Origin of the sequence: Massilia sp. CFBP9012, assembly GCF_034045115.1 — a bacterium.
In the GTDB taxonomy this organism is placed as follows: domain Bacteria; phylum Pseudomonadota; class Gammaproteobacteria; order Burkholderiales; family Burkholderiaceae_D; genus Telluria.
Window position 1 is genome coordinate 1 of record NZ_JAXCWM010000013.1, and the last position, 55,532, is coordinate 55,532.

Genomic DNA, 55,532 nt, shown 5'->3' on the forward strand with positions numbered 1-55,532 from the left:
CCCGCCTCCGCGGGAACGACGTGGTTTTTCCTATGAAGCGGGCTTATTCAAGCGCCCGAAATTATTCCGGACACCAGTGCGCGCAGGCGGGTACCCAAGTCCCTCGATACGCCGATAGCGCCGACTTATCATGAAACGCCCGACATGCGCCACCTGCCTGCGCGCGCAATCCACCTGCATCTGCCGCTGGATCGCGCCGGTCGCGCCGCAGGCCGCGCTGCTGGTCTTGCTGCATCCGCTCGAAACCGGGAATGCCAAGAACAGCGGGCGGCTGCTGCACCTGAGCGTGGCGGGCAGCGCGCTGACGGTCGGTGAAGCGTTCGATGCGGATCTGCTGGAAGGCCTGCTGCATGCCGATGGACGCACGCCGGTGCTGCTGTATCCGCAGACGCCGGACGATCAACACCTGCCACCGCCTCCGGCGCTGCCTTCGCTGCCGGCATCGATGCTGCGCCTGGTCGTGCTCGACGCCACCTGGCGCAAGAGCCGCAAGATGCTGTACCTGAATCCTGCCTTGCAACGCTTGCCGCGGCTGGCGCTGAGCGACGTGGCGCCGTCCAACTACCGCATCCGCAAGGCGCATGCCCCGCATCAGCTGTCGAGCCTGGAAGCGGCGGCGCAGGCGCTGGGCCAGCTCGAAGGCGATGGCGCGCGGTATGGGGCGCTGCTGGATGCCTTCGATGGGTTTGTTTCGCAACAGGCATCGTACGTGCGCGCTTGAATTCGCCGCAGGGACGGCGTAATATACTGTACAAATATACAGTATCGGAGCGCCGACCATGGGCACCATCGATTTTCCACTCCAGCGCGAACCGTTCGACGACGGGCACGTCGCCCTTGCACCGTCGCCGCCGCCGCTCGCGCGCAAGGGACGCGGGGCGGTGTCGAACCTGCAAGGCCGCTACGAGGTCAACGGCCGCGAGCGTTTCGACGACGGCTGGGCGGTCGACGATGATGAAGCGCCGGCCTTCAAGACCGTGGTCACCGACGAGATCGCCAAGAGCATCCTGTCGCGCAATACCTCGCCGGACATCCCGTTCAGCGTCTCCCTGAATCCCTATCGAGGCTGCGAGCACGGCTGCATCTATTGCTTCGCGCGGCCGACCCACAGCTACCTCGGCCTGTCGCCCGGGCTCGATTTCGAGACCCGCCTGTTCGCCAAGGTCAACGCGCCCGAGCTGCTGCGGCGCGAGCTGGCGAAACCCGGCTACGTGCCCGAGCACATCGCCATCGGCGTCAACACCGATGCCTATCAGCCGTGCGAACGCGAGCGCAAGCTGACGCGTTCGGTGCTCGAAGTGCTGGCCGAATGCCGTCATCCGGCCGGGCTGATCACCAAGTCCTCGCTGATCGAGCGCGACATCGACATCCTGGCGCCGATGGCCGCGAAGGGCCTGGCGTGCGCGGCCATCACGCTCACCACGCTCGACGCGGAGATTTCGCGCACGCTGGAACCGCGCGCGGCGGCGCCGATGCGGCGGCTGCGCACCATCCGCACGCTCACCGATGCCGGCATCCCGGTGAGCGTCAGCGTGGCGCCGATCATTCCTTTCGTGACGGAACCCGAGATCGAACGCATCCTGGAAGCGGCGCGCGACGCCGGCGCGGTGGGCGCGCACTACACGGTGCTGCGCCTGCCGCACGAGGTGAATCCCTTGTTTCAAGAATGGCTGCGGGCGCACTTCCCGGACCGCGCGCAGCGGGTGATGAACCGCATCCGCGAGATGCGGGGCGGCAAGGATTACGACAGCGATTTCGCCAGCCGCATGAAGGGCGAGGGCGTGTGGGCCGACCTGATCCGGCAACGTTTCGAAAAGGCGTCCGAACGGCTGGGCTTCTCGGATTTGCGCGGGCGCTTCGGGCGGCTCGACCGGTCGCAGTTCAGGCGGCCGCTGGTGGTGCCCGCATCCGGCGCGCGGGCCTCGGCGGCGCAGCGGGAGGGGCAGCTCGACTTGTTCTGACTGTGCGGGGCGGGCGCCCGCACACGGTCAGAAGGCGATCATGACCTTGCCCACGTGATTCGCCTCGGCGAAATACCGGTAGGCCTCGGGCGCGTCGTCGAAGGCGAAGGTCTTGCCGACCACGGTCTTGATGCCGTGGGTTTCGATAGCGCGCAGCAGGTCGACCATCATGGCGCGGCTGCCGTTGGCGATGCCGCGAATCGTCAGGTTGTGGGTGACAAAGGCCAGGTAATTCGGAATGGCGTGCCGCGTGCCGGGCGTGAGGCCGATCACGACGATGCGGCCATTGGGGGCGATCGACGCGATCGATTCGCCCAGCGTGTCCTGGCCGCCGGTCTCGATGACGATGTCGGCGCCGACGCCGCCCGTTTGCGCCATCAGCTCGGCCGCCCAATCCGGATGGGTGCGGTAGTTGATGGTGATGTCGGCGCCCAGTTCGCGCACCACGTCCAGCTTGGCGTCGCTGGACGACGTCATGGCCACGCGGGCGCCATGGGCCTTGGCCAGCTTCATGGCGGCCAGTGCGACGCCGCCCGTGCCCAGGCACAGCACCAGGTCGCCGGGTTTGACATGGCACATCTCGACCAGCGCATGCCAGGCGGTCAGGCCCGCCGAGGCCAGGCCGGCCACGTCTTCGTCGGCCAGCGACGGCGGCACCGGGATCACGGACGCGGCGGGAAGCAGCACCCGCTCGGCCAGCCAGCCATCGTGGGTGGCGCCGATGTCATGGCCGAAGATGGCGGGATTGAAGGGCCCATCGATCCAGTCGGCGAAATGGCCGCACACCACCCGCTCGCCTATCGCGACCTCGGTGACGCCCTCGCCGATGGCGACCACCCGGCCGACGCCCTCCGACACGGGAATGCGCTGCGGCGACTGGCCGGCTGCATACGTGCCGCGCAGGATTTGCGCATCGCGGCTGATCAGGCTGACCAGTTGCGGCGCCACCAGCACCTGGCCGGGGCCCGGCGTCGGGACGGGGCGGGTGGCGGCGCGCAGGGAATCGAGACCGGTTTGGGCGCCGATTTCAAATGCTTTCATCATGGTCTTTCCTTCGTGGTGGTGTGCGGCGCCAGGGTGGCGCGCAAGCGCAGCGAATGCGGTGGCAATTGTGGATTAATTGATCCATAATTATACACAGATCGCCATGGCGCAGCCCTGGTGGGGCGAGACGATAAAGGGAGTGAAGATGGCAAGAGCAGGACGGCCGCGCGGTTTCGACCGCGAGGCAGCGGTCGACAGCGCCATGCTGCTGTTCTGGGAACGCGGCTACGAGCGCACGTCGCTGGACGAGTTGCGGCGGACGATGGGCGGCGCCAAGGGGCTGTCGTCGGCGAGCTTCTATGCGGCCTTCGGATCGAAGGAGGCGCTCTACTGCGAGGCGTTGGCGCGCTATCACGTGCTGCATGGCGGCATGCTCGAGATCCTGCGCGATCGCGCGCTGGCGCCGCGTGCGCGGCTCGAACGGGCGCTGCGCGCGTCGGTCGCGGTGCAGGGCGACGCCTCGCATCCGCTTGGCTGCATGCTGACCCTGTCGGCGCCGATCGACGCCCACGCCGGCGGCGAGGCGCGCGCCGTGGCGGCCGATGGCCGCGCCGTCACGCGCGCCGCGCTGCGCGACTGCCTGCAAGCCGGCGTGGAGGCGGGCGAGTTGCGCCGCGATGCCGACCTGCAGGGACTGACGGCGCTGTTCGACGGCTTTTTGCTCGGCGTGTCGATCCAGGTGCGCGATGGCGTCCCGCTGGCGGCCATCGAGGCGGGCGTCGGCTGTGCGCTGGCCGCATGGGACGCTTGCGCGGCGCGCCGCTGAAACGGCTTGCTCCCGCGGCTGCGCGCCGAATCCCCCTATAATCCGGCATGTGAGGTCGGCGCGATGACGGCCTCGTTCATTTAAATATCTTGGCTAGGGGTGAACGATGAAGCTGGTGGCGATGCAGCCCATGTCCGCATGACGACGTCCGTGACGGTGGAGCAGGGCCTGCAGGCCGCCGGCGTTGGCCGCTTCCAGTACCGCATCTTCACGATCTTCGGCCTGGTATGGCTGGCCGATGCCATGCAGGTGCTGTCGATCGGTTTCAGTGCGCCGTCGATCGCCAGGACCTTTGGCTTGACCATGCCGCAAGCCCTGCAGACAGGGACGCTGTTCTTCGTCGGCATGCTGATCGGCGCCTTCGTCTTCGGCCGTCTGGCGGACCGGATCGGCCGCCGTCCGGTGCTGCTGATCGCGGTGCTGATCGACGCCTGTTTCGGCGTGGCGTCAGCCTTCGCCCCCGACTTCACCTGGCTGCTGGCGCTGCGCTTCCTGACCGGCGTCGGCGTCGGCGCGACCCTGCCGGTTGACTACACGATGATGGCCGAATTCCTGCCCAGCGACCGGCGCGGCCGCTGGCTGGTGCTGCTCGAGTCGTTCTGGGCGCTGGGGACGATCTGCCTGGCGGTGCTGGCGCTGTGGGCGGTGCAGTGGGGCGACGACGCCTGGCGCGTGATCTTCTTCGTTACCGGCCTGCCGGCCCTGGTCGGCGTGGTCCTGCGTTTTTATATTCCCGAGTCACCCATGTACCTGCACCGCAGCGGAAAGTCCGAGGAAGCGCGCGCGGTGCTGGCGCGGGTGGCCAGGACCAATGGCCGCAATGTCGACATCCCGATGCTGCAGCCCGAACGCAGGAAGGCGACGTCGCTGCTCTCGCTGTTCAGGGACGGCCTGCGCCGCCGCACAATCGCACTATTCATTGCTTGGGCCCTGATCTCGATCGCCTATTACGGCGTGTTCGTCTACCTGCCGATCAAGCTGGGCGCCGAAGGCTTCGGCTTCATGCGCGGCCAGGAATTTTTGATCGTGCTGGCGCTGGTCCAGTTGCCCGGCTTCGCGCTGGCGGCGTATGGCGTCGAGCGCTGGGGCCGCAAGCCGACCCTGGTCGGCTTCCTGCTGCTGAGTGCCGTCGGCTGCCTTGGCTATAGCCTCGGCAGTTCCACCGCGCTGGTGGTAGGATCGACGCTCTTGATGAGTTTCGCCCTGCTCGGCACCTGGGGCGCCCTGTATGCGTTCACGCCCGAGGTCTATCCGACCCGGCTGCGTGCAACCGGCATGGGCATGGCCGGCGCCGTCGCGCGCTTCGGTGGCCTGTTCGCGCCGGCGATCGTGGCGCCGGTGATGGCGACGCACTTCACGCTGGCGCTGGTGATGCTCTCGAGCTTGTTGCTGGTCGGGGCGGTTGCCATCCTGTGCGTCGACACCGAGTCGCGCCAGCGGGCGCTGGATTGAGGATACAGAGGTGAAACGGATGGGCGTACAACAGCAGCAGGCCGGCATGATCGTCTTCGTCGGCGCGGAATCGACCGGCAAATCCACATTGGCGCAGCATCTGGCGCAGCGTCTCGACGCCGGCTTCGTTCCTGAAATCGGCCGCTTCATCTGGGAAGAAAAGCAGGGCCGGCTCACGGCAAAAGATTACGTCGAGATCTCGGAACGCCACCGCGCTGCCGAGGATGCGGCCGTCAGCCAGACTTCTAGCCCCTGGGTCTTTGTCGACACCAATGCGCTCACCACGCTGCTATTGGGCCTGTGCTTCGGCCAGGTCACGGAGCCGGTCCCGCCCGCGTTGCTGCACCATGCCGACGATTGCCGCACCCGCTACCTGCATCATTTCGTCTGCGCCGACGATATTCCGTATGAAGAAGAACCCGGCGTGCGCGAGAACGCTGGCTGGCGAGCGCATATCCAGCGTCTGGTGCTGGAAGATCTCGACCGGCGCGGCATCGACTACACGGTGTTGAGGGGCACGCTGGAACAGCGCGCCGCGAAGGTGATGGAAGTCCTGTCGTCGATCGAGCAGGATCGGCCGCTCAAGCGCGCAGCTGCGTAAGCTTGAGATCGGCCAGGTGCCGCTCGAGCGCGAACACGTGCGGGTCGGGCTTGCCGAGTTCGCGCAAGGCTTGCGCCAGGCCCAGCAGATATTCGCTGTTCGGCCCACTCGGGCCGCGGGCCGTGGCGATCTGGCGCGCGATGTCGACTTCGTCGGCCGGGCCGAGATAGGCTTCATTCTCGTGCGTGGCGATGTAGACGATCCCCTCGTCGCTGCTGCCGTCGTCGAAATGCATCTCGGTCGCCAGGCGCAGGTAGCCATTCTTTTCGCGGTGATCCAGGTGCGCGAATTCCTCCGGCGTCACCAGATAGGCCATGCCGTGGCACAGCGCGCTGGCGTCGGGCACCAGGGTGACGACGCGTCCCGGCGCCGTCTCGGTGCCGCGGTGGTCGTGCGAGCCTTGCCAGAAGCGCCGCGACCAGCCGCCGATATAGGCGGGGCGCCGGTCGATGAAGGGGAAATCGGCCTTGAAGATCAGTGAACCGTAACCGAACAGCCAGACACGCTTGTGGCCGTTGAACTTGTTCATCCGCTGGTTGATCGCGATCGTATTGTGTGACATCGTGAGGTCAGGGCTAAGACAGATGCTGTTCATTGTAGCGCGCCAGGCGCCATCAGCGTTGCGACCGTTTTACATATCCAAACAGGAAATTAATATAACTCTCGGCCGCCGGCGACAGCGAGCGGCCGGGGCGGGTATAGATGAAGAAACGCCGGGTCAGCACCGGCGCATCGAGCGGCCGCAAGACCAGACCGTGCAACTTGACCAGCGGCTCGGCGTACGGCAGGCAGACCGTCACCCCGAGTCCGGCACTGACCATCGCCAGCGCCGTGGTCATGAAGGTCACCTCGTGCGCCGGCTTGATCGGTGTCTCGCGCACCGAGGCATGCCGCAGTGAGGCGTCTATATCGTCCAGCAGCCGCTCCGTGAACTGGCCCTGCAGCGAAATAAAAGGGTAGGACGCCACGTCCTGCCAGGTCAGGCGCGGCAGCGAGGCCAGCGGGTGATGCTCCGGAAACACCAGCGCGAACGGCATCTCGAACAGTTCGCGCGCCTCCAGCGGCGGCGCCGGCACCCGCTCGGGGCCGATGCCCACGTCCGCCTCGCCCGACAGGACGCGCGCGATCACGCCCTCCACCTCGGTATCGGCCAGGCGCACCTCGATCGCCGGGTGTTCCGCCCGGTAGGCGGCGATCGCCTGCGGCAGCAGGGTGCACGACATCAGCTGCGGCGCCGCGATCCGCACCAGCCCCTTCTTGAGTTGCGTGTGATCGGCGACGTTAGCCAGCGCACCGTCCAGGTCATCAATCATCTGGCTAAATAGGGGGAACAGTTCGCGGCCGATGTCGGTCAATACGATGCGGCGCGTGCTGCGGTCCACCACGCGCGCCCCCAGGGTCTGCTCGAGCTCCTTGATCAGGCCGGACAGCGCCGACTGCGTTACATGGATCGCCTGCGCCGCGAGCGTGAAATTACCGGTCTTGGTCAGGGCGACGAAGGCGCGCATCTGGCGCAGGGTTGGATTCATAAGAAAACCTGATAAATCGGGTTGAAAATACTGTTTGTATGATAGTGGCTTTTGATTTGTAATGGTGGCTACTCAGCAATAAGGAAACGCCCATGAAACTCGCCACCCTCAAATCCGGCGGCCGCGACGGCGCGCTCGTCGTCGTCAGCCGCGACCTGGTCACCTATCAAGCCGTGCCCGAGATCGCGCGCACCATGCAAGCCGCGCTGGACGACTGGGATGCGGTCGCGCCGCGCCTGGCAAAGGTCTATGAGCAGCTCAACGACGGCAATGCCGATGGCGCCGAATCCTTCATCGAGCAGGAATGCCACTCCCCGCTGCCGCGTGCCTACCAGTGGGCCGACGGCTCGGCCTATATCAACCACGTGGAGCTGGTGCGCAAGGCGCGTAATGCCGAAGTGCCGGCCTCGTTCTATACCGATCCGCTGATGTACCAGGGCGGCGGCGATTCCTTCGTCGGGCCCTGCGACCCGATCGCGGCCCTGTCCGAGGACTGGGGCATCGACCTCGAGGCCGAAGTGGCGGTGGTCACGGGCGACGTGCCGATGGGCGCCAGCGTGGAGCGCGCCGCGAGCGCAATCCGCCTGGTCATGCTGGTCAACGATGTCTCGCTGCGCAACCTGATCCCGAACGAACTGGCCAAGGGCTTCGGTTTCTACCAGTCCAAGCCGGCCAGCGCCTTCTCGCCGGTGGCCGTCACGCCGGACGAGCTGGGCGACGCCTGGCACGACAGCAAGCTGCACCTGCCGCTGCTGGTCACGCTCAACGGCGCCGCCTTTGGCCGTCCGAATGCCGGCGAAGACATGACCTTCAGCTTCGCCCAGCTGGTCGCGCACGCGGCCACCACCCGCGAGCTGTGCGCGGGCAGCATCATCGGTTCGGGCACGGTGTCGAACAAGCAGGGCAGCCTGCACGGTTCGAGCGTCGAGAACGGTGGCGTCGGCTACTGCTGCCTGGCCGAGGTGCGCATGTATGAAACCATCGAAGAAGGCAAGCCGAAGACGCCATTTCTGCGCTTCGGCGACACGGTGCGCATCGAAATGCTCGATGCCGACGGCGCCAGCATCTTCGGCGCGATCGACCAGGAAGTGATGCGTTATCAAGAGAAGTAAGAGAGGCAGCGATGAAGCTCTACACCTATTTTCGCAGCTCGGCCGCATACCGGGTGCGCATTGCGCTCAAGCTGAAGGGCATGTCCTACGATGCGGTGCCGGTGCACCTGCTCAAGGACGGCGGCCAGCACCTGCAGGACGACTACCGCAAGATCAACCCGAGCGGCCTGGTGCCGTCGTTCCAGGACGACCGCATCACGCTGACCCAGTCGATGGCGATCATCGAATACCTCGAAGAGATCCATCCCGAGCCGCCGCTGTTGCCGAAGGATGCGCCGGGCAGGGGCAGGGTGCGCGAACTGGCCCAGATCATCGGCTGCGACATCCATCCGATCAATAATCTGCGCGTGCTGAACTACCTGGTCAAGCACATGGGCCTGTCGGACCAGGCCAAGACCGAGTGGTACCGCCACTGGATCATCGAGGGCTTCCAGTCGCTCGAGGCGCACCTGGCGCGCGATCCGGGCGCCGGTCCGTTCTGCCATGGCGACCATCCGACCATCGCCGACTGCTATCTGGTGCCGCAGGTCTTCAATGCCCAGCGCTTCAATATCGATGTCTCGGCCTATCCGAATATCGACCGCATCAATTCGCTGTGCGTCGAGCTGCCGGCGTTCAGGGCGGCGCATCCGTCGCACCAGCCGGATACCGAGTAATTCCTGCCGGGCAGCCACGCTGCCCGGCATCGGCGCCGCGCATCACTTCCTCGCATCCCCTACCTAGATATTTATGACATTCCGAATTGTCTATATTCGGGATCGCCAATTTATTTAATAAAAACGCTAAACATCGGAATAATTTTACTAAACTAGGGCGATTATTCTGACCGAACTTTATTAATAGATTCCCGTCTACAGCATTGATTTCTATAGAGAATAATTAAATTTCCAATAGTAAATTTGCTACATAATTATGACAATTTAGTGTCGAGCTGCCGTAGACCGAGAAATACGGCAGCCCTAGAATCGCTTATCCATTTCCCCTGTATGTATTCAGTGAATTTTAAATCGATTCCGGTTTTTGCTGGAAGGGGTGGATATTCGCGTTTTTTTTTTAATATTCATAAGGGAAGATCATGACCTTGCATAAATTAATGTTTGTGTTGGCGCTTTCTCTGGCGGCGACCACCGTCAAGGCCGCACCGGCCTCGTCATTCGTCGACTTTTCCAACGGCGCCCAGGGATGGGAAGGCTCGCAGCCTGCCAATGGCGTAGGCGGGTCATGGATCGATACCACCCTGGGAAATGGTGCTCCAGCCCTGCACACGGTGATGGAAAACTTCGGTATTGGTTTCAGCAACCGCAACCAGAATTATGTGGGGGATTATTCAAAGCTCGGCAGCGTGACCATCGGCCTGGACATCATCGCCAATTCGATCAGTTATGTCGGCCAACAGGTCTCGCGCAACCTGATCGTCGAGTTGCGCGACTACGACAATACGCCGGAGGGCATGCCTTATTCCAGCGTCTGGTTCGACCTGGGCGTCATCGACGCCACGCTCGGCTGGCAGCACCTGTCGGTGACGATCGAAGATACCGCCATGGCGGCCCTGCCGGCCGGCTGGGGCGGTTACGGTACGACGGATGACGCCCAGGGCCCGGGTCTCCCGCCCGGCCGTACCTTCGCCGACGTGCTGTCCAGCGTGGACGAACTGGTGTTCTCCACCCTCGTTCCCGGCTGGTTCTACGGCTTCACCGACTTCGACATCGCGATCGACAATATCTCGGTCAGCGCCGGCGTGGCCGAGGTGCCGGAGCCGTCGAGCGTCGCGTTGATGTTCGGCGGTCTCGGCATGCTGGGCTGGATGGCGCGCCGCCGCTCGCGCCCTGCGCCGCGGGGCTGACCGACAGCCAGCCGAAGGCTGGCGAACCGGATCGACGGGGCGGGATACAATCCGGCCTCGTCTTTTCTTACCGGTACGCCATGACTTCCGCCGACGCCTCCAAGCCTTCTTCCCAGATTCCCGCCCCGATCCTGCAAGCCCTCGACCTGGCCGACGCTTCCTGGCGTCCCGTCCTCGTAGCCGGCCTCGAGGCCGTCGCCCGCGCCAATCCCGGCTACCTGCCCGCGCTGGCCGTCGACGACTACCTGCCCACCGAGAACCGCCTGTTCGCCGCCTTCGCCCAGCCCCTCGACAAGGTCCGCTATGTATTGGTAGGCGAGGGCCCATACCCGCGCGCCGCGAGCGCGACCGGCGTCTGTTTCATGGATGGGGCGGTAGGGGAGCTGTGGTCCGAGAGCGGCCTGTCAAAGCCGGTCAACCGCGCGACCTCGCTGCGCAACTTCATGAAGATGCTGCTGGTGGCGAGCGGCCAGTTGCAGCCTGACGCGACCGGCGGCGCGGCGCTGGCGCCGATCGCCCAGGCGGCCAGGGACGATGGCGCGATCCAGACCCTGGCCGAACTGCAGGACAATCTGCACGGCCACGGCTTCCTGCTGCTGAACGCAGCGCTGGTGTTCCGTAAACACGTCGCGCCGGTTATCGATGCGCGCGCCTGGTTGCCATTCCTGCAAACGGTGCTGGCGGCGCTGGCCGGGCAGCCTGCCCTGCCGACCCTGGTCCTGTGGGGCAAGATCGCCGAACAACTGAAAAAGCTGCCCGAGACGTCCGCCTTCCCCCAGGCGCTGGCTGAGCATCCCTACAACCTGAGCTTCATCGGGCACGCGGGTATGCAACAGCTGTTTGGCCCGATGGCGCTGTTGCGCAAGCGATAACGGCCGGCGTCGCAGGAGTCAGGCGAAAGGGAGAGAGGGTGGGAGGCCCATTTTGGGGGCCGCCAAGACAAGATGTCCGCGATTTGCTATACTTGACTAAATCGTTCAACTAATCGGGTTTTTAGCCTGGTCCCGCAAGAGAAGTCGGCGGCAGGACGTGATAGTTGGACAAGAGGAATATTTTAACATTAACCGGGGTTGTAATGCGTCTGACCACCAAAGGCCGTTTTGCTGTTACCGCGATGATCGATCTTGCCATGCGTCAAGGCAATGGTCCGGTCACGCTGTCGGGCATCAGCCAGCGCCAGGCCATTTCGCTGTCCTATCTGGAGCAGCTGTTCGGCAAGCTGCGCCGCCACGAGATCGTCGAATCGATCCGCGGCCCGGGCGGCGGCTACAGCCTGGCACGCCCGGCGTTCAAGGTGACGGTGGCCGACATCATCATCGCCGTCGACGAGCCGCTGGATGCGACCCAGTGCGGTGGCAAAGAGAATTGCCATGGCGCCCATACCGATGGCGCCCGCTGCATGACCCACGAATTGTGGACCACGCTGAACGAGAAAATGGTCGACTACCTCGATTCGGTGTCGCTGCAAGACCTGGTCGACCAGCAACGTCAAAAAGAACAGAACGTCGTGCACGTGCACCGTGGCGCCCCGGCCGCCGTCGGAACAAACTGAAGCTTACTGGAGTGAATTGATGAACGCGCCTTTGGACAAGAAAACCGAGCAGAGCTTCGCGACTGCGCCCCATTTCCCGATCTACCTGGATTATTCGGCCACCACGCCGGTCGATCCACGCGTTGCGGATGCCATGATCCCGTTCCTGCGCGAGCAGTTCGGCAACCCGGCCTCGCGCAGCCACGCCTATGGCTGGAGCGCTGAAGCGGCGGTCGAAGAGGCGCGCCAGAACGTCGCGAACATGGTCGGCGCCGATCCGCGCGAGATCATCTGGACCTCGGGCGCGACCGAGAGCAACAACCTGGCGCTCAAGGGCGCGGCCCAGTTCTACAAGACCCGCGGCAAGCACATCATCACGGTCAAGACCGAGCACAAGTCGGTGCTCGACACCGTGCGCGAACTCGAGCGCGTCGGCTTCGACGCCACCTACCTCGAGCCGCAAGACAACGGCCTGATCACCGTCGAGCAGCTGGAAGCCGCGCTGCGTCCGGATACCATCCTGGTCTCGGTCATGCTGGTCAATAACGAGATCGGCGTGGTCCAGCCGATCGAAGAGCTGGCCGCACTGTGCCGCTCGAAAGGCATCATCTTCCACTGCGACGCCGCGCAAGCGGTCGGCAAGGTGGTCATCGACCTCGAAAAATCGAAGGTCGACCTGATGACCTTCACCGCGCACAAGGTCTATGGCCCGAAAGGCGTCGGCGCCCTGTACGTGCGCCGCAAGCCGCGCGTGCGCCTCGAAGCGCAGATGCACGGCGGCGGCCACGAGCGCGGCCTGCGTTCGGGCACCTTGCCGACCCACCAGCTGGTGGGCATGGGCGAAGCCTTCCGCCTGGCCAAAGAAGAGATGGAGAGTGAACTGGTCCGCATCCGCGCGCTGCGCGATCGCCTGGCCAAGGGCCTGCTCGAGATTGAAGAAGTCTATATCAACGGCGACATGGACCACCGTGTGCCGCATAACCTGAACATCTCGTTCAACTATGTCGAAGGCGAGTCGCTGATCATGGCGGTCAAGGATATCGCCGTGTCGTCCGGTTCGGCCTGCACTTCGGCCAGCCTGGAACCATCGTATGTGCTGCGCGCCCTGGGCCGCAGCGACGAACTGGCGCACAGCTCGATCCGCTTCACCATCGGCCGTTTCACGACCGAAGAAGAGATCGACTTCGCCGTCAACCTGCTCAAATCGAAGGTTGGCAAATTGCGCGAACTGTCGCCGCTGTGGGACATGTTCAAGGAAGGGATCGATATCAATTCGATCCAATGGGCAGCCCACTAAATCACTGAAGGAGCATCACCATGGCATATTCGGACAAAGTACTCGACCATTACGAAAACCCGCGCAACGTTGGCGCCTTCGACAAGGGCGACGATGCAATCGGCACCGGCATGGTCGGCGCGCCGGCCTGCGGCGACGTCATGAAACTGCAGATCAAGGTCAACGACCAGGGCCTGATCGAAGACGCGAAGTTCAAGACCTATGGCTGCGGTTCGGCCATCGCATCGAGCTCGCTCATCACCGAATGGGTGAAGGGCAAGAGCCTGGACGAGGCGCTGGCGATCAAGAACACGCAGATCGCCGAAGAACTGGCCCTGCCGCCAGTCAAGATTCACTGCTCGATCCTGGCCGAAGACGCGATCAAGGCCGCCGTCGCCGACTACAAGGCGAAGCACGAAAAGGCAGCAGCGTAATTTTTTAGTAGAACAGAGCTGGAGAAGCACATGGCAATCACCCTGACCGAAAAAGCCGCGAAGCACGTCAACCGTTACCTCGAACGCCGGGGCAAGGGCATCGGCTTGCGCTTCGGTGTGCGCACCACCGGCTGCTCCGGCCTGGCCTACAAGCTCGAATACGTCGACGAGAGCGCCGCCGAAGACGCGGTGTTCGAGTCGCACGGCGTCAAGGTCTTCGTCGACCCGAAAAGCCTGGCGTACATCGACGGCACCGAACTCGATTTCGCCCGCGAAGGGCTCAATGAAGGCTTCCGCTTCAACAACCCGAACGTCAAGGACAACTGCGGCTGCGGCGAGAGCTTCCGTATCTAAGCCGATGCAGAATCACTTCGACCTGTTCCAGCTGCCGGCCCAATTCGAGGTCGACCAGGATGCCCTCGATTCCGCCTACCGCGAAGTCCAGGGCCGCGTCCACCCGGACCGTTTCGTCAATGCCACCGACGCCGAAAAGCGCGTCGCGATGCAGTGGGCGACCCGCGCCAACGAGGCCTATCAAACGCTGCGCAACCCGCAGAAGCGCGCGCAGTACCTGTGTGAGCTGAACGGCGTCGACCTGCAGACCGAGTCGAATACGGCCATGCCGCCGGCCTTCCTGATGCAGCAGATGGAATGGCGCGAAGAGCTCGAGGACGCACGCGCGGCCAAGGACGCCATCGCGCTCGACCGCCTGGAAGCGCAGCTGCGGGCCGAGCGCAAGAACATGCTGGCCGCCGTTGCGAGCCAGCTGGACGCGGGCGACTTCAGCGGCGCCGCGCAAGGCGTGCGCGGCCTGATGTTCCTCGACAAATTCGGCGACGAAGTGCAGTACGCCTTCGAGGCGATCGACGCCTGATCCGCTGCGGATCGCTTGTCGAACGGTCCACCGTTTGACTCCCGGCGCAGAAAAACAATATTGGTATCACGACTATGGCACTCCTCCAAATCGCCGAACCCGGCATGTCCACCGCCCCGCACCAGCACCGCCTGGCCGTGGGCATCGACCTGGGCACCACCAACTCGCTCGTCGCCACCGTCCGTAGCGGCAGCCCCGAAGTGCTGAGCGACGAGGAGGGCCGTTCGCTGCTGCCGTCGATCGTTCGCTACCTGGCAAACGGCCACGCCAATATCGGCCACAAGGCGCGCGTGCACCAGACCACCGACCCGAAGAACACGATCGTCTCGGTCAAGCGCTTCATGGGCCGGGCTTTGGCCGACATCGCCCACGCCGAAAACCTGCCCTACGACTTCGTCGATGGCGCGGGCATGGTCCAGCTGAACACCGTCGCCGGTGTGAAAAGCCCGGTCGAGGTGTCGGCCCAGATCCTGGCCACCTTGCGCCAGCGCGCCGAGGATTCGCTGGGCGACGACCTGGTCGGCGCCGTGATCACCGTGCCGGCCTATTTCGACGACGCCCAGCGCCAGGCCACCAAGGACGCGGCCCAGCTGGCCGGCCTGAACGTGCTGCGCCTGCTGTCCGAGCCGACCGCCGCCGCCATCGCCTATGGCCTCGACCATGGTAAGGAGGGCGTCTTCGCCGTCTACGACCTGGGCGGCGGCACCTTCGACATCTCGATCCTCAAGCTCTCCAAAGGCGTGTTCGAGGTGCTGTCGACCGGCGGCGACTCGGCACTGGGCGGCGACGATTTCGATCATCGCCTGTTCTGCTGGATCACCGAGCAGGCCAAGCTGGCGCCGCTGTCGGAGAACGACACCGCAACCCTGATGGTCAAGGCGCGCCAGGCCAAGGAACTGCTGTCGACCAATGAAGAAACGACGGTCGAGGCGATCCTGAAGTCGGGCGAACTGGTGCAGGTGACGGTCACCGCCGAAGTGTTCTCCGAGATCACCAGGCACCTGGTCGGCAAGACCATGAATGCGATCCGCAAGGCGATGCGCGATGCGAGCGTCAATGTGGACGACGTCGATGGCGTGGTGATGGTGGGCGGCGCGACCCGCATGCCGCACGTGCGCCGCGCCGTCTCGGAATTCTTCCAGACCATCCCGCACGCCAATATCGACCCGGACCGCGTGGTGGCGCTGGGCGCCGCGATCCAGGCCGACCAATTGGCCGGCAACCGCGCCGAGGGCGACGACTGGCTGCTGCTGGACGTGACCCCGCTGTCGCTGGGCATCGAGACGATGGGCGGCCTGGTCGAGAAGATCATCCCGCGCAATTCGACGATCCCCGTGGCGCGCGCCCAGGAATTCACGACCTTCAAGGACGGCCAGACCGCGCTGGCGGTGCATGTGGTGCAGGGCGAGCGCGAACTGGTATCGGACTGCCGTTCGCTGGCGCGCTTCGAGCTGCGCGGCATTCCGCCGATGGCGGCCGGCGCGGCGCGCATTCGCGTCACGTATCAAGTCGACGCCGACGGCCTGCTGTCGGTGGCCGCGCGCGAAATGCGTTCGGGCGTGGAAGCGTCGATCACGGTCAAGCCGTCCTACGGCCTGGCCGATGACGACGTGGCGCGCATGCTGCAGGAGTCGTACAGCTCGGCATCGGAAGACATGCAGATGCGCGCGCTGCGCGAAGAGCAGGTCGAAGCCGAGCGCATCCTGCTGGCGACCCAGTCGGCGCTGGATGCCGATGTCGACCTGCTGGCGCCGGAAGAGCAGGCCGCGATTGGCCAGCAGCTGCAGGCGGTGCGCGATGCGGTGACGGCGTCTAGCGACGCGTCGACCGCAGCGGGCCAGCGCCAGGATGCCTTGCACAATGCGGTGCAGGCACTGGCCAGGGGCACCGAAGAATTCGCCGCCCGCCGCATGGACAAGAGCGTGCGCAAGGCGCTGGCAGGCAAGTCGCTGGACGAGGTTTGATCGGCGGAAAAATCGCCGACCTGACGCTCGCCCCGCGCCCCATGAACGTCGTTCCCGCGAAGGCGGGAACCCAAGTCCTCAGCGGTCCAGCCACGTTTGAAGTAGGTGGTTGAGCAAGCAACCTTGGGGTCCCGCCTGCGCGGGAAGTCGTTACCTCCAGTGGAGGTAACGACGTAGCGACTGACGCGGCATAGAATAAGCAGTAGCGCACCACACACAACATACCAACCGAGGTAACCCAAGTGCCACAAATCGTCATCCTCCCACACCCGGTGTTCTGCCCCGACGGCGCCGTGCTTGAAGCGACAGCCGGCAAGTCGGTCTGCGACGTCCTGCTCGACAACGACATCGACATCGAGCACGCCTGCGACCGCGTCTGCGCCTGCACCACCTGCCACGTGATCGTGCGCGAAGGCTTTGAGTCGCTGAACGAGCAGGAAGAAAAAGAAGAAGACATGCTCGACAAGGCCTGGGGCCTGGAGCCCAATTCGCGCCTGTCGTGCCAGGCGATCGTTGCGGACGAAGACCTGGTGGTCGAGATCCCGAAATACACGATCAACCACGCCGCCGAAAAGAACCACTGAGCCGTCCATGAAGCGCGTTGACCAAGCCAGGAAAGTCCCGGCGCCACAGGAACTGCCGCCGGAGGTCCGTCCCGGCCAGTCGATCGAGCTGCTCAAGGAGCTGCACATCCTGACCCGCGACGGCAAGTTGAACCAGGACAGCCGCCGCAAGCTCAAGCAGGTCTACCACCTGTACAACTTCATCGAGCCGCTGCTGCGCGACGTCAAGAACGACAAAGGCAGCGTGTCGCTGGTCGACCACGGCGCCGGCAAGTCCTACCTCGGCTTCATCCTGTACGACCTGTTCGTCAAGGCCGAGGGCGAAGGCTCCCACATCTACGGCATCGAGACCCGCGAAGAGCTGGTCAGCAAATCGACCGAACTGGCAGCGCGCCTGGGTTTCAATGGGATGTCGTTCCTGCCGCTGTCGGTGGCCGAGTCGACCACCTCGACAGAGTTGCCCCAGACAATAGACATCGTCACCGCGCTGCATGCCTGCAACACCGCCACCGACGACGCCATCGACTTCGCCCTCAAGAAGAAGGCGAAACACATGGTGCTGGTGCCGTGCTGCCAGGCCGAAGTCGCCACCGTGCTGCGCAAGAACAAGGGCAAGGACCTGGGCCGCAGCGCGCTGACCGAGATCTGGCGCCACCCGATCCACACCCGCGAATTCGGCAGCCAGATCACCAATGTGCTGCGCTGCCTTCAGCTCGAGGCCCACGGCTACCAGGTCACGGTCACCGAACTGGTGGGCTGGGAACATTCGATGAAGAACGAGCTGATCGTCGCTACCTATAAAAATCTGCCGCGCCGCCGGCCGAGCGAACGCCTGCACGAAGTGCTGCAAGAGGTCGGCCTTGACGAAATGAAGAGCCGTTTCTATACCCCGCAAGCAGAGACCACGGACTAAGAAGATGAGCCAAGACCAACAGCGCTGGATCGACCTGCGTAGCGACACCGTGACCCAGCCGAGCGCCGCGATGCGCGCCACCATGGTGGCCGCCCCGGTCGGCGACGACGTCTACGGCGACGACCCGACCGTCAACCGCCTGCAGGACTATGCGGCCGAGCTGTTCGGTTTCGAAGCGGGCATGTTCGCCCCAAGCGGCACCCAGACCAATCTGATCGCCCTGATGACCCACTGCGGCCGCGGCGACGAATACCTGGTCGGCCAGGAAGCGCACACCTACAAGTACGAAGGCGGCGGCGCCGCGGTGCTGGGCAGCATCCAGCCGCAGCCGATCGCGAACCAGCCGGACGGCAGCATCGCCTTGGCCGACATCGAGGCCTACATCAAGCCGGACGATATGCACTTCGCCCGCACCCGTCTGCTGGCGCTGGAAAACACCATCGGTGGCCGCGTGCTGAGCCAGGAATACATCGCCGCTGCGACCACGCTCGCCCACGATAAAGGCCTGGCGACCCACCTCGATGGCGCCCGCATCTGCAACGCCGCCGTCAAGCAGAGCATCAGCCTGGTTGACGCGGTCAAAGGTTTCGATACCGTGTCGGTCTGCCTGTCCAAGGGCCTGGGCGCGCCGGTCGGTTCGGTCCTCTTGGGACCGAAGTCCTTCATCGAGCAGGGCAAGCGCTGGCGCAAGATGCTGGGCGGCGGCATGCGCCAGGCCGGCGTGATCGCTGCTGCGGCCCACTACGCGCTGGAGCACAATGTCGCGCTGCTCGCCAACGACCACGATAACGCGGCCGAACTGGCGCGCGGCCTGGGCAAGATCGAACAGCTCAGCGTCGGCACGCCGCAAACGAATATCTTCTGGATGGACGTGCCGGCCGCCGCCTGCGCGCCGCTGCGCCAGGCGCTCGAGAGCGCGCAGATCCGCGCCACGGTCGGCCCCAGAATGCGCCTGGTGACCCATCTCGACATCTCGAACGCCGACATCAAGCGCACCATCGACGTATTCACCGAATTTTTCTCTGATTGGCACGCATGACCGCACCATCGAACACCGACGACGGCATCCGCCTCGCGAAACGCGTCGCTGACGTAGCGGGGTGCTCGCGCGCCGACGCCGAACGCTATATCGCCGGCGGCTGGGTCAGCGTCGATGGCGTGGTGGCCGAAGATCCCGCCACCCGCGTCACGGCCGGGCAACAGGTCCTGATGCTGCCTGGCGCGACCCCGGTCGAGCCGGAGCCGGTCACCATCCTGCTGCACAAGCCGGCCGGCGTCGAACAGGACGCGCTGCTGGCAACGATCGGCGCCGACACGCAAGTGCTGGACAATGGCTTCGGCAAGCCTTTCCTGCGCCGGCACCTGTTCAAGTTGGCGCTGGCGACGCCGCTCGAGACGACGGCATCCGGCCTGGTCGTGTTCAGCCAGGACTGGCGCGTGATGCGCAAGCTCGTCGAAGATGCGCCGCGCAACGAATACGAATACGTGGCCGAGGTGGACGGCAAGATCGCCGAGGGTGGCCTCGATAAACTGGGCCGCATGTTCCGCGCCAGCTGGCAAAGCGAGGCCCGCCTGCGCATCGCCGGCAAGAACATCCAGCGTGGCCAGATCGAGCGCCTGTGCGGCGACGTCGGCCTGAAGGTCACCGCGCTGCGCCGCCTGCGCATCGGCCGCATTTCCATGGGCAGCCTGCCGCCGGGCGGCTGGCGTTACCTGCGCGACGTCGAGCGCTTCTGAGTCTGTACCGCTTCCAAGTTCTACTTATGCCAAGTTCGTTCCGCCTGGTCGCGACCAGCGTCCTGTTTTTCCTGTTGCTGGGGCCCGTGATCCCGGTGATCGAATTCACCCTGGCCACCTTGTTCACCAAGGGCCGCATCGAGCTCATGCCGTCGTTCTACCTGGCGGCGCTGCTGTTCGGCGCCCTGATCGCGGGCGCGCTCGGCCTTGCCCACGGCATGCTGGTGGCGCTGGCCGTCAAGCTCGAGCCGCTGCGCCGGCGCCTGCAGACCACGCCGCGCCGCGTGCTGCTGGGCGCGGGCGCGGCGCTGCTGTGCGGGCTGGCGATGACGGCGCTCACGCTCTACATCGCGCGCCATTCCTATGGCGACCTGCTGGGCGGGATGGACCCGAACAACCCGGATCCATGGAAGATCATCCGCGCCTATATGGTGATCGAGCTGTTCATCCTGCCGGCGCTGGCCTGCGGCATCCTGTTCCAGCTGCTGCCATGGCCGCGCAAGCTGATGCAGCGCGCCGTCGAACGCAGCTGAGAAGTCATACGGCTGTCATCTTGCGTCCATATGCTGTCGATCTTTCATCCTTGGAAAATCGACAACCATGTTCCAGCGCCGCGCCACCAAACCTTCCCGTTATCTTCCGGGTTACGTCCCGATGCTGAGCGCGATCGCGCTGGCCTGCGTGCTCGCGGCCTGCGGTGGCGACGACGACGATCCGACCCCGACCACGCTCGCGCTGCAGAAGATCGGCGGCTATAACGGCGGGGCGGCCGGCGCGGCCGAGATCACGGCCTATGATGCGGGCAGCCGTCGCCTGTTCGTCGTCAACGGCGCCAACGGCACGGTCGACGTGCTCGACCTGGCGGCGCCAGCCACGCCGAAACTGATCGGCACCATCAATGTGGCCAGCCTGGGCAAGGCGGTCAACAGCGTCGCCGTGCATGACGGCCTGGTGGCGCTGGCGATCGAATCCAATCCCAAGACCCAGCCGGGCACCGTCGCCTTCTACAATGCGGCCGACCTCAAGCTGGTCAATAGCATCAAGGTCGGCGCGCAGCCCGACATGCTGACCTTCACGCCGGACGGCACCAAGGTGCTGGTCGCGAACGAGGGTGAGCCGAGCGGCTATGGCGTGGCCGGCACGACCGATCCGGAAGGTTCGGTCAGCGTCATCACCGTCAACCGTGGCGGCACGCCATCGGTGGCGACCGCCGACTTCCGCGCCTTCAACGGCCAGGAAGCCGCGCTGCGCGCGCAGGGCATCCGCGTCTATGGACCGAACGCCAGCGCAGCCCAGGACTTCGAGCCGGAATACATCACCGTCAGCGACGACGGCCGCACCGCCTGGGTGACCCTGCAAGAGAACAACGCGATCGCCATCGTCGACGTGGCGACGGCCAAGGTCACCGCGGTCAAGCCGCTCGGCTTCAAGGATCACAGCGTCGCCGGCTTCGGGCTGGATGCGTCGGACGAGGACGGCGGCACCAATACCAATAGCGGTTCGCCGGCCATCAAGATCGGCCCGCAGCCGGTGAAAGGCATGTACCTGCCGGACGCCATCGCCAGCTATTCGGTGGACGGCAAGCATTACCTGATCACGGCCAACGAGGGCGACGCGCGCGCCGACTGGCCGGGCTTCAATGAAGAGAGCCGCGTGCGTGCGCATTGCACGGCAGGGCTGGACCCCGCTGTCTTCCCGGACGCCGCGAACCAGATCTTCGATTCGAACCTGGGGCGCCTCCGTATCACGACGACGCCGAATGGCGGCAAGGATGGAAAGAACGCGGCAGGGCAATGCAACGAGCTGTACACCTTCGGCGGCCGTTCGTTCTCGATCTGGGACACCGACATCAAGCGCGTCTACGACTCGGGCGACGAATTCGAGCAGCGCACCAAGGCGCTGCCGAACGTCAAATTCAACGCCAGCAACGACAACAACGACCTGGAAGACCGCAGCGCGTCGAAGGGCCCCGAACCGGAAGGCGCGGTGGTCGGCAAGTTCGGCAACAAGCACTATGCCTTCATCGGCCTGGAGCGCGTCGGTGGCGTGATGGTGTATGACGTGAGTAAACCGTCCCAGGCTTCCTTCGTCACTTACCTGAACACCCGCGACGGCGACAAGGGCGACCTGGGTCCGGAAGGCCTGACCCTGATCCCGGGGCACAAGTCGCCGAACGGCAAGCCGCTGCTGATCGTCGGTAATGAAGTCAGCGGCACCACCGCCGTCATGCAGATCAACCTGACTTACTGATCCGCGCGCTTGCGCAGCAGCTGCATGCCGATCGCGGCGGCGACCACCGCCGCACCAGCCACCAACGCCTTGTTGGCCGGCTGGCTCGGCTGCGGCCTTGGCTGATTGAGACGGCTCGGATCGGCATGCAGGCCGCTGGCGCCGTGCGGCGCTTCGTATAGCGCGCCACGCGTATCGTGCGTGCGTTCCGCCCGCTTGGCCCACGCATCCATGAAACGGCTCATGCCGGCCGCGACGAGATTCGGCGCCAGCTGGGTGGCCTTCATGGCGGCGGCTGGCGCGCCGATCACGGTCGTGTCGCGCGGACGGCGCGCCAGCTTGACGACGGCGTCGGCCACGGTTTCCGGCGCCAGCGCTCCCGGCGGATACGAGAGATGGGCGCCGCTATAGTTGGCCGCATGGCTGAAGCCGGGCGAATCCACGAAAGTAGGGTACACGTCGCAGACGTGGATATGGCGCCGCTTGCCCACCTCGGCGCGCAGGGCTTCGCTAAAGCCGCGCAGGCCGAACTTGCTGGCCGCGTAGGCTGCAGCATAGGGCGTGGCGACATAGCCGCCGGACGAGATCATATTGACCCAGATGCCGTGGTCCTGTTCCAGGAAGATCGGCAGCACCGCGTGCGCATCGTTCATGTGGGTGAGCAGGTTCGTCTCGATCACCTGGCGGTGGTCGGCCATGGGCACGTCGTGGTATTTGCCGACCACGCCGGCGCCGACATTGCTGAACCAGAGGTCGATCTGTCCCAGGATACCCCGCGCCTCGCGCGCGAAGGCTGCCACCGCCTGGGCGTCGGTCGCGTCGACCACCACCGTTTCGGCCCGGCCGCCGGCCTGGAAGCAGCGGCGGGCGACATCGTCGAGGCCTTCCTTGCCGCGCGCGCCGAGCACCAGGTCGGCGCCTTCGCGGGCAAAGGCGATGGCGGTCGCGGCGCCGATGCCGCTCGAGGCGCCCATGATCACCACGCGGAGATTCGATCGCTTCATCGTTGACCTTTCATTCACAGTGAAAAGGCCGATTATTCCGCGATTCCGGATGCCGCCGCGTTCGAATGCCGCGCAGCAAGCTCGAGGGAGGACTAGCGCTTGATCTTGGGCAGCTGGACCAGGCGGGTGCCGGCCAGGCGGTCGTGCAGGAACTGGCGGTCCTTGTCGAGGAAGGCGGTGAGCGCCCAGACGGCGATACCGACTACAAGCGCAACGGCGATCTCGCCCTTTGCGTGCAGCCCGGCCGCTGCGCACACGAGCAGCGCCGGCGCAAACCAGCCCCAGGCCAGCAGGTAGCGCACGATGGCCGTGCGCCACGGCAGGCGCGCGTGGCCGGCCTGGGCCACCTTGATGCGCCAGGTCTTCATGGCCAGCGTGTGGCCGCTGTCGCGCCAGCACCAGGTGAAGTAGAGGCCCGTCACCAGGAACAGCCACAGCTTGAGCCCATGCTGGAACAGCGGCTCCTGGCGGTTGCCGGTGAGGAGGAGGTAGACCAGTACCGCCAGCATCTCGACGGCGAACAGCAGGAACAATTCATAGACCATCACCGTCACGCGGCGCTTGACGGTCGGCGTCGGGAAGAAAGTCGCGTGCGCCGGAGTGGCTGCGCCCGCAGCGGCAAGCGGTTCAGTTGCTTGCATTGGCGGCCTGCGCGGGTGCCTGCTGGCCGCCCGGGGTGGCGATCGCGCCGCCATCGGCGGCAGAACCGGCCGCCGGACCCGGCGTCGCCGGGGAGACGGGAGCAGGGACGCTCTGCACTGCCGGCGGCACGCCCGCGGTGTCGGTCGGCACCACGGTATCCGTGCCGATCAGGATGCAATCGGCGCCGCGGCGGGTGGTGTTCGGCGGGCAGGGGGTCGGCGTGACGAGCATCGGCGCTTCAGGCAGCGCCACCGGGATGCTCTTGTGGCGCGCCGCTGCCGGGCTGTTGGCCAGCTTGCGTTTCTGGTCGGCCGACAGCTGCTTGTAGTTTTCCCAGTCGGCCGCCTTGTCGCCGCCCTGGGCCAGGCGGCTGGTGCGGCTGTAGTTCTCGCGTGCGAGTTCGCGCTGCTCGGGAGTGAGCTTCATCCACTGGCGCATGCGTTCGTGCACGCGCTGCTGCTCGGACGCGGGCATCGAGGCGAAGCGGGCCGACATCTCGATCCACTTGCGCTTGCGCGGTCCTTCCATCTGGTTCCACTCGGGTTCCAGCGGCGCCAGCGCCACTTGCTGGGCGCTGCTCAGGTCGTTCCACAGGGGCTTGTCGAAGGTTTTGGACGACTTGCGTTCGCCATCAACGGCATCGGCCACCGACGGCAGGACGGACGGGGCGTCGAAACGGTCGACGATGACCCAGGCGATGACGCCCGCTACCAGCACCCCGGCCACGGTTTTCAGGACGGGAAACCGTGCTTTCGAGGCGCTGGGCTTCGATGCGCGAGACTGTGAAGCGTCGTTCTTCGTCATTGCCGGCGCTGCTGCGACTCCAGATAGGCGCTAAAGCCCGGGTCGAGGTACGCGTTGAGCGGCAATTCATCGGAGAGCACGGCCGCGTCGATGTCGGCCAGCTCGGCGATCTGCTGTTGCTGTTCGTGCTGGTAGACGCCGCCCATGCCGATCACCAGGGCCAGGACCGGCACCGCGACGGCCAGGCGCGACATGGCCGGGCCGCTCACGGCATTGCCGAAGCCGGCCAGCATCTGGCGCCAGCCGGAAGGGGCAGGCTTGAAATACTCGACAGGCGCGTCCGCCTTCTTTCGCGCGAGCGCGGCCGCGCGCGCGGCAGCCAGCCGGTCGGTGGTCGATGCCGGCAAGGTGTCGAGCTGTTCGTTCAGTGCATGGCGGATTTTATACGCCAGGTTGATGTCGTCGGTATTCATAATGTGATTCCCTTGGCCTTGAGCGCTGCGGCGAGGGCGTGGGTGGCACGGGAGCAATGTGTCTTGACGCTGCCTTCGGAGCATCCCATTGCTTCGGCCGTTTCGGCCACGTCCATATCCTGCCAGTAACGCATGAGGAAGGCTTCCCGTTGACGCGTTGGGAGCTTTTGTACTTCTTCTTCGATCAAGCGCAAAGTTTGTTCACGCTCAAGCTGGTCCGCACTCGACTCTGCGGCGGCCGATCCATCTTCGGCCGCGTATGAGGCAAGTATATCAAAGTCGTCATCGTCATCTCCCTCACGGCGGCTGAAGCCCGAAAACAGGCTGACCCAGGTGTTGCGCACCTTTTCGCGGCGGAAGTAATCGAGGATCGTCGTCTGCAGGATGCGCTGGAACAGCATCGGCAGCTCGGCGGCCGGCTTGTCGCCATATTTTTCGGCCAGCTTGATCATGGCGTCCTGGACGATGTCCAGCGCCGACTCGTCCTTGCGCACCGCATACACCGCCTGCTTGAACGCACGCCGTTCGACATTCTCGAGGAAGTCGTTGAGTTCTTTATCTGTGGCCATGCGGGTTCAAGGAAGCGCTCGTCTTACTCGTGCTTTAGGGAAAACCTTCGCATCCTAGCAAAAAACGCCCTGGCCTGCACCGACATCTCACAGTGGAGGCAGACGGTAATGTCATATGCATAACGTTTAAAAACTGCATGAAGATACGCGAAATCATTCGTTGTTCGCCTATTGGAGCGTCATTACGCTGTCAACACGACCATCCAGCCTCCGCCATCATGCCGCTCGATATTCCCCGCCAAGCATTTGCTGTCCACCCCATCGTTGGCGCGCCGCTGGGCGCCGAAGTCGTCGGCCTTGACCTGTCGCGTCCGCTCAGTGCGCAAGATTTCGAACGCCTGCACCGCGCCCACCTCGACCACCACGTGCTGGTGTTCCGCGACCAGCACATCACGCCTGCCGAGCAGGTGGAGTTCAGCCGCCGTTTCGGGCAATTGCAGATCCACGTGCTGCGCAATTTCCAGCTGGCAGGCCATCCCGAAGTATTGATCGTCTCGAATATCCGCGAGAACGGCGAGCCGATCGGCCTGGGCGATGCCGGCCATTTCTGGCATTCCGACCTGTCGTACAAGGAAACGCCGAGCCTGGGCTCGATGTTGCATGCGCAAGAGTTGCCGGAAGAAGGCGGCGACACCCTGTTCGCGAACCAGCACACGGCTTGGGAAGCCTTGCCTGACCATCTGAAGCGCGAGGTCGAAGGCTTGCAGGCCGAGCACTGGTATCTGGCGAAGTATGAAGAGTTGCGCCAGAAAAACCCGTTCCGTCCAAAGCTCACCCAGGCCCAGATCGACGAAGTCAAGCCGGTCAGTCACCCGGTGGTGCGCACCCATCCCGAAACCGGCCGCAAGGCCCTGTTTGTCAGCGAGCACTTCACGACCCGCATCCTGGGCGTGCCGGAACAGCGCAGCCGCGAACTGCTCGACGCGCTGTTCGACCACAGCACGCGCGCGCCCCACGTGTACCGCCATCAGTGGCAGCCGCACGACATGGTGTTCTGGGACAACCGCTCGCTGATGCACCTGGCGGCCGGCTGTCCGGACCACCTGCGCCGCAAGCTGTACCGCACGACCATCGAAGGCGACGTTCCGTTCTGACTCAACCCGGGAAACCCATGAAATACCACAAGAAGTTCATTGCATTAGGCGCCGCGCTGGCTCTGGCGCTGCCATCATTGGCCCAGGCCGAAGGCCAGATCCGCATCGCCGAGCAGTTCGGCGTGGTCTACCTGCTGTTGAACGTGGCGCAAGACCAGAAACTCATCGAAAAGCATGGCAAGAAGCAGGGCGTCGACATCGATGTCGGCTGGATCAAGCTTTCCGGCGGCGCCGTGATCAACGATGCGCTGCTGTCGGGCTCGATCGATATCGCCGGCGCCGGTGTCGGCCCCCTGATGACGATCTGGGACCGCACCAAGGGCCGCCAGAATGTCCGCGGCGTCGCCTCGCTGGGCAGCTTCCCGTATTACCTGATCAGCACCAATCCGAACGTCAAGACCATTGCCGACTTCGGCCCGAAGGACCGCATCGCCTTGCCGGCGGTGACGGTGTCGGTGCAGGCCCGCATCCTGCAGATGGCCGCCGCCAAGCAGTGGGGCAATGCCCAGTTCAAGAAACTCGACCCGATCACCCAGACCTTGCCCCACCCGGACGCCGCCGCGGCCCTGATCGCCGGCAAGACCGAACTGAACGCCCACTTCGGCGGGCCGCCATTCCAGGAGCAGGAACTTGCCGGTAACCCGAACGCGAAAATCGTGCTCGATTCCTACCAGGTGCTGGGCGGGCCGGCGTCGGCAACGGTGCTGTATGCCACCGAGAAATACGTAAAGCAAAATCCCAAGACCTACCGCGCCTTCCTCGATGCGCTGGCCGAGGCGGCCGAGTACATTGCGACCAATCCGGACGGTGCGGCCGATGCCTACCTGCGGGTCAACAAGGGCAATATCGACCGCGCGCTGCTGCTGAAGGTGATCAAGGATCCGAAGACGCAGTTCCGTGTGGCGCCGCAGAATACGCTGGGCCTGGCGCAATTTTTGCACCAGGTCGGCGCCATCAAGAACAAACCGGCCTCGTGGAAGGATTACTTCTTCGAGCACCCGGTGATCGCCAACGGGAGCTGAGATGATTACGCCCGTCATACCTCTGAACCTGGTCCAAAAAGTTGCAACGCCTGAACCACTGCTGCGCGCCGAGCACGTCACGCTCGAGTATGCGAGCGAACGAGGCATCGTGCGGGCCACCGACGACGTCAGCTTCGACGTCCACCGCGGCGACCGCTTCGTGCTGCTGGGGCCGTCCGGCTGCGGCAAGTCGACCTTGTTGAAAGCGATCGGCGGCTTCATCGCGCCGCGCGCCGGCAGCCTCAGCCTGTCCGGCAAGCCGATCACGGGGCCGGGACCGGACCGCATCGTCGTGTTCCAGGAATTCGACCAGCTGCCGCCATGGAAGACGGTGCGGCAGAACGTGATGTTCCCGATGGTGGCGGGCGGCGTAGCGCGTGGCGAGGCTGACCGGCGTGCCCGCCACTGGCTGGGCAAGGTCGGGCTGGCGCGCTTCGCCGATGCCTATCCGCACACCTTGTCGGGCGGCATGAAGGCGCGGGTGGCGATTGCCCGCGCGCTGGCGATGCAGCCGGCCGTGCTGCTGATGGACGAGCCGTTCGCCGCGCTCGATGCGCTGACCCGGCGCAGCATGCAGGAAGAACTGCAGGCGCTGTGGGACGAGATCGGTTTTACGATGCTGTTCGTGACCCACTCGATCGAGGAAGCGCTGGTGGTGGGCAACCGCATCCTGCTGCTGTCGCCCCATCCGGGCCGGGTACGGGCCGAGCTCAACAGCCACCAGGTCAGCTTGTCGAGTGCAGGCAGCCAGGAATTCCAGGCGGCTACCCAGCGCATCCATGGGCTGCTGTTCGGCGCCGAAGATGCCGCGCCCGATGTTCGCGAGGGTGCTCACCTCGTGGCGGAGGCGCATTGATGACGACCTTGCATGAACCGCCGATCCGTCCCGAGTACATCCTTCCATTGCGGCCGGTCGTCGCCGCGCCGTCGTCTGCGGCGTCCGTGTCGCTGGACCGTTTCGGCTGGCTGAGAAAACCCGCCATCCTGCTGGCGCTGGCCGTCGTGTGGGAATCGCTCGCGCGCTGGTTCGACAACGACCTGCTGCTGCCGGGCGCACTGCAGACCGGCCGCGCCTTCGTGGACGGCATGCTGTCGGGCGAGCTGATCGGCTATGTATCGGTGTCGCTGGCGATCCTGGGCCAGGGCTTCCTGCTGGGCGTGGCGGGTTCTTTCCTGCTGACCTGGCTGGCGGTGTCCAACCGCTTCGGACGCGAACTGATCGATACCCTGACCTCGATGTTCAATCCGCTGCCGGCCATCGCACTGCTGCCGCTGGCCCTGCTGTGGTTCGGGCTCGGCAAGGGCAGCCTGTTGATGGTGCTGGTGCACTCGGTGGTGTGGCCGCTGACCCTGAATGCCAGCGCCGGTTTTCGCGCCGTGCCCGAAACCCTGCGCATGGCGGGGCGCAACTACGGCCTCGGCGGCTTGCGCATGGTGTTGCAGATCCTGATCCCGGCGGCGCTGCCGGCCATCCTGTCGGGCCTGAAAATCGGCTGGGCGTTTGCCTGGCGCACCCTGATCGCGGCCGAGCTGGTATTCGGCAGCACCTCGGGGCAGGGCGGGCTGGGGTGGTATATCTTCCAGAGCCGCAATGAACTGTTCACCGACAAGGTGTTCGCGGGGCTGGCGACCGTGATCCTGATTGGCCTCGCCATCGAGCACTTCGTGTTTCAGGCGCTGGAAAGAGTTACCGTGCGGCGGTGGGGGATGCAGCGGTGAGCGCGTGGACGGCGTAGCCGGCTGCGCGCCCCGGTCCACCCTAAGACCTACGCACCCCACGCAAAAACGGCGCACTTTATAGGGCTTTCGCCAAATTTGTTGCACCACTTTTGTTCATGAAGCGATTTTTATCTTTCCTTCTTGACCAAAATGGTGCGGCGCGGTAAGGTGTCCCTCACGCTTTGCACCCCCAAGGCTTTTACGTCATCCGGATTCGGCACACAAGGCCCAGTCCGGTTATGACACGCTTTCATTTGTAGGCAGTTTGCTCCGACCCGCGCCACAAGCGCGAGAGATGCGTAAGACCGCTACAAACACTCACGCTCAACGAGTTGCGCCCAGCGCCGGTGCGTAAGGACCCTACGGTGTCCGAAACATCGACGTGCACGCAGAAAGTAGTCAAGCCTGAGGGTTGTCGCGCAAAGACGCATATCGTCAGGAACGGGCATCCGATCAATCTCCCATTGGGTTTTGAAAGGAATGTACATGAGTAACGATTCAGCCGTCCCGATCACGGGCGCTGAGATAGTGGTCCGTTGTCTGGCAGAAGAGGGCGTCAAGCACGTCTTCGGTTACCCGGGCGGCGCGGTCCTCTATATCTACGACGCGATCTTCCAACAGGACAAATTCCAGCACGTCCTCGTTCGCCACGAACAGGCCGCGGTGCACGCCGCCGACGCCTATTCGCGCAGCTCGAATACCGTGGGCGTCGCCCTGGTCACTTCCGGCCCCGGCGTCACCAATGCCGTCACCGGTCTTTCCACCGCGTATATGGATTCGATCCCGATGGTCGTAATCTCGGGCCAGGTGCCGAGCCACGCGATCGGCCAGGATGCGTTCCAGGAATGCGATACCGTCGGCATCACCCGTCCGGTGGTCAAGCACAACTTCCTGGTCAAGGATGTGCGCGATCTGGCCTCGATCATCAAGAAAGCCTTCTTCATCGCCCGTACCGGCCGTCCCGGCCCCGTGCTGGTCGATATTCCGAAGGACATCACCGTCAATAAATGCCTGTTCGAGTACCCGCGCGAGATCGAAATGCGCTCGTACCGTCCGGTCGACAAGGGCCATGCCGGCCAGATCCGCAAGGCGGTCCAGCTGCTGCAGAACGCCGAGCGTCCGATGATTTATGCGGGCGGCGGCGTGATCCTGGCCAATGCCTCGGATGAACTGAACCGCCTGGTCGAGAAAACCGGTTTCCCGATCACGAATACGCTGATGGGCCTGGGCGGATCGCGCTCTTCCGATCCGCACTTCGTCGGCATGCCGGGCATGCACGGCACCTATGAAGCGAACATGGCGATGCAGCACTGCGACGTCCTGATCGCCATCGGCTCCCGCTTCGACGACCGCGTGATCGGCAATCCGAAGCACTTCGCCTCGCATCCGCGCAAGATCATCCACATCGACATCGACCCTTCGTCGATCTCGAAACGGGTGCGGGTCGACATCCCGATCGTCGGCAACGTCAAGGACGTGCTGGTCGAACTGCTGTCGCAGCTGGACGCCGGCAATGTCTCGCCGAACACCAATGCGCTGCAGGGCTGGTGGAAGCAGATCGCCGAATGGCGTGGTCGCGACTGCCTCAAGTATCCGACCTCCGATACCGTGATCAAGCCGCAGTCGGTGATCGAGCAACTGCACCGCGTGACCGATGGCGACGCCTTCATCACGTCCGACGTGGGCCAGCACCAGATGTGGGCCGCGCAGTACTACCCCTTCGACAAGCCGCGGCGCTGGATCAACTCCGGCGGCCTGGGCACGATGGGCGTCGGCCTGCCGTACGCGATGGGCGTGCAGATGGCCAATCCGGATGCGACCGTGGCCTGCGTCACCGGTGAAGGGTCGATCCAGATGTGCATCCAGGAGCTTGCCACCTGCAAGCAATACCACCTGACGCCGAAGATCATCCTGCTCAACAACCGCTTCCTGGGCATGGTGCGCCAGTGGCAGCAGATCGACTACGGTTCGCGCTATTCCGAGTCGTACATGGATTCGCTGCCCGATTTCGAGAAGCTGGCCGAGGCCTATGGCCACGTCGGCATGCGCATCGAGAAGCCGGGCGACGTCGAGGGTTCGCTGCGTGAAGCGTTCGCCATGAAAGACCGCCTGGTCTTCATGAACTTCATCACCGACCAGAACGAAAACGTCTGGCCGATGGTCAAGGCGGGCCGCGGCCTGAACGAAATGCTGCTCGGCTCGGAGGACCTGTGATGCGACACATTATCTCAGTCCTCCTGGAGAACGAAGCCGGCGCGCTGTCGCGCGTTGTCGGCCTGTTCTCGGCGCGCGGCTACAACATCGAAACCCTGACCGTGGCCCCGACCGAAGACGCGACCCTGTCGCGCATGACGATCGTCACCTCCGGTTCGGACGACATCATCGAGCAGATCACCAAGCACCTGAACCGCCTGATCGAGGTGGTGAAGGTGGTCGACCTGACCGAAGGCCAGCACATCGAGCGCGAGCTCATGCTGATCAAGGTGCGCGCGGTCGGCAAGGAGCGCGAAGAAATGAAGCGCACCGCCGACATCTTCCGCGGCCGCATCATCGATGTCACCGAAAAGACCTACACGATCGAGCTCACCGGCGCCAAGTCGAAGCTGGACGCCTTCATCGACTCGATCGACCGGGCTTCCATCCTCGAGACGGTCCGTACCGGTGGCTCGGGCATCGGACGCGGCGAACGCATCCTAAAAGTCTGACCAAAAACGCTGAATGAACGACGTAGGGTTGGCGGGTCTCCCGCCGACGCGTTACGCCCGAATACCCACTAAATTACTCAAATACAGGACACCCAAATGAAAGTTTTCTACGACAAAGACTGCGACCTCTCCCTCATCAAAGGCAAGAACGTCGCCATCATCGGCTATGGCTCGCAAGGCCACGCCCACGCCCAGAACCTCTCTGAATCGGGCGTCAACGTCACCGTCGGCCTGCGCCGCGGCGGCGCGTCGTGGGGCAAGGTCGAGCAGGCCGGCCTGAAGGTCGCCGAGGTCGACGAGGCAGTGAAAGCTGCCGACGTCATCATGATCCTGCTGCCGGACGAAAACATCGCCGAGGTCTACAACAAGAACGTCGCCCCGAACGCCAAGCAGGGCGCCGTGCTGGCCTTCGCCCACGGCTTCAACGTCCACTACGGCCAGGTCGTGCCGCGTGCCGACCTCGACGTGATCATGGTCGCGCCGAAAGCGCCGGGCCACACCGTGCGCGGCACCTACACGCAAGGTGGCGGCGTGCCGCACCTGGTCGCCGTCTACCAGGACAAATCGGGCGCGGCGCGCGACATCGCGCTGTCGTATGCCATGGCCAACGGCGGCGGCCGTGCCGGCATCATCGAGACCAACTTCCGCGAAGAAACCGAGACCGACCTGTTCGGCGAGCAGGCCGTGCTGTGCGGCGGCGCCGTCGAGCTGATCAAGGCTGGCTTCGAAACCCTGACCGAAGCCGGCTACGCGCCGGAGATGGCGTATTTCGAGTGCCTGCACGAGCTGAAACTGATCGTCGACCTGATCTACGAAGGCGGCATCGCCAATATGAACTACTCGATCTCGAACAACGCGGAATACGGCGAGTACGTCACCGGCCCGCGCATCGTCACCGAGCAGACCAAGGAAGCGATGCGCCAGTGCCTGAAGGACATCCAGACCGGCGAATACGCCAAGAGCTTCATCCTGGAAAACAAGGCCGGCGCCCCGACCCTGATCTCGCGCCGCCGTTTGACCGCCGAGCACCAGATCGAAGAAGTCGGCGCCAAGCTGCGCGGCATGATGCCGTGGATCGCCAAGAACAAGCTGGTGGATCAGTCGAAGAACTGATGTTTCCGGGGCAGTAGCGCTGCGTTTGCGCTACTGTTCCAACGAGCTTCAGCACGTCGTCCCCGCGCAGGCGGGGACCCAAGTCATGCGCACGCCACCTACGTTCAAGTATGTGGCTGCTCGGGAAAACTTGGGTCCCCGCCTGCGCGGGGACGACGTTGTTTTGGGCATGCGGTTATTCGGGCTGTTACAAATTCGACCGTAAACCTACTCATTTGCAACTGTCCATTACAAAATCACGATGGAATCATTGTGATTGGTATCGTATAAGTGCTGTCAGACATATGTCGCAACTTATAGGAGAACAATAAATGGCTGTTTCTAAATCCCTCGTCGCCGCCGCCCTGGTCCTGGCCTTCAGCGCCGCCCAGGCGCAAAACCTGCCGTCGCCGGCCACCAGCGGCACCATGGTCGTGGTTCCCGCCTTCGGCGAAGTCAAGCACGCCAACGACCAGGCCACCGTGGTCTTCGCCGTCGAAGAGCACGACAAGGACAAGAACGCTGCCGCCGACCGCGTCAACCGCAAGATGAAAGAGGGCACCGAGATCGTGCGCCGCGCCGATCCGAATGCCGAACTCAAGACCCAGGGCTATTACACCTATCCGGTCTATCCGGAAGTGCCGCCGCAGCCGGTTGGCCGCACCACGCAGCAGCCGGTCAAGCCGGTGCCGATCGCCTGGCGCGTCGGCCAGTACCTGGAAGTGAAGACGACCAACCTGGCCGCGCTGCCAAAGACCGCCGCCTCTGCCCAGAAGGTGCTGCAGATCAATGGCGTCAATTTTGGCCTGAGCCCAGAGCTCCTGAAGCGCCTGGACGACCAGCGCATCGCCGCAACCTACCAGAACCTGAACGAGCGCATCGTCTCGATCGCCAAGGCCATGGGCCGCCAGCCAACCGACGCCGTGCTCGATACGGTCGATTTCGAAGGCTCGGGCAACTATGCGGGCGATGCCGCGGCGCCGCAGGCCATGATGATGCGCAGCGCCAAGCGCGAGATGGCCGATGAGATGTCGGAACCGAGCTTCGAGCCGGGCGAAACCACGCTGCAAATGCGGGTCGTGGGCAAGGTCAAGTTCAAGTAAAAGCTGGCTGTGTTCAAGTAAGCGCCAGGCAATCGCCAGTCGGGTTAGCGTAGTGTTTCGCTAACACGTGTCCCCACCTCTATAATGTGGGGGAACTGTCGCTCGGCGACTTACTTGAATACGAATCCTTATGCCAACCTTTCCACGAAGAAGAACACCAGGGACAACGCCAAAGGGTCCACGATTTTCCCGCCTGAAAAAGCGTTTCGGCCGCCGTGCGGAAGACCGCCAGGCCGGCGAACGTGGGCGCGGCATCTACCTGCTTCCCAACGCCTTCACCACCGCGGCCCTGTTCTGCGGCTTCTACGCCATCGTCATGGCGATGAACCAGCGCTTCGAGCATGCCTGCTGGGCGGTGTTCATCGCCATGATCCTCGACGGCCTGGACGGACGCATCGCGCGCCTGACCAATACCCAGTCCGAGTTCGGCGCGCAATATGACAGCCTGGCCGACATGGTCTCGTTCGGCGCCGCGCCGGCCCTGGTGATCTATGAATGGTCGCTGCGCGGCCTCGGCAAGCTGGGCTGGATCGCGGCCTTCATCTACTGCGCCTGCGCCGCGCTGCGGCTGGCGCGCTTCAACACCAATATCCAGGTGGTAGACAAGCGCTTCTTTCAGGGCTTGCCGAGCCCGGCCGCCGCGGCGCTGGTGATCGGCTTCATCATGATGATGATCGACCCCGACATCAGCGTCAGCGCGCGCAAGGTGGATTGGGTGTCGTGGTGCATCGCCGTGTTCGCCGGCCTGACCATGGTGTCGAATGTACCGTTCTATAGTTTCAAAGACATCAATTTCAGGAAGTCGGTGCCGTTCATCGCGGTGTTCCTGATCGCGCTGGTGCTGGCGCTGCTGGCGATCGATCCGCCCAAGGTGCTGTGGCCGATCTTCGTGGTGTATGGCCTGTCGGGCTATGCCGTGTATGTCTGGCAGAAGGCCAAGGGCAAGCCGGTCAGCATCATTCCGCTCGACGACGAGCCGGACGACGTGCGCCGCTGATGTCGCTGCCTGGCTGCCGTTCGCGCTTGACGAAGACGCTCGCCGTCGCCGCGGCGGCGCTGGCCGTCGTGGTCCTGGCCGGCGCCTTGAGCGCCTGTTCGCCGCTCGGCCTGGTCAATGCGGTGTCGCCGGGCGGAACGGCGCGTTCGGTCGCGACGGCCGCCTTCGGCCCCGACCCGCGCCACGTGCTGTCCATCTACCGGCCCGCATCGGGCGCGAGCAAGGCGCCGGTGATCGTCTTCTTCTACGGCGGCAACTGGGTCAGTGGCGAGCGCGACGATTATGCCTTCGTCGGCCGTTCGCTGGCCAAGCGCGGATTCGTGGTGGTGATTCCCGATTATCGCCTGTATCCGCAGGCCAGTTATCCCGGCTTCCTGCACGATGGCGCGCGGGCATTGGTCTGGACCGAACGCCGGATCGCGGCCTATGGCGGCGATCCGAAACGCCTGTTCGTCATGGGGCATAGCGCGGGCGCCTATAACGCGGCGATGCTGGCGCTCGATCCACGCTGGTTGCGCGAACAGGGCAGTAGCCCCAACATCCTGCGCGGCTGGATCGGCCTGGCGGGCCCGTATAACTTCTTGCCCGTCGAGAACGAGACCACGCGTCCCGTTTTCCATTACCCCGATACGCCGCGCGACTCGCAGCCGATCGCTCACGTCACGGCCGGGGCGCCGCCGGCGCTGCTGATCGCCGCCCGCAACGACACGACGGTGAACCCGGAACGCAATACCGGCGCGCTCGCGGCCAGGATGCGCAACGCCGGCGTTCCCGTGCGCGAGGAGTACTACGACAACGTCAACCACGCCACCCTGGTGGCCACGCTATCATCCACGCTGAGCCGCCTGGCGCCAAGCCTGGACGCGGTCGAGGATTTCGTGCGCAGCGACGGCGGTCGACGCACCGCTCCGGCAGCTCCGGCAAAGTAGCGCCTAGAAGCCGAAGCGGTCGCGCGGTTCGTACATCGGATCGGGACCATTCATCATCTGGCGCACGACGCCTTGCCCGTCGAAGTGAACGTGCATCAGCGAATTCCAGACGCCGGCTTCCTTGTAGCGATAGGACCAGACTTCATAATCCTTCATGGCGACATGCGATCGCTCGGCCGGACGACCGACGGTACGCAGCACCTGGTCCTTGTTTGCTCCATCGATTTTAATCGTGGCAAATTTCTCGCTCGTGAGCACTTGCTCGTATGAGAGCAGGCGGCCATCCGGGCCGAGGTGCGCCATCCAGGTGAATTGGCCCATGGGGCCGGTGGCGTATTCGAGCGTACGCGACGCGCCGTCGGCATACACCGCGGTTGGCATTCCCATCTTGGCTTGGATCACATCCTGCGTGTCGCCGGGGTTCGGCGGCGTGCGCATGGCGCATGCCGTCAGCAACAAGGTGGCGATGAATATTGTTGGTTTGATCATTGTGTTCTCATCGTCGCGGCACTCACCAGCTGCCGCGATCCTGTGGGTTGTACATGGGATCCGATGCATTCAGCATCTGGCGCACCACGCCTTGCCCGTCAAAATGGACGTGCATCAGTGAATTCCACACGCCGGCTTCCTTGTAGCGATAGGACCATACCTCATAGTCGTGCATGGCGACGCGCGAGCGCTCGGCCGGATGGCCGAAGATGCGCAGCATGTCGTCCTTGGTCGCATGGTCGATTTTAACGGTGGCAAATTTCTCGCTTGTGAGGACTTGCTCGTAAGCGGTAAGGCGGCCATCCGGGCCCAGGTGCGCCATCCAGGTGTATTGACCCATGGGGCCGGTTGAATACTCGAGCGTGCGTTGCGCGCCGTCGGTGTAGACCGCGGTGGGCGCGCCCATCTTGAACTGGACCACGTCCTGCGGATCGCCAGGGGCGGGCGCCTGGCGGATGGCGCAAGCAGCCAGCAGCAGGGCGGTGGCCAGCGTTGTAGATTTGCTCATCTTGTTCATGATTGTCACCTGTGTCGAGCTTGCCAGCCGGACGGGGTCCTGTCCAATCGCGGAAGGAAGATAGCAAACACTGGTTCGAGCCGGCGTTTTGCACTATACTAGCGGGTCTGTCCAATCCGGACAGGTATTTGATAACTCACGGTGCCTGGGGTTCCGACTCTTGCACCGCATGTGAAAGGTAACATCATGTCGGTTGAAAACATCAACAAAGCCGCGATCATCGCGGACAACGCCCGTGGCGAAAAAGACACCGGTTCCCCAGAAGTGCAAGTTGCACTGCTGACCGCACGCATCAATGACCTGAACGGTCACTTCAAAGAGCACAAGAAGGATCACCACTCGCGCCGCGGCCTGATCATGATGGTCAACCGTCGTAAGAGCCTGCTGGCCTACCTGAAGAACAAAGACCTGAACCGTTACCGCGATCTGATCTCGAAACTGGGCCTGCGTAAGTAATTGCAAGCTTGCTTCAGACGGTTTAGTCAAAAAATGCCTGCGCCAGGAATCTAGCGCGGGCATTTTTCGTTTTTGCGGTTTGTTTTTGCTGTAAAGGTTGCTAAGGCAACCCGTGGTGAGAGGTGAACGACAGCTCCTGAAAATCTGTCGGTAAAATGAAAGGGATTACCCAATGTTTAATAAAGTTACGAAAACCTTCCAGTACGGTCAACACACGGTCACCCTGGAAACGGGTGAAATCGCGCGCCAGGCAAGCGGCGCCGTCGTCGTGTCGGTCGAAGACACCGTCATCCTGGCAACCGTGGTTGCGCGCAAGGACGCCAAGCCGGGCCAGGATTTCTTCCCGCTGACCGTCGACTACATGGAGAAAACGTACGCTGCGGGTAAGATCCCTGGCGGTTTCTTCAAACGCGAAGGCCGTCCTTCCGAAAAAGAAACGCTGACCTCGCGCCTGATCGACCGTCCGATCCGTCCGCTGTTCCCGGAAGGCTACCTGAACGAAGTCCAGGTCATCATCCACGTGCTGTCGGTCAACCCTGAAATCGATCCGGACATCCCTGCGATGATCGGCGCCTCGGCAGCCCTGTGCATCGCCGGCATCCCGTTCGCCGGTCCGATCGGCGCCGCGCGCGTCGGCTACGCCAACGGCCAGTACATCCTGAACCCGACCACCACCGAGCTGAAAACCTCGCAGATGGACCTGGTCGTGGCCGGCACCGAAACCGCCGTCCTGATGGTGGAATCGGAAGCCCAGCAACTGTCCGAAGAAGTCATGCTCGGCGCGGTCGTGTTCGGCCACGAGCAGATGAAGGCCGTGATCGACGCGATCCACGACCTGGTCGCCGAAGGCGGCAAGCCGGAAGTCGAATGGGCACCGGCGCCAAAGAACGAAGAACTGATCGCCCGCGTTGGCGAACTGGCCGGCGCCAAGGTCCGTGACGCCTACCAGACCCGCGAAAAATCGGCGCGCCAGCAGAAGCTGAAGTCGCTGTCGTCGGAAGTGATGGCCGAGCTGTCGGCACAAGGCGTCGCCGCCGATGCTGGCGATGTCGGCAACATCCTGTTCGACATGGAAGCCAAGGTCGTGCGTTCGCAGATCCTGGACGGCGAGCCACGCATCGACGGCCGCGACACCCGCACCGTGCGTCCGATCTCGATCCGCTCGAGCGTCCTGCCGCGCACCCACGGCTCGGCCCTGTTCACCCGCGGCGAAACCCAGGCGCTGGTCGTTGCCACCCTCGGCACCGCCCGCGACAGCCAGAAGATCGACGCGCTGATGGGCGAGTACACCGACGACTTCATGATGCACTACAACATGCCTCCGTTCGCCACCGGCGAAACCGGTCGCGTAGGCACCCCGAAGCGCCGCGAAGTCGGCCACGGCCGCCTGGCCAAGCGCGCGCTGATCGCTGCACTGCCTAACCCTGAAGACTTCAGCTACTCGGTCCGCCTGGTGTCGGAAATCACCGAGTCGAACGGTTCGTCGTCGATGGCGTCGGTCTGCGGCGGCTGCCTGGCGCTGATGGACGCCGGCGTGCCAATGAAAGCGCACGTGGCCGGTATCGCCATGGGCCTGATCAAGGAAGGCGGCAAGTTCGCGGTCCTGACCGACATCCTGGGCGACGAAGATCACCTGGGCGACATGGACTTCAAGGTGGCCGGCACCGCGCAAGGCATCACCGCGCTGCAGATGGACATCAAGATCCAGGGCATCACCAAGGAAATCATGCAAGTGGCGCTGGCGCAAGCCAAGGAAGGCCGCCAGCACATCCTGGGCGAAATGCAGAAGGCCATGCCGACCGTGAAGACCGAGCTGTCGGACTTCGCACCGCGCCTGATCACCATCCGCATCAATCCTGAAAAGATCCGTGACGTGATCGGCAAGGGCGGCGCCGTCATCCGCGCGCTGACCGAAGAAACCGGCACCCAGATCGACATCAGCGATGAAGGCGTGGTCACCATCGCGTCGGTCGATGCCGCCGCCGGCCAGGAAGCCAAGCGCCGCATCGAAGAGCTGACCGCATCGGTCGAAGTGGGCAAGACCTACGACGGCACCGTGTTGAAGCTCTTGGACTTCGGCGCGATCGTGCAGGTCATGCCAGGTAAAGACGGCCTGCTGCACATCTCGCAGATCGCCAACGAGCGCGTCAACGCCGTTGCCGACTACCTGAAAGAAGGCCAGCAAGTGCGCGTCAAGGTCCTGGAGACCGACGAGCGCGGTCGTCTGAAGCTGTCGATGAAGGCGGCTGATCCGGTCGAAGGCGCAGCGCAGTAATAAGCTGCAAGCAACAGAGCGGTTCGCCGCTCGATGAAAAAACCGCCAGTGCGTGAGCCTGGCGGTTTTTTATTTGGCGTTGCTTATGTATGTTTTCGCACGGAACGGTTCGATTCCCGGTTCTATGCTGGTTTCGTGGATTGGATAAATACAAGCCACGGGACCGCAGACAGCGGCGCCGGGATGGCGATGGGCGCCGCTGTCGACAAGGATGATAGCAACACCAGTCACGTCCTGCGGCCGGACCTGACCGGGCATGGGCACCACACGAATCATGAAGACCCCTACGCAGACGTCGAACGATGGAATCACTGGCGACATTCCAGGGTCAACGAAGAAACGACGCAGCGGCGCGACCTTGTCGGTGGCTGCGTGGAAGCAGTTCATTGGCGTCGCCAAGCCTTACTGGCTGGGCGACGAGAAGGGCAGGGCGTGGCTGCTGCTCACGCTCCTGATCGTGCTGATGCTGGTGGAAACCAAGCTCGCGGTCATGCTCAATGACCAGGCCGGGGAAATGACCTCGGCGCTGGCGGGCCGGGATCACCCGCGTTTCTGGACCTCGGTCCAGGCCTGCCTGGTCGTGCTGGCGTTCGCCGTGCCGATCTATGCCTTCTACTACTATATGCGCGACCTGTTCGCGAACCAGTGGCGGCGCTGGCTTACCCGGCGCTTCCTCGACGGCTACCTCGGTGGGCGCAAATACTACGAGCTCGGCTCGAACCGCGAGATCGACAACCCTGACCAGCGCATCAGCGAGGACGTGAACACCTTCACCGGCCGCTCCATCCACTTCATGCTGATTTTCCTGGGCTCGCTGATGCAGCTGGTCGCCTTCAGCGCCGTCCTGTGGTCGATCTCGCAGGTGCTGGTGGGCGTGCTGGTTGCTTACGCATTGGTGGGAACGATGGTGGCGCTGTACGTGTTCGGCAATCCGCTGATCCACCTGAATTTCTGGCAGCTGCGGCGCGAAGCGGATTTTCGTTTCAGCCTGATACGCGTGCGCGAAAACGCCGAGTCGATTGCGTTCTATGGCGGCGAGGCGCAGGAGCGCGCGCGCATCGACAACAAGTTCAACAAGGTCATCCATAATTTCTCGCGCCTGATCAAGAAGCAGCGCGCGCTCAACCTGTTCCAGCGTACCTTCAGCCAGCTCACCCTGGTGCTGCCGTTCGTGATCCTGGCCGATGCCGTGCTGTCGGGCCAGCTGGAGGTGGGACGGGCGGTGCAGGCTGCCGGCGCCTTCACCGCGGTGCTGACGGCGGTGGGCGTCATCGTTGACAACTTCGAAAGCCTGAGCCGCTTCGTGGCGGGCATCGGCCGCCTGCAGACGCTGTCGAGCCATGTGCTGCCCGCGCCGCAATCCGCGGGCGAACCGGCATGTGATCCATCATCGCGTATTCAACGCACGCCCTGCTCGCACCTCAGGATCGAGTCGCTTACGCTGTGCCCGCCGCAATCCGAACGGGTCCTGATCAAGGACCTGACACTGGCGGTGCAACCTGGCGACGCCTTGCTGATCACCGGCGACAGTGGATGCGGAAAAAGCTCGCTGCTGCGCGCGATCGCCGGCCTGTGGCACCAGGGCAGCGGCACGATCCACCATCCGCCGCGCGAGGAGTGCTTCTTCTTGCCGCAGCAGCCGTATATGCAGCCGGGTACCCTGCGCAGCCAGCTCATCTATCCCAGCGACCGCACCGACCTGAGCGACGAGCAGCTGCTGGCCATCCTGGAGCAGGTGCACCTGCCTTACCTGGCCGGCCGCGTCGGCGGCCTCGATGCCGTGCTGGACTGGGAAAAGCTGCTGTCGATCGGCGAACAGCAGCGGCTGGCGTTCGGCCGCGTGCTGGTGCACGAGCCGCGCATCGTCATTCTCGACGAAGCCACCAGCGCGCTCGATAGCGCCAACGAATCTTCGTTGTACAAGCGCCTGCGCGACAAGGGGACGACGCTGGTCAGCATCGCCCACCGCGCCGGTGTGCTGCGTCACCATACCCATGTGCTGTGGCTGACCGGCGAGGGCTGCTGGGAGATGCATGCCGCGGCGGATTACCAGTTCGGCGCGATGGCGCCGCAGGCCGCCGCATGGCAGCCGCGCGAGACGGCACTGGCGGGTTAGTCGGCTGCGCTCACCGCCCAGGCCTGTCAGGCCTTCAGGTCCGCATCCTGGGCAACGTCCTTTTGCGCGTCTAGCCGGGTCAGCCGATCGGTGAGCGCCGACCGGATCGACTCATAGGCGGTCGAGCCCAGCGTGATACGGCGTGGCGCCGGCGCCTGGCCTGCCGAGTCGATCATGATCTCGACCATCCGCACCGGGTCGCCGGTCAGCTTAAAACTGCCGTCCGCCAGCGCGCGCCGCACGCCACCCGATGGCGTGTCGGCATACTCCGGCATCGCCGGCGCGGCATCGAGACCGGCCGCGAAGTTGGTCGGCGTCGGCCCCGGCTCCGCCAGCGTGAACTCGATACCGAACGGCGCGACTTCCTGCGCTACCGATTCGACGAAGCCTTCGATCCCCCATTTGGTCGCGTGATACACGCTGAAGTTCGGATAAGCCATCTGGCCGCCTTCGGACGAGACCTGGATCACCCGCCCGCCGCCTTGCGCGCGCAGATGGGGCAGGGCGGCGCGGATCAGCCCGATCGATCCGAGCAGGTTGGTATCGAGCTGGCGCTTGACTTGCTCATCGCTCAGCTCTTCGGCCGCACCGAACAGGCCATAAGCCGCATTGCTGACGACGACGTCGATGCGCCCCAGTTCCGCAAAAGCGCGCGCCATCACGCGGCGAATCGCCGCATCGTCGGTGACGTCGAGCTGCGCCACCCACAGCTGCCCGGGATGCCGTTCCTGCAGCTCGGCCAGCACGGCAGGATTGCGCAGCGTGGCCGCGACGCGGTCGCCCCGCGCCAGCAGTTGTTCGGTCATGATGCGGCCAAAGCCGGTCGAGGTGCCGGTGATGAACCAGGTGCGTTGCATGGTCGTTCTCCTTGTCTTGGTGGTCGCCGGATGGCTGCCCTTGAAAACAGAATAGACGAACGCATTGCTGTTATCATCGATCCAATTCAGCATGCATTAGTGAAGGATCGCCATCAATGTCCCAGCCGGACCTCGACAGCCTGCGCGCCTTCGTGGCCATCGTTCACCGCCGCAGCTTTCGCAAGGCCGCCGACGAGCTCGGCGTTTCTCCCTCGACCCTGAGCCACATGATGCGGGTGATGGAAGAAAAGCTGGGCGTGCGCCTCCTGCACCGCACCACCCGCAGCGTGGCGCCGACCGAGGCCGGTGAGCACTTCCTGCGCCGCCTCGAACCGGCGCTGCGTGAACTGGGCGCCACGCTGGAAGACGTCAACGGCTTTCGCGAGCGGCCCGGCGGCTCCTTGCGCATCAATACGGCCGAACCGACGGCGCGCTGGCTGCTGCAGCATGCGGTGCCGGTATTCCAGGAACGCTATCCGGAGGTGTCGCTCGACCTGTTCGTCGAGAATGGCCTGGTCGACATCGTCGCCGCCGGCTTCGATGCGGGCGTGCGCCTGCTGGAGGCGGTCCCGCAAGACATGCACGTCGCCCCATTCGGCGCGCCGGTGCGCTTCATGCCGGTCGCATCGCCCGCCTACCTGGCGGCGCGCGGCACGCCGCAGGCGCCCGACGATCTGCTGCAGCACCAATGCATCCGCATGCGCATGCAGAGCGGGAAGATCTATCGCTGGGAGTTCGCGCGCCACGGCCAGGCCTTCGCGCTGGACGTGCCGGGCACCCTGGTCCTGAACCAGGTCGGGCTGATGGCCGAGGCCGCCATCGCCGGACGTGGCATCGCCTATGTGCCGGACACGACCGTGCGCGATCATTTGCAGGAGGGCCGCCTGCTGCCTTTGCTGGAGGACTGGTGCCAGCCGTCGTCCGAGCTGGCGCTGTACTATCCGGGGCATCGCCACGTGCCGGCGGCGCTGCGCGCCTTCATCGGGGTGCTGCAGGAGGTGTACGCGCCGGCGTGAATTCCGGATCGATTCCCTTACGCGATATACGGGAATCGCAGCGAACGTACGAATGTGCTTGACCCTGTAGCGGCTACAGGGTATTTAATAGCTGGTAGAAAAAATTGGCCGACCGGCCCTGCGCTACCTGACCACCCTGACGCGATGCGACGCCTGCTCCTGATACTCCTGCTGCTCATGATGCCACTCCAGGCCGCCTGGGCCGCCGGCGCGCCGTATTGCAGTCATGACGAACAGACCATGCATCCGGGGCACCACGTCCACAAGCACCCACCATCGAGCAACCAGGATGACGGCGCACCGGGCGAGCATTGCGACGATTGCGACGCCTGCCACCACCTGACGGCGAGCGCCGTGCTGTCCGCGCAACCGAACCTGCCGCTGCCCAAGGGCGCCCCGCATATGCGCGGCGAATTGCGGCGCTACGTCTCCCACGTCCCCGACCTGATTCCTCCGCCAGACCGGCCACGCCGCGCCTAAGGCGGCGGGGACTTTCACAGCGCCGCGTAACGCGGCAACGCCATCGCACCCGCCGGACATCCACCCGTTCGGAGCATCACCATGAAACATCGTTTGACACCGCTGCTGGCGGCGTTCGCGCTCGCCTGCGCGTGCGTGCCCGCTGCGGCATGGTCATCACCATTGACCCTGCAAGCCGCCATCGACCTGGCCCTGCGCGCCAATCCCACCCTGCGCGCGGCCGGCAGCGAGGTAGCGGCGCAAGAAGGCGCACTGACCCAGGCCGGGACGCTGCCCAATCCCGAGCTCGAGCTGCTGCGCGAAGGCGAGGGTAGTGGCAACCGCACCACGACCGCCACCCTGAACATTCCTATCGAACTGGGCGGCAAGCGCGCCGCCCGGGTCGATGCGGCACGCCAGGAAGGGCAACTGGCGGCGATCGCACAGGAGGCGGAACGGGACAAGGTCCGCGCCGATACCGCCGCCGCCTTCCACGACGTCGTCGCGGCCCAGGAGCGCGAGCGCATGGCCCAGGAGCTCGTCGCGCTCGCCGGCCGCGCGTTGGCCGCCGCCGGCAAGCGGGTCGAGGCCGGGACCTTGTCGCCGGTCGAAGAGACCCGCGCCCGCGTGGCCCAGGGCAGCGCCCGGATCGAGGCGCTGCAGGCGGGGCGCGACCTGGAAGGTGCGCGCATCCGCCTGGCCGCGCTGTGGGCCGGCGACTCGCGCCGGCTGACCATCGTCGCGCCGCAGGCTGCCACTCTGCCGCTGGCGGCGCCGCTGGACACGCTGCTGGCGCAGCTCGACCAATCACCGGCGATGCGCCATGCGCGCACCGAGGTGGGCCACCGCGAGGCGCTGGCGCGGCTCGAACGCGCGCGGCGTACGCCCGACGTCAACGTGATCGTTGGCGCCCAGCGCGAGGGGCCGGACACCCGCAACCGCGCGGTGCTCGGCTTGTCGGTGCCGCTGCCGCTGTTCAACCGCAACGACGGCGCCGTGCTCGATGCGCTGCGCCGGGTCGACAAGGCGCGCGACCAGCAGGACGCCGAAGGTGTGCGCCTGCGCGCCGAACTGGCCCAGGCGCATGCGCGGCTCACGGCGGCGCTGGCCGAATGCTCGCTGATCGCGGGCGACGTGCTGCCCGGCGCCGAAGACGCCCAGCGCGCCGCCAACCGCGGCTTCGAGCTGGGCAAGTTCGGCCTGATCGACGTGCTCGACGCCCAGCGCGTGCTGGCCCAATCGAAGAACCAATACCTGAACGCCGTCGCGGAGAGTCATCGCGCGGCCGCCGATATCGCACGGCTGCTGGGACATGCAGCCGTCCAGGAGAATCCATGAACAAGCAGCAAAGCAAGGTCATCGCCATCATGCTGGCGATCGCCATCTTCCTCGCCGCCATCGTGCTGTTGCGCGACCGCGCCCCGGGCGGTGCGGATGAACACGCTCATCAAGAGGAGCAGGAACACGCGGACGAACACGGTCAAGAGGGTCACGCCGACGACGGCGTGATCCGCTTCACCGAGCAGCAGGTCGGCGTAGCCGGCATCACGATCGCCAAGGCCGGGCCGGTCCATCTGGACACCTTCATTCGCATGCCGGGCCAGATCGCGCTCAATGAAGACCGCACCGCCCACGTGACGCCGCGCGCCGCCGGGGCGGTCAGCGAAGTCAATGCCACCCTCGGCGAGAAGGTGCGCAAGGATCAGGTCCTGGCCAGCGTCGCCAGCGCCGAAGTGGCGGCCCAGCGCGGCGCGTTGACGACGGCCGAGCGCCGGCTCGCGTATGCGCGCAAGATCCATGCGTCCGAAAAAATGCTGTGGGAAGAGAAGATATCGGCGCGCCAGGACTTGCTGCGCGCCGAGCAGGAGTTGCGCGAAGCCGAGATCGCCGTGCAGAGCGCGCGCCAGCAGTTGCAGGCGCTCGGCGCCGTTGACGCCGGTTCGTCCAATCTCCTGAAAATCCGGGCGCCGTTCGACGGCGTCATCGTCGAAAAACACATCACGATGGGCGAAGTCGTGGGCGCCGACACCCGCGTGTTCACGCTGACCGACCTGTCGACCGTATGGGCCGACGTGGTGGTGCCGGCGCGCGACCTCGACATCGTCCGGGTCGGCACCGATGCCGTCATCCGCTCGATCTCGTCGAACACGACGGCGCCGGGCAAGGTGTCGTATGTGAGTTCGCTGGTGGGCGAGGAATCGCGCTCGGCCAAGGCACGGGTGGTGCTCGACAATCCGGGCGCGGCCTGGCGTCCGGGGTTGGCGGTGAACATCGACATCGTCACCGGCTCGGCCGACGTGCCGGTGGCGGTGGCGCGTGAGGCGATCCAGACGGCGGACGGGCGGCAGGTCGTCTACAAGCGGGTCAAGGAAGGTTTTGTCGCGCAGCCGGTGGCCACCGGTCGCTCGGATGGACGCTTCACCGAGGTCACCTCCGGCCTGAACGTGGGCGACGCCTACGCGGCCGCCGGCAGCTTCGCCGTCAAGGCGGAGCAGGGCAAGGGGGAGGGCAGTCATGAACACTGAGCAGCCGAACCAATCTACAACCCTGTTCGACCGCCTGATCGCCACCGCGATCGCGCGCCGCTGGCTGGTGATGCTGGCCGCGCTGGCGATGGCCGGCATCGGCGTCTACAACTATGGCCGGCTGCCGATCGATGCGGTGCCGGACGTGACCAATGTCCAGGTCCAGATCAATACCGCGGCGCCGGGCTATTCTCCGCTCGAGACCGAGCAGCGCATCACCTATCCGGTCGAGGCGGTGCTGTCGGGCCTGCCGCACCTGGAACAGTTCCGTTCCCTGTCGCGCTACGGCCTGTCGCAGGTGACGGTGGTGTTCGAGGAGGGCACCGACATCCAGTTCGCGCGCCAGCTGGTCAGCCAGCGCCTGCAGGATGCGCGCGAGGGGCTGCCCGCCGGCGTGATCCCGACCCTGGGGCCGATCGCAACCGGCCTGTCCGAGATCTACCAGTGGACCGTGGAGACCGAGCCGGGCGCGAAGAAGCCGGACGGCACCCCCTATACGCCGACCGACCTGCGCGAGATCCAGGACTGGATCATCAAGCCGCAGCTGCGCACCGTGCCGGGCGTCACCGAGATCAACTCGATCGGCGGCTTCGACAAGGAATACCTGGTGGCCCCGAACACGGCCACGCTGTCGTCCTATGGGCTGGAACTGGCCGACATCGTCAACGCATTGGAGCGCAACAACAGCAACGTCGGCGCCGGCTACATCGAGCGTGAAGGCGAGCAGTACCTGGTGCGTGCGCCGGGCCAGGCCGCGTCGATCGACGACATCGGCAATATCGTCGTCACCAGCATCCGCGGCATCCCGGTGCGGGTGCGCGACGTGGCCGAGGTGACGATCGGGCAGGAGCTGCGCACCGGCGCCGCCACCGAGAACGGGGTCGAGGTGGTGCTCGGCACCGTGGTGATGCTGATCGGCGAGAACAGCCGCGCGGTGTCGAAAGCGGTCGACGCGCGCATGCTCGAGATCAACCGCAGCCTGCCGAAGGGCGTCAAGGCCGTCACGGTCTACGACAGGACGGTGCTGGTCGAGCGGGCCATCGCCACGGTGCGCAAGAACCTGGTGGAGGGCGCGATCCTGGTGGTGGCGGTGCTGTTTTTCTTCCTGGGGAATCTGCGTGCGGCGCTGCTCACCGCCATGGTGATCCCTTTGTCGATGCTGTTCACCTTCAGCGGCATGGTGGCTAACGGAGTCAGCGCCAACCTGCTCAGCCTGGGGGCGCTGGACTTCGGCATCATCGTCGACGGCGCCGTGGTGATCGTCGAGAACTGCGTGCGGCGCCTGGCCGCCGCCCAGCATCGGCTGGGACGCATCCTCACACGCGAGGAGCGCTTTGCGGAGGTGTTCGAAGCGGCGCGCGAGGCGCGCCGGCCGCTCATCTACGGCCAGCTGATCATCATGATCGTCTACCTGCCGATCTTCGCCCTGACCGGCATCGAGGGCAAGATGTTCCACCCGATGGCCTTCACCGTGGTGTTCGCGCTGCTGGGCGCGATGATCCTGTCGGTGACCTTCGTGCCGGCCGCCGTGGCGCTGTTCATCGGCCGCTCGATTACGGAGAAGGAAAGCCGGGTGATGGGCGCAGCGCGGCGCTGGTATGCGCCGGCGCTCGATTATGCGCTGGCCAACCGCGCCGTGATGCTGGTGTTCGCGGCCGTCGTGATCGCGCTTGCCGCCCTGATGGGCACGCGCCTTGGTACCGAGTTCGCGCCGAATCTCGACGAGGGCGATATGGCGGTGCTGACGATGCGCGTGCCCGGCACGAGCCTGACGCAGTCAGTGAAAATGCAGCAGCAGATCGAGACCGTCTTGAAGAGCGAATTCCCCGAGATCGCGCGCGTGTTCGCCCGCATCGGCACCGCCGAGATCGCGTCCGATCCGATGCCGCCCAATGTGGCCGACAGCTACATCATCTTCAAGCCCGAGAAGGAGTGGCCCAAGCCGAGGCGTACCCGCGCGCAGGTCGAAAGCGCGATCCGCACCACGCTCGAGGGCCTGCCCGGCAACAGCTACGAATTCAGCCAGCCGATCCAGCTGCGCGTGAACGAACTGATCTCGGGCGTGCGCAGCGACGTCGCCGTGAAGCTGTTCGGCGACGACCTGGGCGTGCTTGAAACCAGTGCCAACGAGATCGCCGCCACCTTGCGCCGGGTGCCGGGCGCGAGCGAAGTGCAGGTGGAGCAGACCAGCGGCCTGCCGATGCTGCAGATTCGCGTGGACCGCGAGCGCGCCGCGCGCATGGGACTGAACATCGGCGACGTGCAGGAAATGATCGCGACCGCCACCGCCGGCCGCGCCGCCGGCACCCTGTTCGAGGGCGACCGCCGCTTCGACATCGTGGTGCGCCTGCCGGAAGCGGTGCGCGGCGATATCGACGCACTGCGCCGGCTGCCGGTGGCGCTCCCGGGCAGTGCAGAGGGAACGCGTAGCTTCATCGCCCTGGGGGAGATCGCCAGCTTCGAAGTGGCGCCGGGCCCTAACCAGCTCAGTCGCGAGCAGGGCAAGCGCCGGGTGGTGGTCAGCGCCAATGTGCGTGGGCGCGACATCGGTTCCTTCGTCGCCCAGGCCCAGGAGCGCATCGAGCAGGAGGTACGCATCGCGCCCGGCTACTGGATCGCCTGGGGCGGCCAGTTCGAGCACCTCGCGAAGGCGGCCGAGCGCCTGCAGCTGATCGTGCCGGCCTCGCTGCTGCTGGTCTTCGTCCTGCTCTACCTGGTGTTCAACAATGTGCGCGACGGCCTGCTGGTGTTTACCGGGATTCCGTTCGCCCTGGCCGGCGGCGTGGCAGCCCTGTGGGCGCGCGGGATTCCGCTGTCGATTTCGGCGGCGGTGGGCTTCATCGCCCTGTCCGGGGTGGCGGTGCTCAATGGCCTGGTGCTGATCTCGTTCATTCGCAGCCTGCGCGAACAGGGCGTGGCGCTGGTCGAGGCGGTGCGCCAGGGGGCGCTGGCGCGCTTGCGGCCGGTATTGATGACGGCGCTGGTCGCCTCGCTCGGCTTCGTGCCGATGGCGCTGGCGGTCGGCACCGGGGCCGAGGTTCAGCGGCCACTGGCCACGGTCGTCATCGGAGGGGTGCTGTCGTCGACCGTGCTGACCCTGCTGTTGTTGCCAGTTTTGTACGAATGGACGCATCGGGAGCGACCTGCGCGGGACTTCCTGGCGTCAGTGCGGCCATTTTTTCGCCGGGACAGTAAAAATATCCCATAGACAACCGTGCGCCACATATTGCTGTATTTGAAAATGGTATAGTTGGACGTTTAACAGAATTCTGTCCGCGCCGGCTGCAGTGCAGTGGGCCAGGCGCGGCGCCAACTACCAATTCAAGGGATAAGACAGATGAGCACGAAGGATTACGCGGATCGCATCAGCCAGACCATCCTGGACAATGAGGCCGCCATCGGCACCGAGTGGCTCAGCCATCTTGAAGCGCTGCTCGTGCGCAGCAACTCCGCCGCGCGCGAGCAGCTGCGTTCGCACTGCCGCCAGTTCCTGAAATCCTTTGCCGCCGCCACCCGCAGCGGCGAACTCGAAAACATCGACCACCGCTCGTGGGACGAGGTGCGTGACCTGCTGGCAGAGATCTCGTCGACCCGCGCCAAGTCGGGCTCGACCCCTGGCGAGACCGCGACCTTCGTGTTCTCGCTCAAGCAGCCGCTGTTCGCGCGCCTGCAGCAAGCCTATGCCGGCGATGCCGAAGGCCTGGCCGTCGCTTCCTGGGCCGTCACGACGCTGCTCGACAAGCTGGGCCTGTACACCATCGAGGTGTTCCAGAAGACCAAGGACCAGATCATCGTGCGCCAGCAGCAGGAGCTGCTCGAGCTGTCCACGCCGGTGGTCAAGCTGTGGAACGGCATCCTGGCGCTGCCGCTGATCGGCACCCTGGACTCGGCCCGCACCCAGGTGGTGATGGAAAACATCCTGCAAAAGATCGTCGATACCGGCGCCATCATCGCCATCATCGACATCACCGGCGTGCCGACCGTCGATACCCTGGTGGCGCAGCACCTGATGAAGACCATCGCCGCCGCGCGCCTGATGGGCGCCGACTGCATCATCAGCGGCATCCGTCCCCAGATCGCGCAGACCATCGTGCACCTGGGCGTCAACCTGGAAGACGTGATCACCAAGGCTACCCTGGCCGACGCCTTCCTGGTGGCGCTCGAGCGCACCGGCGCCGCGATCACGATCAAAGCAGCCTGAGGTTCGCCCCATGGAACGCATCCCGATCCTGCGCATGGGCGACCTGCTCCTGGTGACGATCCAGGTCGACATGCATGACCGTCTCGCCATGCAACTGCAGGACGACCTGACCGAGCGCATCGTGAGCGACAGCGCCAAGGGCGTCCTGATCGACATCTCTGCGCTCGACCTGGTCGACTCCTTCATCGGACGCATGATCAGCAATACCGCCGCCATGGCGCGCGTGCTCGACGCCCGCACCGTGGTGGTGGGCATGCAGCCGGCGGTGGCGATCACCCTGGTCGAGCTGGGCCTGACCCTGCATGGCGTGAAGACCGCGCTGAACGTCGAGAAGGGCATGGCCCTGCTCGGAAAGAGCTATAGATAATGATCGACGCGCATACCGATGCGGTCCAGTTCGAGACGCACCTGCTCGATCACCGCCGCCAGTATCGTACCGGGCGCGTGACCTTGCGTTTGCGTTCCGACGAGGACGTGGTGGGCCTGCGCAAGCAGGTGCGCGAGCGCGCCGTGGCGCTCGCGTTGTCGCTGGTCGATCAGACCAAGCTGGTGACCGCTGCCAGCGAACTGGCACGCAACACGATCAAGTACGGCGGCGGCGGCGAAGTGCATGTCGACGCGCTGGATGACGGCATGCGCAAGGGCATCGGCCTGCTGTTCGTCGACGCCGGCCAGGGCATTCCCGACATCGACAGCGCTTTGCGCGATGGATTTACAACCGGTGGCGGCCTGGGCCTCGGCCTGGGTGGCTCCAAGCGCCTGGTCGACGAATTCGACATCGACAGCCGTCCGAAGGAGGGCACCGCGGTGCTGATCATCAAATGGAAGCGCTGATCAGTTCCCAGTCGCAGCAGTTCGTGTTCGCCGTGACCCACCCCAGCGATGTCGCCGCGGTGCGCCGCGCCGGCCAGAAGCTGGCCGAATCGCTAGGCTTCAATGAGACTCGCGCCGGCCAGCTGGCGCTGATCATCACCGAAGCGGCCACCAACATCCTCAAGCACGCGGGCGAAGGCGAGATCCACGTCGGCCCGGCGCAGTCGCCGGCAGGTATCGGTGTCGACGTGCTGGCGCTCGACAAGGGCCCCGGCATCGCCGACCTGGCCAGCAGCCTGCTCGATGGTGTCTCTACCGCCGGCACCGCCGGCACCGGCCTGGGGGCGCTGCGTCGCCTATCGGACGAATTCGATGTGTATTCGACCCCGGGTGATGGCGCCGCCTTCTTCATGCGCCTGTGGCGCGACGTGCCGGGCCCCGACGAATGCGGGGTCGAGGTGGGGGCGCTGTGGACACCCATCCGGGGCGAAGAAGTTTGCGGCGACGGCTGGGCAGTCGTCTGCGGCAATGATGGCGCAACCCTGCTTGCCGCTGACGGCCTTGGGCACGGCCCGGACGCCGCGCGCGCCTCGAACGCGGCCATCGGGGCGCTTGGCCAGCGCGGCGCGATCGGCGCCGGGGAGCTGGTGCATGCGGCGCACGACGCCTTGCGCGCCACGCGCGGCGCGGCGCTGGCGGCGGCGCGCATCGATTTCGGCGCCGATGAGCTGCGCTTTGCCGGCGTCGGCAATATCGGTGCGATCGCCGTCGGCGACGTGCGCCGGGCGCTGGTCTCGCACAACGGCATCGTCGGCCACAATATGCGCAAGGTGCAGGAATTCACCGTGCCATTCGAAACCGGCGCCTTGTGCATCCTGTGCTCGGATGGCATCGAGACCCGCTGGGACCTGGACAAGTATCCGGGCCTGCAAGGACGCAGCCCGGCCCTGATCGCCGCGATCCTGATGCGCGACTATAGCCGCGGACGCGACGATGCGATGGTGCTCGTGGTGCGCCGCCTGGCGGGCGCAAGATGACTGCCCAGCGCATACTGAACGTCGGCCTGGACAGCGACCAGGACGTGGTGCTGGTGCGCCAGCGCGCGCGCCAGATCTCGGCGCTGCTGGGCTTTTCGCAGCAGGACCAGGTGCGCATCGGCACCGCCGTGTCGGAAGTCGCGCGCGGCGCCAGCCACCAGGGTCCCGGCGGGCGGGCGCTGTTCCAGCTGTGCGAGAGGGATGGCCGCCAGCACCTCGAGGTGCTCCTCAGCGGCGGCGGCGCGGGCAGGGGTCGCCCGGCCGCGACCGACGAGAACGAGACTGAATCGCTGCGTGAGCTGGCGATCATCACCGCGCATCGCTTGATGGATGCCTGCGAAGTCGATCCCGGCGAGGCCGGCGCCTCGACCATCACGGTGCGCAAGATGCTGCCGCGCCATGAGCACGTGACGAGTGCCAGGCTGGCCGAGATCGGCGCGCGCCTGGCCGACACGCCGGCATCGAACCCGGTGCACGAGCTGCAGCTGCAGAATCAGGAATTGCTGTCGACCCTGGCCGAATTGCGCGAGCGCCAGGACGACCTGATGTCGCTGACGCGCGAACTGGAAGACACCAATCGCGGCATCGTGGCCTTGTACGCCGAGATCGAGGACAAGGCCGAGCGCCTGCGCCGCGCCGACGAAATGAAGTCGCGTTTCCTGTCCAATACCAGCCATGAATTGAGGACGCCGCTGTCGTCGATCCGCGCGCTGGCCCAGCTGCTGCTGGACCGCATGGATGGCGACCTGACCGAAGAGCAGGAACGCCAGGTGAAGTTCATCTCCACCGCGGCGGCCGACCTGTCGGAGCTGGTCAATGACCTGCTCGACCTGGCCAAGATCGAGGCCGGCCGGGTCGAGGTCCATGCCGAGCCGGTGGTGGTCGAGAACCTGTTCCGCGCGCTCAAGGGGATGCTGCGTCCGCTGGTGGACGAGGCACGGGTGGAGCTGATCTTCGAGCCGTCCGGTATCGAGGAGCCGTTTTACTCCGACGAAGGCAAGATCTCCCAGATCCTGCGCAACTTCATCTCGAACGCACTGAAATTCACCGAGCATGGATCGGTGCTGGTGTTCGCCGCGCACGACCCGGAAGCCGACACCATCGCTTTCGCGGTGGCCGACACCGGCATCGGCATCAGCCACGACAACCTGCAGCTGATCTTCGAAGAGTTCAGCCAGATCGAGCATCCGCTCCAGCGTCGCAGCAAGGGCACGGGCCTCGGCCTGCCGCTGTGCCGCAAGCTGGCCGACCTGCTTGGGGGACGGGTCGACGTATCGAGCACGCCGGGCGTCGGCTCGACGTTTACACTGACCTTGCCGCGCACCCTGCCCAACACTTCGCCGAAACCGCCCATGGATCCTGATGGAACCGCATCATGAATAGTCATCCGACCCAGATTCTCAACGTTGACGACAACGATGGGGCCCGCTACGCCAAGACCCGCATCCTGCAAAGCGCCGGTTTCGACGTCATCGAGGCCGCCAACGGCACCGATGCGCTCGACATGGTCAAGCGTTTGTCGCCGGCGCTGGTGCTGCTCGACGTCAAGCTCCCGGACATCAACGGCATCGAGGTGTGCCGCCGCATCAAGGCCGAATCGGACAGCAGCAGCGTGCTGGTGCTGCAGACCTCGGCCGCGCTGACCGGCCGCGCCGACAAGATCCGTGGCCTGGAGGGCGGCGCCGACAATTATCTGGCGGCGCCGATCGAGGCCGATGAGCTGATCGCCAATGTCAACGCGCTGCTGCGCATGCGCCGCATCCAGGTTGACCTGCGCGACAGCGAAGAACGCTTTCGCCAGCTGACCGACAACATCGACGACGTGTTCTGGATGTTCTCGGTGCCGGCACGCGCGCTGGTCTACGTCAGCCCGGCCTATGCCCCGATCTGGGGCCGCAGCGCCGAGTCGCTGCGTGACGATCCTGGCGGCTGGCTCGAGGCCGTGCATGTCGACGACCGCGCGCGCATGACGGCGCGCTGGGAGCGCCTGGCGCAAGAACCCCATTACGACGACGAGTTTCGCATCCACGGCGCCGACGGCCAGCTGCACTGGGTGCGCGACCGCCTGTTCCCGGTGCGTAACTCGCGCGGCGAGGTGTACCGGGTGGCGCGCATGAGCAGCGACATCACGGGGCGCAAGGAGATGGAGGCGCTGCTGCGCACCGCCGACAGCAACAAGAACCAGTTCCTGGCGACGCTCGCGCACGAGTTGCGCAATCCCCTGAGCCCGATCCGCAATGCGGCGGCCCTGCTGGGCGCCAGCGGCGAGGGCGCGGCCGAGCGCCAGGCGCGCGCGCGCGACGTGATCACGCGCCAGGTCGACCACCTGGCCCACCTGGTGGACGACCTGCTCGACGTGGCGCGTATCTCGGAAGGCAAGATCGTGCTGCGCAACGAAGAAGTGAACCTGAGGAGCGTGATCGCGCAGGCGATCGAAACCGCCGGCCCGCTGATCGCCAGCCGGGCACACGACCTGGACGTGCGCCAGCCAGATGAGGACCTGTTGGTCATGGGCGACCCGGTGCGCCTGGCCCAGTCGGTCGGCAACCTGCTGCACAACGCGGCCAAGTTCACGCCGGCCGGCGGCGTGATCGTCCTGGGCGTGGAGGTGAGCGGCGAGGGAGCGCATGAGAGTGAGCAGCGACGCGTGCGCATCTCGGTGCGCGACAACGGGATCGGCATCGACGCCGACAGCCTGCCGCACATCTTCGGCATGTTCGCCCAGGCCGCGGTGCCGCCGGACCGCGCGCCGGAAGGGCTGGGCATCGGCCTGTCGCTGGTGTCGCACCTGGCCGAGCTGCATGGCGGCCGGCTGGAAGCGGCCAGCCCCGGTATCGGCCAGGGCAGCA

Annotated in this window: 57 protein-coding genes (1 of these 57 running past the window's edge); 45 read left to right on the forward strand and 12 right to left on the reverse strand. The window is 65.0% G+C overall.

Features of this window, described 5'->3' with window-relative positions:
- Nucleotides 1–130 precede the first annotated feature (130 nt).
- Together SOM61_RS20290 and SOM61_RS20295 are read left to right on the forward strand one after the other, a co-directional pair.
- Entirely contained in the window at nt 131–721 is a 591-nt protein-coding gene (locus tag SOM61_RS20290) for a tRNA-uridine aminocarboxypropyltransferase (RefSeq protein WP_320475755.1), read from the forward strand.
- Nucleotides 722–779: 58 nt separating this feature from the next.
- Nucleotides 780–1,961, forward strand: a complete 1,182-nt coding sequence (locus SOM61_RS20295) for a PA0069 family radical SAM protein (protein WP_320475756.1) — start codon at nt 780–782, stop codon at nt 1,959–1,961.
- A gap of 27 nt (nt 1,962–1,988) precedes the next feature.
- Here SOM61_RS20295 and SOM61_RS20300 read toward each other — a convergent pair whose 3' ends face one another.
- Nucleotides 1,989–3,005 carry a zinc-dependent alcohol dehydrogenase family protein gene (locus SOM61_RS20300; RefSeq protein WP_320475757.1) on the reverse strand — a complete coding sequence of 339 codons (1,017 nt, stop codon included), beginning with the start codon at nt 3,003–3,005 and terminating at the stop codon, nt 1,989–1,991.
- A 145-nt stretch (nt 3,006–3,150) separates the two neighbouring features.
- Here SOM61_RS20300 and SOM61_RS20305 point away from each other — a divergent pair, with 145 nt between their 5' ends.
- From SOM61_RS20305 to SOM61_RS20315, 3 genes are all read left to right on the forward strand, one after another.
- Nucleotides 3,151–3,771, forward strand: coding sequence for a TetR/AcrR family transcriptional regulator (locus tag SOM61_RS20305; protein ID WP_320475758.1), 621 nt, complete (start codon nt 3,151–3,153; stop codon nt 3,769–3,771).
- 138 nt (nt 3,772–3,909) lie between these two features.
- Nucleotides 3,910–5,223, forward strand: coding sequence for an MFS transporter (locus SOM61_RS20310; protein WP_320475759.1), 1,314 nt, complete (start codon nt 3,910–3,912; stop codon nt 5,221–5,223).
- 19 nt (nt 5,224–5,242) lie between these two features.
- Entirely contained in the window at nt 5,243–5,824 is a 582-nt protein-coding gene (locus SOM61_RS20315) for an ATP-binding protein (RefSeq protein WP_320475760.1), read from the forward strand.
- Here SOM61_RS20315 and SOM61_RS20320 read toward each other — a convergent pair.
- On the reverse strand, nt 5,805–6,386 hold the full coding sequence (locus SOM61_RS20320; RefSeq protein WP_320475761.1) for a gamma-glutamylcyclotransferase: 582 nt from the start codon (nt 6,384–6,386) through the stop codon (nt 5,805–5,807). The genes SOM61_RS20315 and SOM61_RS20320 overlap by 20 nt on opposite strands.
- Before the next feature lie 52 nt (nt 6,387–6,438).
- Nucleotides 6,439–7,353, reverse strand: a complete 915-nt coding sequence (locus tag SOM61_RS20325; RefSeq protein WP_320475762.1) for a LysR family transcriptional regulator — start codon at nt 7,351–7,353, stop codon at nt 6,439–6,441.
- Nucleotides 7,354–7,445: 92 nt separating this feature from the next.
- Here SOM61_RS20325 and SOM61_RS20330 point away from each other — a divergent pair, with 92 nt between their 5' ends.
- The 16 genes from SOM61_RS20330 (at nt 7,446) to SOM61_RS20405 (ending at nt 21,850) form a co-directional block, all read left to right on the forward strand.
- A complete protein-coding gene (locus SOM61_RS20330) occupies nt 7,446–8,465 on the forward strand; it encodes a fumarylacetoacetate hydrolase family protein (RefSeq protein WP_320475763.1) in 1,020 nt (339 codons plus the stop codon).
- An 11-nt stretch (nt 8,466–8,476) separates the two neighbouring features.
- Entirely contained in the window at nt 8,477–9,121 is a 645-nt protein-coding gene (gene maiA / locus SOM61_RS20335) for a maleylacetoacetate isomerase (protein ID WP_320475764.1), read from the forward strand.
- A gap of 437 nt (nt 9,122–9,558) precedes the next feature.
- Nucleotides 9,559–10,308, forward strand: coding sequence for a PEP-CTERM sorting domain-containing protein (locus SOM61_RS20340; protein WP_320475765.1), 750 nt, complete (start codon nt 9,559–9,561; stop codon nt 10,306–10,308).
- An 80-nt stretch (nt 10,309–10,388) separates the two neighbouring features.
- Nucleotides 10,389–11,180 (forward strand): uracil-DNA glycosylase family protein, encoded by a 792-nt coding sequence (locus SOM61_RS20345; protein WP_320475766.1) that lies wholly within the window; start codon nt 10,389–10,391, stop codon nt 11,178–11,180.
- Nucleotides 11,181–11,383: 203 nt separating this feature from the next.
- Complete coding sequence (gene iscR / locus SOM61_RS20350; protein ID WP_320475767.1) at nt 11,384–11,860, forward strand: Fe-S cluster assembly transcriptional regulator IscR; 477 nt, start codon at nt 11,384–11,386, stop codon at nt 11,858–11,860.
- Between the two features lie 19 nt (nt 11,861–11,879).
- Complete coding sequence (locus SOM61_RS20355; RefSeq protein WP_320475768.1) at nt 11,880–13,136, forward strand: IscS subfamily cysteine desulfurase; 1,257 nt, start codon at nt 11,880–11,882, stop codon at nt 13,134–13,136.
- Nucleotides 13,137–13,156: 20 nt separating this feature from the next.
- Nucleotides 13,157–13,549 (forward strand): Fe-S cluster assembly scaffold IscU, encoded by a 393-nt coding sequence (gene iscU, locus SOM61_RS20360; protein ID WP_147933086.1) that lies wholly within the window; start codon nt 13,157–13,159, stop codon nt 13,547–13,549.
- 30 nt (nt 13,550–13,579) lie between these two features.
- The gene (gene iscA, locus SOM61_RS20365) at nt 13,580–13,903 is read left to right on the forward strand and encodes an iron-sulfur cluster assembly protein IscA (protein ID WP_005666326.1); all 324 of its coding nucleotides are present in this window, start codon (nt 13,580–13,582) and stop codon (nt 13,901–13,903) included.
- Nucleotides 13,904–13,907: 4 nt separating this feature from the next.
- A complete protein-coding gene (gene hscB / locus SOM61_RS20370; RefSeq protein ID WP_320475769.1) occupies nt 13,908–14,423 on the forward strand; it encodes a Fe-S protein assembly co-chaperone HscB in 516 nt (171 codons plus the stop codon).
- 74 nt (nt 14,424–14,497) lie between these two features.
- Nucleotides 14,498–16,387, forward strand: a complete 1,890-nt coding sequence (hscA, locus tag SOM61_RS20375) for a Fe-S protein assembly chaperone HscA (protein WP_320475770.1) — start codon at nt 14,498–14,500, stop codon at nt 16,385–16,387.
- A gap of 242 nt (nt 16,388–16,629) precedes the next feature.
- Nucleotides 16,630–16,971: an ISC system 2Fe-2S type ferredoxin gene (gene fdx, locus SOM61_RS20380; RefSeq protein WP_320475771.1), complete on the forward strand. Its 342-nt coding sequence runs from the start codon at nt 16,630–16,632 to the stop codon at nt 16,969–16,971.
- Between the two features lie 7 nt (nt 16,972–16,978).
- Entirely contained in the window at nt 16,979–17,863 is an 885-nt protein-coding gene (locus SOM61_RS20385; RefSeq protein WP_320475772.1) for a class I SAM-dependent methyltransferase, read from the forward strand.
- A gap of 4 nt (nt 17,864–17,867) precedes the next feature.
- Entirely contained in the window at nt 17,868–18,902 is a 1,035-nt protein-coding gene (ltaE, locus tag SOM61_RS20390; protein ID WP_320475773.1) for a low-specificity L-threonine aldolase, read from the forward strand.
- On the forward strand, nt 18,899–19,600 hold the full coding sequence (locus tag SOM61_RS20395) for an RNA pseudouridine synthase (RefSeq protein ID WP_320475774.1): 702 nt from the start codon (nt 18,899–18,901) through the stop codon (nt 19,598–19,600). The genes ltaE and SOM61_RS20395 overlap by 4 nt, the downstream gene beginning before the upstream one ends.
- A 26-nt stretch (nt 19,601–19,626) precedes the next feature.
- On the forward strand, nt 19,627–20,133 hold the full coding sequence (locus tag SOM61_RS20400; RefSeq protein WP_320475775.1) for a hypothetical protein: 507 nt from the start codon (nt 19,627–19,629) through the stop codon (nt 20,131–20,133).
- Between the two features lie 67 nt (nt 20,134–20,200).
- Nucleotides 20,201–21,850, forward strand: coding sequence for a choice-of-anchor I family protein (locus SOM61_RS20405; protein ID WP_320475776.1), 1,650 nt, complete (start codon nt 20,201–20,203; stop codon nt 21,848–21,850).
- On the opposite strand, the gene SOM61_RS20410 is transcribed toward SOM61_RS20405, so the two are convergent.
- From SOM61_RS20410 to SOM61_RS20430, 5 genes are all read right to left on the reverse strand, one after another.
- Entirely contained in the window at nt 21,844–22,833 is a 990-nt protein-coding gene (locus SOM61_RS20410) for an SDR family oxidoreductase (protein WP_320475777.1), read from the reverse strand. The genes SOM61_RS20405 and SOM61_RS20410 overlap by 7 nt on opposite strands.
- Nucleotides 22,834–22,925: 92 nt before the next feature.
- Nucleotides 22,926–23,474, reverse strand: coding sequence for an RDD family protein (locus tag SOM61_RS20415; RefSeq protein WP_320475778.1), 549 nt, complete (start codon nt 23,472–23,474; stop codon nt 22,926–22,928).
- A complete protein-coding gene (locus SOM61_RS20420; protein WP_320475779.1) occupies nt 23,461–24,279 on the reverse strand; it encodes a DUF3106 domain-containing protein in 819 nt (272 codons plus the stop codon). The genes SOM61_RS20415 and SOM61_RS20420 overlap by 14 nt, the downstream gene beginning before the upstream one ends.
- The gene (locus tag SOM61_RS20425; RefSeq protein WP_320475780.1) at nt 24,276–24,692 is read right to left on the reverse strand and encodes a DUF3619 family protein; all 417 of its coding nucleotides are present in this window, start codon (nt 24,690–24,692) and stop codon (nt 24,276–24,278) included. Before SOM61_RS20425 ends, SOM61_RS20420 begins: the two co-directional genes overlap by 4 nt.
- Complete coding sequence (locus tag SOM61_RS20430) at nt 24,689–25,261, reverse strand: RNA polymerase sigma factor (RefSeq protein ID WP_123070640.1); 573 nt, start codon at nt 25,259–25,261, stop codon at nt 24,689–24,691. The genes SOM61_RS20425 and SOM61_RS20430 overlap by 4 nt, the downstream gene beginning before the upstream one ends.
- Nucleotides 25,262–25,479: 218 nt before the next feature.
- On the opposite strand from SOM61_RS20430, the gene SOM61_RS20435 reads away from it, so the two are divergent.
- The 10 genes from SOM61_RS20435 to SOM61_RS20480 all read left to right on the forward strand — a co-directional run bounded on the left by SOM61_RS20435 (nt 25,480) and on the right by SOM61_RS20480 (nt 35,922).
- Complete coding sequence (locus SOM61_RS20435; protein WP_320475781.1) at nt 25,480–26,355, forward strand: TauD/TfdA dioxygenase family protein; 876 nt, start codon at nt 25,480–25,482, stop codon at nt 26,353–26,355.
- 17 nt (nt 26,356–26,372) lie between these two features.
- Entirely contained in the window at nt 26,373–27,377 is a 1,005-nt protein-coding gene (locus SOM61_RS20440; protein ID WP_320475782.1) for an ABC transporter substrate-binding protein, read from the forward strand.
- A gap of 1 nt (nt 27,378) precedes the next feature.
- On the forward strand, nt 27,379–28,233 hold the full coding sequence (locus SOM61_RS20445) for an ABC transporter ATP-binding protein (protein ID WP_320475783.1): 855 nt from the start codon (nt 27,379–27,381) through the stop codon (nt 28,231–28,233).
- Nucleotides 28,233–29,096: an ABC transporter permease gene (locus tag SOM61_RS20450; protein ID WP_320475784.1), complete on the forward strand. Its 864-nt coding sequence runs from the start codon at nt 28,233–28,235 to the stop codon at nt 29,094–29,096. Before SOM61_RS20445 ends, SOM61_RS20450 begins: the two co-directional genes overlap by 1 nt.
- Nucleotides 29,097–29,582: 486 nt before the next feature.
- Nucleotides 29,583–31,310: an acetolactate synthase 3 catalytic subunit gene (locus tag SOM61_RS20455; RefSeq protein WP_320475785.1), complete on the forward strand. Its 1,728-nt coding sequence runs from the start codon at nt 29,583–29,585 to the stop codon at nt 31,308–31,310.
- Entirely contained in the window at nt 31,310–31,801 is a 492-nt protein-coding gene (ilvN, locus tag SOM61_RS20460; protein WP_005666354.1) for an acetolactate synthase small subunit, read from the forward strand. Before SOM61_RS20455 ends, ilvN begins: the two co-directional genes overlap by 1 nt.
- A gap of 96 nt (nt 31,802–31,897) precedes the next feature.
- Nucleotides 31,898–32,914 carry a ketol-acid reductoisomerase gene (ilvC, locus tag SOM61_RS20465; RefSeq protein ID WP_320475786.1) on the forward strand — a complete coding sequence of 339 codons (1,017 nt, stop codon included), beginning with the start codon at nt 31,898–31,900 and terminating at the stop codon, nt 32,912–32,914.
- Between the two features lie 311 nt (nt 32,915–33,225).
- Nucleotides 33,226–33,996, forward strand: a complete 771-nt coding sequence (locus tag SOM61_RS20470; RefSeq protein ID WP_320475787.1) for an SIMPL domain-containing protein — start codon at nt 33,226–33,228, stop codon at nt 33,994–33,996.
- Nucleotides 33,997–34,126: 130 nt separating this feature from the next.
- Nucleotides 34,127–34,993, forward strand: coding sequence for a CDP-diacylglycerol--serine O-phosphatidyltransferase (gene pssA, locus SOM61_RS20475; protein ID WP_123070704.1), 867 nt, complete (start codon nt 34,127–34,129; stop codon nt 34,991–34,993).
- Nucleotides 34,993–35,922 (forward strand): alpha/beta hydrolase, encoded by a 930-nt coding sequence (locus tag SOM61_RS20480; protein WP_414675047.1) that lies wholly within the window; start codon nt 34,993–34,995, stop codon nt 35,920–35,922. The genes pssA and SOM61_RS20480 overlap by 1 nt, the downstream gene beginning before the upstream one ends.
- Nucleotides 35,923–35,925: 3 nt before the next feature.
- Here SOM61_RS20480 and SOM61_RS20485 read toward each other — a convergent pair whose 3' ends face one another.
- Both SOM61_RS20485 and SOM61_RS20490 read right to left on the reverse strand, forming a co-directional pair.
- Nucleotides 35,926–36,411: an outer membrane protein assembly factor BamE gene (locus SOM61_RS20485; RefSeq protein WP_147933105.1), complete on the reverse strand. Its 486-nt coding sequence runs from the start codon at nt 36,409–36,411 to the stop codon at nt 35,926–35,928.
- A gap of 22 nt (nt 36,412–36,433) precedes the next feature.
- The gene (locus SOM61_RS20490) at nt 36,434–36,919 is read right to left on the reverse strand and encodes a hypothetical protein (protein ID WP_229493325.1); all 486 of its coding nucleotides are present in this window, start codon (nt 36,917–36,919) and stop codon (nt 36,434–36,436) included.
- A gap of 195 nt (nt 36,920–37,114) precedes the next feature.
- Here SOM61_RS20490 and rpsO point away from each other — a divergent pair, with 195 nt between their 5' ends.
- Nucleotides 37,115–37,384, forward strand: coding sequence for a 30S ribosomal protein S15 (gene rpsO, locus SOM61_RS20495; protein ID WP_137173370.1), 270 nt, complete (start codon nt 37,115–37,117; stop codon nt 37,382–37,384).
- Between the two features lie 172 nt (nt 37,385–37,556).
- Nucleotides 37,557–39,659 carry a polyribonucleotide nucleotidyltransferase gene (pnp, locus tag SOM61_RS20500; RefSeq protein ID WP_147933107.1) on the forward strand — a complete coding sequence of 701 codons (2,103 nt, stop codon included), beginning with the start codon at nt 37,557–37,559 and terminating at the stop codon, nt 39,657–39,659.
- Nucleotides 39,660–39,728: 69 nt separating this feature from the next.
- On the opposite strand, the gene SOM61_RS20505 is transcribed toward pnp, so the two are convergent.
- Nucleotides 39,729–40,046 (reverse strand): hypothetical protein, encoded by a 318-nt coding sequence (locus SOM61_RS20505; RefSeq protein WP_320475789.1) that lies wholly within the window; start codon nt 40,044–40,046, stop codon nt 39,729–39,731.
- Here SOM61_RS20505 and SOM61_RS20510 point away from each other — a divergent pair.
- Nucleotides 40,045–41,775, forward strand: a complete 1,731-nt coding sequence (locus tag SOM61_RS20510) for an ABC transporter ATP-binding protein/permease (protein ID WP_414675053.1) — start codon at nt 40,045–40,047, stop codon at nt 41,773–41,775. The genes SOM61_RS20505 and SOM61_RS20510 overlap by 2 nt on opposite strands.
- Nucleotides 41,776–41,801: 26 nt before the next feature.
- Here SOM61_RS20510 and SOM61_RS20515 read toward each other — a convergent pair whose 3' ends face one another.
- On the reverse strand, nt 41,802–42,632 hold the full coding sequence (locus SOM61_RS20515) for an SDR family oxidoreductase (protein WP_320475791.1): 831 nt from the start codon (nt 42,630–42,632) through the stop codon (nt 41,802–41,804).
- A 116-nt stretch (nt 42,633–42,748) separates the two neighbouring features.
- On the opposite strand from SOM61_RS20515, the gene SOM61_RS20520 reads away from it, so the two are divergent.
- The 11 genes from SOM61_RS20520 to SOM61_RS20570 form a co-directional block, all read left to right on the forward strand.
- Nucleotides 42,749–43,648 (forward strand): LysR family transcriptional regulator, encoded by a 900-nt coding sequence (locus SOM61_RS20520; RefSeq protein WP_320475792.1) that lies wholly within the window; start codon nt 42,749–42,751, stop codon nt 43,646–43,648.
- A 177-nt stretch (nt 43,649–43,825) separates the two neighbouring features.
- Entirely contained in the window at nt 43,826–44,128 is a 303-nt protein-coding gene (locus SOM61_RS20525; protein WP_475439533.1) for a hypothetical protein, read from the forward strand.
- Nucleotides 44,129–44,209: 81 nt separating this feature from the next.
- Nucleotides 44,210–45,445: a TolC family protein gene (locus tag SOM61_RS20530; protein WP_320475794.1), complete on the forward strand. Its 1,236-nt coding sequence runs from the start codon at nt 44,210–44,212 to the stop codon at nt 45,443–45,445.
- On the forward strand, nt 45,442–46,632 hold the full coding sequence (locus SOM61_RS20535) for an efflux RND transporter periplasmic adaptor subunit (protein ID WP_320475795.1): 1,191 nt from the start codon (nt 45,442–45,444) through the stop codon (nt 46,630–46,632). The genes SOM61_RS20530 and SOM61_RS20535 overlap by 4 nt, the downstream gene beginning before the upstream one ends.
- A 22-nt stretch (nt 46,633–46,654) precedes the next feature.
- A complete protein-coding gene (locus SOM61_RS20540; protein WP_320475925.1) occupies nt 46,655–49,840 on the forward strand; it encodes an efflux RND transporter permease subunit in 3,186 nt (1,061 codons plus the stop codon).
- Between the two features lie 129 nt (nt 49,841–49,969).
- Nucleotides 49,970–50,833, forward strand: coding sequence for an STAS domain-containing protein (locus SOM61_RS20545; RefSeq protein WP_320475796.1), 864 nt, complete (start codon nt 49,970–49,972; stop codon nt 50,831–50,833).
- Nucleotides 50,834–50,843: 10 nt separating this feature from the next.
- Nucleotides 50,844–51,200: an STAS domain-containing protein gene (locus tag SOM61_RS20550; protein ID WP_320475797.1), complete on the forward strand. Its 357-nt coding sequence runs from the start codon at nt 50,844–50,846 to the stop codon at nt 51,198–51,200.
- The gene (locus SOM61_RS20555; protein ID WP_320475798.1) at nt 51,200–51,667 is read left to right on the forward strand and encodes an anti-sigma regulatory factor; all 468 of its coding nucleotides are present in this window, start codon (nt 51,200–51,202) and stop codon (nt 51,665–51,667) included. Before SOM61_RS20550 ends, SOM61_RS20555 begins: the two co-directional genes overlap by 1 nt.
- A complete protein-coding gene (locus tag SOM61_RS20560) occupies nt 51,655–52,683 on the forward strand; it encodes an ATP-binding SpoIIE family protein phosphatase (RefSeq protein ID WP_320475799.1) in 1,029 nt (342 codons plus the stop codon). The genes SOM61_RS20555 and SOM61_RS20560 overlap by 13 nt, the downstream gene beginning before the upstream one ends.
- On the forward strand, nt 52,680–54,062 hold the full coding sequence (locus SOM61_RS20565; RefSeq protein ID WP_320475800.1) for an ATP-binding protein: 1,383 nt from the start codon (nt 52,680–52,682) through the stop codon (nt 54,060–54,062). The genes SOM61_RS20560 and SOM61_RS20565 overlap by 4 nt, the downstream gene beginning before the upstream one ends.
- On the forward strand, nt 54,059–55,532 hold the 5' portion of the coding sequence (locus SOM61_RS20570) for a hybrid sensor histidine kinase/response regulator (RefSeq protein ID WP_320475801.1). It continues 443 nt past the right edge of the window; the window shows 1,474 of its 1,917 coding nt (coding positions 1–1,474); the start codon lies at nt 54,059–54,061; its stop codon lies off the right edge, out of view. Before SOM61_RS20565 ends, SOM61_RS20570 begins: the two co-directional genes overlap by 4 nt.

Excerpts from the sequence above, each read along its gene's own strand:
- SOM61_RS20470 (WP_320475787.1), top strand. The coding sequence starts at position 33,226 with ATGGCTGTTTCTAAATCCCTCGTCGCCGCCGCCCTGGTCCTGGCCTTC.
- SOM61_RS20480 (WP_414675047.1), top strand. The coding sequence starts at position 34,993 with ATGTCGCTGCCTGGCTGCCGTTCGCGCTTGACGAAGACGCTCGCCGTC.
- SOM61_RS20520 (WP_320475792.1), top strand. The coding sequence starts at position 42,749 with ATGTCCCAGCCGGACCTCGACAGCCTGCGCGCCTTCGTGGCCATCGTT.
- SOM61_RS20450 (WP_320475784.1), top strand. The coding sequence starts at position 28,233 with ATGACGACCTTGCATGAACCGCCGATCCGTCCCGAGTACATCCTTCCA.
- SOM61_RS20455 (WP_320475785.1), top strand. The coding sequence starts at position 29,583 with ATGAGTAACGATTCAGCCGTCCCGATCACGGGCGCTGAGATAGTGGTC.
- hscA (WP_320475770.1), top strand. The coding sequence starts at position 14,498 with ATGGCACTCCTCCAAATCGCCGAACCCGGCATGTCCACCGCCCCGCAC.
- SOM61_RS20315 (WP_320475760.1), top strand. The coding sequence starts at position 5,243 with ATGGGCGTACAACAGCAGCAGGCCGGCATGATCGTCTTCGTCGGCGCG.
- SOM61_RS20290 (WP_320475755.1), top strand. The coding sequence starts at position 131 with ATGAAACGCCCGACATGCGCCACCTGCCTGCGCGCGCAATCCACCTGC.
- SOM61_RS20425 (WP_320475780.1), bottom strand. The coding sequence starts at position 24,692 with ATGAATACCGACGACATCAACCTGGCGTATAAAATCCGCCATGCACTG.
- SOM61_RS20565 (WP_320475800.1), top strand. The coding sequence starts at position 52,680 with ATGACTGCCCAGCGCATACTGAACGTCGGCCTGGACAGCGACCAGGAC.
- SOM61_RS20550 (WP_320475797.1), top strand. The coding sequence starts at position 50,844 with ATGGAACGCATCCCGATCCTGCGCATGGGCGACCTGCTCCTGGTGACG.
- ilvN (WP_005666354.1), top strand. The coding sequence starts at position 31,310 with ATGCGACACATTATCTCAGTCCTCCTGGAGAACGAAGCCGGCGCGCTG.
- SOM61_RS20330 (WP_320475763.1), top strand. The coding sequence starts at position 7,446 with ATGAAACTCGCCACCCTCAAATCCGGCGGCCGCGACGGCGCGCTCGTC.
- SOM61_RS20515 (WP_320475791.1), bottom strand. The coding sequence starts at position 42,632 with ATGCAACGCACCTGGTTCATCACCGGCACCTCGACCGGCTTTGGCCGC.
- SOM61_RS20430 (WP_123070640.1), bottom strand. The coding sequence starts at position 25,261 with ATGGCCACAGATAAAGAACTCAACGACTTCCTCGAGAATGTCGAACGG.
- SOM61_RS20300 (WP_320475757.1), bottom strand. The coding sequence starts at position 3,005 with ATGATGAAAGCATTTGAAATCGGCGCCCAAACCGGTCTCGATTCCCTG.
- SOM61_RS20305 (WP_320475758.1), top strand. The coding sequence starts at position 3,151 with ATGGCAAGAGCAGGACGGCCGCGCGGTTTCGACCGCGAGGCAGCGGTC.
- SOM61_RS20405 (WP_320475776.1), top strand. The coding sequence starts at position 20,201 with ATGTTCCAGCGCCGCGCCACCAAACCTTCCCGTTATCTTCCGGGTTAC.
- SOM61_RS20345 (WP_320475766.1), top strand. The coding sequence starts at position 10,389 with ATGACTTCCGCCGACGCCTCCAAGCCTTCTTCCCAGATTCCCGCCCCG.
- ltaE (WP_320475773.1), top strand. The coding sequence starts at position 17,868 with ATGAGCCAAGACCAACAGCGCTGGATCGACCTGCGTAGCGACACCGTG.
- SOM61_RS20395 (WP_320475774.1), top strand. The coding sequence starts at position 18,899 with ATGACCGCACCATCGAACACCGACGACGGCATCCGCCTCGCGAAACGC.
- SOM61_RS20445 (WP_320475783.1), top strand. The coding sequence starts at position 27,379 with ATGATTACGCCCGTCATACCTCTGAACCTGGTCCAAAAAGTTGCAACG.
- pssA (WP_123070704.1), top strand. The coding sequence starts at position 34,127 with ATGCCAACCTTTCCACGAAGAAGAACACCAGGGACAACGCCAAAGGGT.
- SOM61_RS20320 (WP_320475761.1), bottom strand. The coding sequence starts at position 6,386 with ATGTCACACAATACGATCGCGATCAACCAGCGGATGAACAAGTTCAAC.
- SOM61_RS20355 (WP_320475768.1), top strand. The coding sequence starts at position 11,880 with ATGAACGCGCCTTTGGACAAGAAAACCGAGCAGAGCTTCGCGACTGCG.
- SOM61_RS20295 (WP_320475756.1), top strand. The coding sequence starts at position 780 with ATGGGCACCATCGATTTTCCACTCCAGCGCGAACCGTTCGACGACGGG.
- SOM61_RS20485 (WP_147933105.1), bottom strand. The coding sequence starts at position 36,411 with ATGATCAAACCAACAATATTCATCGCCACCTTGTTGCTGACGGCATGC.
- SOM61_RS20545 (WP_320475796.1), top strand. The coding sequence starts at position 49,970 with ATGAGCACGAAGGATTACGCGGATCGCATCAGCCAGACCATCCTGGAC.
- SOM61_RS20525 (WP_475439533.1), top strand. The coding sequence starts at position 43,826 with ATGATGCCACTCCAGGCCGCCTGGGCCGCCGGCGCGCCGTATTGCAGT.
- SOM61_RS20435 (WP_320475781.1), top strand. The coding sequence starts at position 25,480 with ATGCCGCTCGATATTCCCCGCCAAGCATTTGCTGTCCACCCCATCGTT.
- SOM61_RS20340 (WP_320475765.1), top strand. The coding sequence starts at position 9,559 with ATGTTTGTGTTGGCGCTTTCTCTGGCGGCGACCACCGTCAAGGCCGCA.
- SOM61_RS20555 (WP_320475798.1), top strand. The coding sequence starts at position 51,200 with ATGATCGACGCGCATACCGATGCGGTCCAGTTCGAGACGCACCTGCTC.
- ilvC (WP_320475786.1), top strand. The coding sequence starts at position 31,898 with ATGAAAGTTTTCTACGACAAAGACTGCGACCTCTCCCTCATCAAAGGC.
- SOM61_RS20505 (WP_320475789.1), bottom strand. The coding sequence starts at position 40,046 with ATGAACTGCTTCCACGCAGCCACCGACAAGGTCGCGCCGCTGCGTCGT.
- SOM61_RS20490 (WP_229493325.1), bottom strand. The coding sequence starts at position 36,919 with ATGAGCAAATCTACAACGCTGGCCACCGCCCTGCTGCTGGCTGCTTGC.
- maiA (WP_320475764.1), top strand. The coding sequence starts at position 8,477 with ATGAAGCTCTACACCTATTTTCGCAGCTCGGCCGCATACCGGGTGCGC.
- SOM61_RS20385 (WP_320475772.1), top strand. The coding sequence starts at position 16,979 with ATGAAGCGCGTTGACCAAGCCAGGAAAGTCCCGGCGCCACAGGAACTG.
- SOM61_RS20560 (WP_320475799.1), top strand. The coding sequence starts at position 51,655 with ATGGAAGCGCTGATCAGTTCCCAGTCGCAGCAGTTCGTGTTCGCCGTG.
- SOM61_RS20415 (WP_320475778.1), bottom strand. The coding sequence starts at position 23,474 with ATGCAAGCAACTGAACCGCTTGCCGCTGCGGGCGCAGCCACTCCGGCG.
- SOM61_RS20420 (WP_320475779.1), bottom strand. The coding sequence starts at position 24,279 with ATGACGAAGAACGACGCTTCACAGTCTCGCGCATCGAAGCCCAGCGCC.
- SOM61_RS20410 (WP_320475777.1), bottom strand. The coding sequence starts at position 22,833 with ATGAAGCGATCGAATCTCCGCGTGGTGATCATGGGCGCCTCGAGCGGC.
- SOM61_RS20325 (WP_320475762.1), bottom strand. The coding sequence starts at position 7,353 with ATGAATCCAACCCTGCGCCAGATGCGCGCCTTCGTCGCCCTGACCAAG.
- SOM61_RS20310 (WP_320475759.1), top strand. The coding sequence starts at position 3,910 with ATGACGACGTCCGTGACGGTGGAGCAGGGCCTGCAGGCCGCCGGCGTT.
- pnp (WP_147933107.1), top strand. The coding sequence starts at position 37,557 with ATGTTTAATAAAGTTACGAAAACCTTCCAGTACGGTCAACACACGGTC.
- SOM61_RS20400 (WP_320475775.1), top strand. The coding sequence starts at position 19,627 with ATGCCAAGTTCGTTCCGCCTGGTCGCGACCAGCGTCCTGTTTTTCCTG.
- iscA (WP_005666326.1), top strand. The coding sequence starts at position 13,580 with ATGGCAATCACCCTGACCGAAAAAGCCGCGAAGCACGTCAACCGTTAC.
- SOM61_RS20530 (WP_320475794.1), top strand. The coding sequence starts at position 44,210 with ATGAAACATCGTTTGACACCGCTGCTGGCGGCGTTCGCGCTCGCCTGC.
- hscB (WP_320475769.1), top strand. The coding sequence starts at position 13,908 with ATGCAGAATCACTTCGACCTGTTCCAGCTGCCGGCCCAATTCGAGGTC.
- SOM61_RS20535 (WP_320475795.1), top strand. The coding sequence starts at position 45,442 with ATGAACAAGCAGCAAAGCAAGGTCATCGCCATCATGCTGGCGATCGCC.
- SOM61_RS20440 (WP_320475782.1), top strand. The coding sequence starts at position 26,373 with ATGAAATACCACAAGAAGTTCATTGCATTAGGCGCCGCGCTGGCTCTG.
- rpsO (WP_137173370.1), top strand. The coding sequence starts at position 37,115 with ATGTCGGTTGAAAACATCAACAAAGCCGCGATCATCGCGGACAACGCC.
- iscU (WP_147933086.1), top strand. The coding sequence starts at position 13,157 with ATGGCATATTCGGACAAAGTACTCGACCATTACGAAAACCCGCGCAAC.
- iscR (WP_320475767.1), top strand. The coding sequence starts at position 11,384 with ATGCGTCTGACCACCAAAGGCCGTTTTGCTGTTACCGCGATGATCGAT.